We start from the raw sequence: 55401 nt of genomic DNA, 5'->3' as shown, positions 1-55401 counted from the left end.
GCGCCACGCGGTTGCAGCCGGCGGCCGAGGCGGTTGGTACGGTGATGCGCGAACTGCACGCCTACCACGCGGACTCCGATCTGCGCGACGACGCCGTCGTGGTGTGTCTGGACTGGCACGGTCCGCGTGAGCGGGGCAGCGGGTGAGGGTCGCCCCCGCCTCGTCTGGTGGGCACCAGCGCGACGACGGCAGGGGACATCGGGTGGAGCGACCTGAAGATCTCGCCGCGGCGATCGCCGCGGCTGCCGGGACGCTGATCGCCGTGCTCGACTCGTCGGCGTCGGGGCATCAGGTGCCGCCCACGCAGTTGCGGGTGTTGACGTTGATCAGCAGCCGAGCGGAAACCAATGTCAACGGGTTGGCGGAGCTGCTCGACGTGGTGCCGTCGTCGGCGAGCCGCCTCTGTGACCGGCTGGAGGCGACCGGGCTGTTGCGGCGGGTGGCCGATCCCCGCGACCGGCGTGAGGTGCGGTTGGTGCCCACGCCCGCGGCGTTGGCGCTGCTGGGGGACCTGGCCGAGCGGCGCCGCCGTGCGGTGCAGTCGGTGCTGGATCGGATGCCGGGCAGGACGCAGCACGATCTGTGGCTGGCGTTGGTCGCGTTCGGCCGGGCGGCGACCCAGTCGGTGCCCGAGAAGCAGACCGACCCGGCGGCACAGACGGCCTGAACCCTCGCTTCCACTAGTATCCTAGGACGCTCTACGCGTGGTGATCCACGCCACAGTGCGACACAGTCGCGCCAAACGCACGGTGACGGCGCCGGGCGAGCGGAGGCAGGCCCGATATAGTGACAGCGCACTTACCCGGCCCGTGATCTTCGAGATCGCGGGCCGGATCAGGGAACAGGCCCCACCCCGGGGCCGCAGGGGGAGCCGGCGCGGGCCGGCCCGACAGCGCGTACGACCCTCCGCCGCGCCCGACGTCGGCCGAGGGTCCTTGCCGTGGAGGAGGATCGGTGTCGCGTCCGGCTCGGGCAGAGCAACCGCGGGACACCGGTGACGAGGCCCCCGGCAACCAGGTGCTCACCCTGCCCAACCTGATCAGCTTCGTACGGCTGCTGGGCGTACCCCTCTTCCTCTACCTGTTCCTGGTCGAGCGCGCCGACGTGGCGGCGATCGTCGTCCTGGCCATCGGTGGCACCACGGACTGGGTCGACGGCTGGATCGCCCGCCGCCTGCACCAGGTGAGTCGCCTCGGGGAGTTGCTCGACCCGTTCGCCGACCGGCTCTACATCCTCGCCACCCTTGTCGCCTTCACCGTGCGGGAGGTGGTGCCGTGGCAGTTCACCGCGGCGTTGCTGGCCCGCGAGTTGCTGCTGCTCGGCTCGCTGGCGGTGCTGCGCCGCTACGGGTACGGGCCGCCGCCGGTGCACTACGTGGGTAAGACCGCCACGTTCCTGCTGCTGGCGGCGTTCCCGGTGCTGCTGTTGGCCAGCGAGTGGAGCGCGGCGGCGACGGCGACGGCCGCGATCGGTTGGGCGTTGGCGTGGTGGGGGTTGGTGCTCTACTGGGTGGCCGGCGGGATGTACGTGGTGCAGGCGGCGCGGCTGGTGCGCGCGGCGCGTGGCCCGGGAGCGGCGGCATGAGCGCGCCGCAGCCGGGCAAACCCCGCCCGGACCGGGTGTACGCGCCGGATTTCCTCACCGAGTTGTTCCGCAACCCGCTCGATCCGGGCTACGCGGATGCGGCGGCTGCCCGTCGGCGCTCGGAATCCACCGGGTCGGCGCGGGGGTGGCGGGCGTGGCCGGCACGGTCGGTCAGTCTGGTCGTGGTGGTGCTGCTCGGTTTCCTGTTCGCGGTCGCCTACCGGCAGACGATGGCGGACGAGCCGGGGCGGGCCCAGGCTCGTTCCGGTCTGGTGGCGCAGATCAAGGAGCGCGAGGGCACGACCGACCGGTTGTCCACGCGCGCGGACCAGTTGCGCGAGGAGGTCAGTCGGCAGCGGGACGCGGCGTTGAGCGGGTCGGCGGCGGCTCGGCTGCGGGACCTGGAGGCGAGCACCGGCCTGGGTCGGGTACGCGGCGACGGCGTGGTGGTGCGGTTGGCGGACGGGCCGGGTAACGCGGACGCGGTGACGGGGGCTGGTGCGGGGCCGTCGCGGGTGTTGTACAGCGATCTGCAGGGTGTGGCGAACGCGTTGTGGAGTGCCGGTGCGGAGGCGGTCGCCATCAACGGGCAGCGGTTGACCTCGACGTCGACGATCCGTACGGCGGGTGATGCGATCCTTGTGGATTTCCGGCCGGTGATGGGGCCGTACGAGGTGTCGGCGGTCGGGCCGGGTTCGATGCGGCGCAGGTTCGAGGACAGCCGCAACGCGGATGTGATGCGTGAGGTCGCGCAGAAGACCGGGTTGTCGTTCGGTGTGCGGGAGGCCGATGACCTCACCCTGCCGGCGGCTCCGGAGCCGCAGCTACGCTACGCGAAGCCGTCGGCCAGTCCGAGCCCTTCCGCGTCGGGTGTCCGGTCCGGCAGTCCTGGGTCGTCCGGTCCGACGACGACCGTTAGCCCCTCCGGAGGTGGCCGATGATCGCGGTGCTGGCGTTGCTTGCCGGTGTGGTGCTGGGTGTGTGGCTTGATCCCACGGTGCCGGCGGCGTTGCAGCCGTACCTGCCGATCGCGGTGGTGGCCGCGTTGGACGCGGTGTTCGGTGGGGTGCGGGCCCGGTTGGACCGCATCTTCGACGACAAGCAGTTCGTGGTGTCGTTCATTTCGAACGTGCTGGTCGCTGGTCTGATCGTGTATCTGGGTGACCAGCTCGGGGTGGGCGGGCAGTTGTCCACCGGCGTGGTCGTCGTGTTGGGTGTCCGCATCTTCGGCAACGTGGCGGCGATCCGTCGGCACCTGTTCCGGGCGTAGGTTTGACAGCGATGAGTGATGAGCAGAGCGACACGGGGACCGGGTGGCCGCAGCCGGGTGGACCGGCACGGCCGGGTGGGCCGGCGGGTGAGCCGGATCCTCGTCCGGACGCACCGGATCCGGACGAGCTGAGCCCGTTGGCCCCGCAGGAGCCGGTGCGGCCGCAGGAGCGGCCGGACGAGGAGCCCGCGGTGGAGCGGGTCGACGACGGCGCGACGGTGGACCTGAGCGCGGTGTCGCGGTCGGAGGAGCCGGTGGCGACGTCGGACGGGTTGGGTGAGCCGGCCGGGGAGTCGGTGGCGGCGCCTCCGGTGGCGGCGGGTCGGTTCCGGTGGAGTACGGCCGGTGTGATGATCGTGGCGTTGTTGGTGTTGCTGGGGTTCACGTTGGTCGTGCAGTTGAAGACGACGTCGACGGATCCGACGTTGGGGGCGACGCGCCAGGAGGACCTGGTGCGGATTCTGTCGGATCTGGATGCGCGGGAGAGTCGGCTTCAGCAGGATATTCGTGCCCTGGAGGACAGTCAGCGGCAGTTGCGATCGGGTGAGCAGGGTCGTCAGGCGGCGTTGGACGAGGCGACGCGGCGGGCGAACGAGTTGGGCATTCTGGCGGGTACGTTGCCGGCGGTGGGGCCGGGGTTGACGGTGCAGTTCGATGCGGGTGTCAAGCCGATCACGGCGACCCGGGTGTTGGACGCGGTGCAGGAGTTGCGGGGTGCGGGCGCGGAGGCGATGCAGATCGCCGGTGGTGACCGTGCGACGGTGCGGATCATCGCGTCGACGTACTTCCTCGATGGGGACAACGGGTCGTTGGTGGTGGAGGGGCGTCGGTTGACGGGGCCGTACACGATCACGGTGATCGGTGATCCGGCGACGATGCGTACGGCGTTGAACATTCCTGGTGGGGTGGTGGCGTCGGTCCGGGGTGTCGGCGGTAACGTGACGTTTGGGGAGCGTGAGGTTGCCGAGGTTTCGGCGCTGCACGCGCCGATCAAGTTGGAACACGCCCGTCCGGTCTCCTGACCGGCGCGGCCGCGCCGGGCCCGGGTGGTCCGGGGCACCGATGGATGAAGGACGCGTCTGGTGATTCCTGAGGATCTGCGATACACCGCCGAGCATGAGTGGGTGGCGGGTGACGGCACGGGTTCGATCCGGGTCGGTATCACGCACTTCGCGCAGGACGCGCTGGGTGACATCGTGTACGTGCAGTTGCCCGAGGCGGGCGCGGTGGTAGCGGCCGGTGATTCGTTGGGCGAGATCGAGTCGACCAAGAGTGTGTCGGAGATCTACGCGCCGGTCGCCGGTACGGTGGTGGCGCCCAACGAGGCGTTGGGTGACACACCGGAGCTGATCAACACTGATCCGTACGGTGCGGGTTGGTTGGTGGAGATCACGCCGAACGATCCGACGGCGACGGATGGGTTGCTGACGGCGGCGGCTTATCAGAAGATCACCGAAGGCTGAGTGTGCGTGATCCGGTGCGTGGGTTGTGTGCGCGCGTCCGGTTGCCCTGCATTTCGGCGCTGGCTAGGCTCGCCCAGTCGACCGAGAACCCAAATAGTTGAGCGTTGTGGAATTGCCTTCCCGGGCACGGGGAGCCAGCCGCCGGGTGTTCACGTGCCCGGCGGCCAGACCCGCCATTACCCGACGCCGACCGAACAGATCCGTGAGGTGGTCCCATGACGCGGCCAGACGACGAGTTCCCCCCGCTCGACGTCACTTCGACGCTCAATCTCGGTTCGCTTGACGAAGTGCTGGAAGGGCCGGACACCGATGTGGTGCCGAGCCGGATGTCCGGCTCGTTGCCGCCGGGTATGGCGCTGCTGGTGGTTCGTCGAGGTCCGAATGCGGGTGCCCGGTTCCTGTTGGACCACGATGTGACGACCAGTGGCCGGCATCCGGACAGTGACATCTTCCTCGATGACGTGACGGTGTCGCGTCGGCACGCGGAGTTCCACCGTGATGGTGGGACGTTCACGGTGCGGGACGTGGGTAGCCTGAATGGCACGTACGTGAATCGTGAGCGGGTTGAGGCGGCCACGTTGAGCAATGGTGACGAGGTTCAGATCGGTAAGTTCCGGGTGGTGTTCATCGCCGGTCCGCGCCCGGAGGAGGAGGCCGGCCGGGGGTGAACGAGCCTGCGGCCTCCATGTCACCCGGGGCGGCTCGGTCTGAGCCGTTGATGAGCATCGGTGAGGTGCTTGGGCAGTTGCGGGTGGATTTCCCGGACACCACGATTTCGAAGCTGCGGTTTCTTGAGGCTGAGGGTTTGGTCGAGCCGCAGCGGACGGCGGCGGGTTACCGGAAGTACAGCTGGGACGATGTGGCGCGGTTGCGGTTCGTGTTGACCGCGCAGCGGGACAAGTACCTGCCGTTGCGGGTGATCCGTGAGCAGTTGGCCCAGTGGGATTCGTCTGGTGAGCAGCCGGGGCGGTCGCGGCCGGCGTTGGTGGCGGTTGGTCCTGATGGTGCGGTGCCGGGTCGTGAGTCGGTGGAGCCGGCCGAGTCGTCGCAGGTGCGGCTCGGCCGGGCGGAGCTGGTGACCCGGAGTGGGATCGACGAGTCGACGCTTGGGGAGTTGGAGCGGCTCGGTGTGCTGGTGTCGGATCCGCCGGGGTGGTATGACGGGGATGCGTTGATCATCGCTTCGGCGGTGGCGGGGTTGGCGTCGTACGGGTTGGAGCCGCGGCATCTGCGGGGTTACCGGACGGCGGCGGATCGCGAGGTTGGTTTGTTCGCTCAGTTGGTGGCGCCGTTGGCGCGGCAGAGCGATCCGGCGGCGCGGGCTCGGGCGGCGGAGACGGCGCGTGAGTTGGTCGCGTTGTCGGAGCAGTTGCACGCGGCGTTGGTGCGGGTGGGTTTGCGGTCGACGTTGGGTCGGTGAGGGGTCCCGGTGGGTGGTGGCTGAGCGGAAAGATCTCTTCCGGGAAGCGTGCCGTAGGCTTGCCGGGGTAACCCCTTTCCGGCGCGGGCGTGGTGCGGTAGCGCACGGGACGACCGTGTCGCGGTCCGTGTACCGTGCAGGGAAGGGCGCGGTGCGGCGTAGGTGACAACGACACGGAGGCGGCGGTGCGCGAGCTGAGCGTGGTCGGAGTTCGGGTGGAGCTGCCTAGCAACCAGCCGATCGTCCTGCTCAGGGAGGTCGAGGGTGACCGCTATCTGCCGATCTGGATCGGCGCGGTCGAGGCCACGGCTATCGCTTATGAGCAGCAGGGGGTCAAGCCGGCCCGACCGTTGACGCATGATCTTCTGCGGGATGTGTTGGCGGCGTTGAAGGCGCCCTTGCAGGCGGTGGAGATCACCGAGCTCAAGGAGAACGTGTTCTACGCGGATCTGTTGATCGGTGATGGGGTGCGGGTGTCGGCGCGTCCGAGCGATTCGATCGCGTTGGCGTTGCGGGTCGGTGCGCCGATTCGTTGTGCTGAGCAGGTCCTCAGCGAGGCGGGGATCGTCATTCCTGATGAGCAGGAGGACGAGGTGGAGAAGTTCCGGGAGTTCCTGGAGCAGGTGCGTCCGGAGGACTTCGCGGGCTGAGGTGGGCCGTGTGCTCGCTCCCGGGTGGGTGGTCCCCGGTGCGGTTGGTGATCTTTCTCGGTGGCGGCGCGGCGTGTCGTGTCGGTTCCTCCGTGGTAACCCCTGAGGGTGGCGATAGGGTTGCCGTGTCGAGGGGTGCGCGTCCCGGAAACGACGCGTCGCCACACTGACGGGGGAGGTTGTCCGGATGCACGAGCCGCGGGATCCCGATCCAGGCACGGAGTTCGACGAGTCGGGTGCCTCGTCGCCAGGTGTGGCGGCTGAGGGTGACGGTTCGGTCGGCTACCGGGGTGTGACGGCCTGCCACGCGGTGGGCATCAGTTACCGGCAGTTGGATTACTGGGCGCGGACGGCGCTGGTGGTGCCGAGTGTGCGGGACGCCTCGGGTTCGGGTACGCAGCGGTTGTATTCGTTCCGGGACCTGGTGGTGTTGAAGGTCGTGAAGCGGTTGTTGGATGCGGGGGTGTCCCTGCAGAACATCCGCAAGGCGATTGAGGCGTTGCGGTCGCGTGGTGTGGAGGATCTGGCCGGGATCACGTTGATCTCCGATGGGACGACGGTGTACGAGTGTCGGTCTCCGGAGGAGGTGGTCGACCTGTTGCAGGGTGGCCAGGGCGTCTTCGGGATCGCGATCGGTGGGGCGTTCAAGGAGATCCAGGGGTCGTTGTCGCATCTGCCGGCGGAGCCGGCGACGAGCGCTCCGGTGGAGCCTGCGGTGGCGTCGGGTTCGGATCCGGTGGGTGACGAGTTGGCGGCGCGGCGGGCGCGGCGGCGGGCTGGCTGAGCGCGGTTTTTTCGGTTGGTTTTTTCGCGACCGTCGGTGACGGTCGGTGGCGGCGGTGGGTGAGTTCGCTCCACTGTGGACACCCTGGGTGGTGTTGTCGTTGCCCACTGTGGAGATACCCGCCGGTAGTGGTGACGCTGCGTTTCCGGCAATTGTCGGGAACGCGATAGGGGGGCAATGACCCCAGACGATTGACACGCTATGGTCCGTCACGGTTATCGACCCTTCCCCCCGGAGGAACGACCGTGACGGTTACCGAAGAGGCTGCCCCCAAGTCGCACTACGACCGTATTGGCGGTGCCAGCTCGGTCAAGGCGGCTGTGGAGCTGTTCTACGACAAGGTGTTGGCCGACCCGACCACGGCGAGCTATTTCGCCGACGTGGACATGGTGGGTCAGCGGCGGCACCTGACGTTGATGTTGACCACTGTGTTGGGTGGTCCGGACGAGTACACCGGTCGTGGGTTGGCCGAGGCGCACCAGCCGTTGAACATTCCGGTGGAGCACTACGCGAAGGTGGGCGAGTACCTCCTGGCGACGCTGGCCGAGTTGGATGTGCCGGCGGACACCCTGGACCACGTGCGGGCGGTGCTGGGCCAGGTGCAGGACCAGGTGGTGGCCTCCGGAGACCGGTCGGGCGCCTGAGCGTGGACGCTGCCCAACTCAAGCAGAGCTGGTCGGTGGTCGCCGAGCACGGTGACCAGGTGCCGCTCTATTTCTATTCGACGTTGTTCCTCGCTCATCCTGAGACGCGGCAGATGTTCCCCACGAACATGGCCGGTCAGCGGGACCGCCTGGTGACCGCGTTGGGGCACATCGTGTCCAACGTGGATCAGGTGGACCGGTTGGTGGGTTTCCTGCAGGACCTGGGTGCGGACCACCGCAAGTTCGCGGTCCGCGCGGAGCACTACCCGGCCGTCGGTGAGGCGCTGTTGGCGACGTTGCAGCATTTTCTCGCCGAGCAGTGGACCGACGAGTTGGCTGCGGACTGGGCTGCCGCGTACGGGTTGGTGGCGCAGGTGATGATGGAGTCCGCTCAGGCCGCCGAGGCGGTGAACCCGCCGTGGTGGGTGGCGGAGATCGTGGCGCATGAGCGGCGGGCGTTCGATGTGGCCGTGTTGACGGTGCGTCCGCAGTATCTGCTGCCGTTCACTCCGGGTCAGTCGATCGGGGTGTCGCATCCGTCGGTGCGTTCGTGGCGGTACTACTCGCCGGCGAACGCGCCGCGGGCGGATGGCACCCTGGAGTTGCATGTGCGGGCCGCGCCGGGTGGCGCGGTGTCGTCGCGGCTGGTCTACGGGTCGGCGGTGGGGGATCGGATCCACCTGGCGGCGCCGGTCGGGGAGCGGCTGGGGTTGTGGTCGGCGGGCTCCAGTGATCTGTTGCTGCTGGTCGCGGGGACCGGTTGGGCGCCGGTGAAGGCGCTTGTGGAGCAGGTGGCGGCGGAGGGTTCGCGTCGGCGGGTGGATCTGTACGTGGGGGCCCGTTCCCGCAGTGAGTTGTACGACAGTGAGGCGATCGACAAGTTGGCGTCGTCGTATCCGTGGTTGACGGTGACCTATGTGGTGGGTGCCGACGTGAGCCGGCCCGGGGAGTTCGCGCACGCGGTGGATCGGGCGTTGGCCGACGGTGACTGGCGTTCCCGGCACGTGTTCGTGTGTGGGTCGGACGAGATGGTGTCGTACGCGGTGCGGGCGTTGCTGCAGGCGGGTTTCCACGCGGGTCAGGTGCACCACGAGGGCCTGGGTGAGCAGTGGTACGGCCCGGCGTGGCGTACGGCGGTGCAGCAGTCGCCGGTCGGTGACGTTTCGGGAGGTGGGCACAGGTGAGCGCGACCCCGATCAGCCGGTACGACGGGATGCAGGTGTCCGGCGCGGTGCAGGTGCGGATGACCGCCGATCGGGTGCGGCGGTGGCAGTTCGGGGCGGCGTCGTTCGCGCGGCGTGGTTACGACAACGCCGACGTGGACCGGTTCCGGATGCAGATCGCCGACGAGTTGGACGTGTTGGCGACGCAGATCGCGACGTTGCGGGCGGAGAACGAGCGGCTGACCGACCGGGTGGAGCTGCACCGGCACGGGGTGATCCCGAGCACGGGGGCGGCGGGGAAGGCCCCGGCGGCGCGGGAGGTGAATCTGCTGTCCGCGGCGCAGCGGGAGGCGGAGCAGATCATCGCGCAGGCGCACGACTACGCGCGGCGGGTCGCCGAGTACGCCCGGGTGCAGTACGAGAGTTACCTGCACGCGGCGGAGGCGGAGGCGAAGCAGGAGGCGGAGCGGGCGGTGGCGGAGTATCGCAGCGCGGCGGGGTCGAGCTTCGACGACACGGTGGCGACCCGGGAGGCGTTGCGGATCTTCGGGGAGATGATGGTGTCGCACATGCAGGCGGCGGCGCGGCATCTCGATGATGGCAGTGAGCAGTTGGCGCGGACGATGGATCGGATCGCGGCGGAGACGCCGGGGGCGCCGTTCGTCGGCGGTGTGGTGGGTCAGTCGGCGTTGCCGCGTCACCACCAGCGGTGAGCGCACCGGGTGGGGTGCGCCCCCACCCGGTGCTCAGCTGAGGCGTTGTGCGAGGTGGAAGGTCACCTCGGTGCCGGCGTCGCTCTTGCCGATGGCCTTGCAGAGGGCGGCGCGGATGGGCAGCCAGTGCGGGCCGGTGCCGGAGGGCATGAGGGTGGCGCTGAACGGGTGGCCGTCGATGGTGCCGGTGACCTTGACGGCGCGGCGGGTGCCGAGCAGTTGCGCGGAGTCGGGGACGGTCACGTAGGTGGCGAACGCGCCGTCTTTCTCGATGGGCGCGGTGAAGCGGTGATCGAGTGGTTGCGGGTCCATTGCTGTCCTCCGGGGGTGGCGCGGCGGGCGTTCAGGTGGTGGCGGCTCGGATGGCGTCGGCGATCGGGGTGGGTCCGCTGACGAGTTCGAGGGTCGCGCCGGCGGTGGCTGGTGCGTCGAGCAGGGCGACGAGGACGTGGGCGACGTCGGCGCGGCTGATCGCGCCCCGCCCGGCGTGTGGGGTGAGGGTGACCCGTGCGGTGGGGTCGTCGTCGGTGAGCCGGCCGGGCCGCAGCACCGTCCAGGCCAGGTCGCGGCCCCGCAGGTCGTCCTCGGCGGCGCGTTTGGCGCGCAGGTACGCCGCCCACACGTCGTCGGTGTCGGCGGCGGGTGGGTCGTCGACACCCATGGAGGAGACGAGCAGGTAGCGGCGGACACCGGCGCGGGTGGCGGCGTCGGCGAGCAGCGCTGCGGCGGCCCGGTCGACGGTGTCCTTACGGGCGGCGCCGCTGCCGGGTCCGGCGCCCGCGGCGAAGATCACCGCGTCGGCGGTGTGCAGGTGCGCGGCGACCTCGGTGACGTCGGCGTGTTCCAGGTCGCAGACGACGGGGGTGGCGCCGGCGGCGCGTAGCGTCGCGGCCTGCTGGGGGTTGCGGATCAGGCCGACGGCGGTGTCGCCGCGCCCGGTGAGGTGACGCTGGACGAGGAGGGCGATCCTGCCGTGGCCTCCGGCGATGACGACGCGCATGGGTCCAACCTACCGGCGGTGGTGGTGGCGGCACCGGGAGCCGACGGGGTGGTGTCCTGGCCGGCGGAGGTTGACCTTGACCTTTGGGTAACCCCCAGGGTGGTGCGTGCCGGTCGCGGTGACCGGTACGAGGAGGATGCCGTCGTGGAGTTGTTGACCATCGGGGCGTTCGCGCGGGCGGCGAGGCTGACGCCGAAGGCGCTGCGCCTGTACGACCAGGTGGGGCTGTTGGTGCCGGCCGCGGTCGATCCCGAGTCCGGGTACCGGCTCTACGACCCGGAGCAGGTGCCGTTGGCGCGCCTGATCGCGCAGTTGCGCCGCATCGGGATGCCGTTGGCGCAGATCCACGCCGTGTCTGGTTTGGCGCCGGCGGCGGCGGCTGAGGCGGTCGCCGCGTACTGGCAGCAGGTCAGCGCCGACACGGCGGCGCGGGCGCGGCTGGCCTCCGTCCTCGTGGACCACCTGTCTGAGGGGGGCACCACCATGTCTGAGGCGACACCCACCCTTGCTGTCCGTCATGCCGCTGGTTGTGTGGCCGGGGCCGTGCGCGACAGCAACGAGGACGCCGCGTACGCCGGCGGGCGGTTGCTGGCCGTCGCCGACGGGATGCGAGGACCGGGCGGCGCCGCCGCCAGCGCTGCCGCCATCGACGCGCTGCGACCGTTGGGGCTGGCCGACGTCGCGGCGGGCGATCTGCTGACGGTGCTCGCTGGGGCGGTCACCGACGCCGAGCGCACGGTGCGCGCGTTGGCGACCGACGAGTACCAGCCGGTCACCACGCTGACCGCGGTGCTGTTCGGTGGCTCCCACCTGGCCGTGGTGCACGTGGGGGACACCCGGGCGTATCTCCTGCGCGGCGGTGAGTTGTCGCTGCTCACCCAGGATCACACCTGGGTGCGGGCTCAGGTGGAGCAGGGCCGCCTGGACCGGGAACAGGCCGCCGCGCATCCGCAGCGGGCCGTGCTGGTGCGTGCCCTCGGTGGCGGCCAGCAGGTCGAGGCGGATCTCGCGTTGCGTACCGCGCTGCCCGGTGATCGTTACCTGTTGTGCTCCGACGGTCTGTCCGCCGTCGTCGATCGTGCCGACCTGTGCGCGACGCTGGGCGCGGCGACCGGTCCCGGGCCGGCGGTGCGGGCTCTGATCGGTCTGGCTGAGGCGGCGGGGGCGCCGGACAACGTCGCCTGCGTCGTCGCCGACGTCGTCGCCGGGTAGGAACGCGACAGCCGCTGACGGTCGGTGCCGCGCCCAGCCGCCAGCGCCCCGCGCGAGGGCCGAACCCCCGACCGCCCGGTGCGGTGCGGGTGGCCGGGGTTCGGCGTCGGCGGGTGGGGTGAGGCAGCATGGAGGGGTGACGGAGAGCTTCGAGGCGGTGCGCGCGCTGGTGGCCGGTGGTGGGGTGGTGGTGCTCAGCGGCGCGGGCCTGTCCACCGAGTCGGGCATCCCGGATTACCGGGGGCCCAGCGGGGTGGCGCGGCGGCACACCCCGATGACGTTCCAGGCGTTCACCCGGGATCCGCTGGCCCGGCGGCGCTACTGGGCGCGTAGCCACCTGGGGTGGCGGTTGATCGCGGGTGCGGCGCCGAACGCCGGGCACCGGGCGGTCGCCGGGTTGCAACGGGCCGGGCTGGTCGACACGGTGATCACCCAGAACGTCGACGGTCTGCACGGTGCGGCCGGCAGCACGTCGGTGATCGAGTTGCATGGGCGCCTCGACGAGGTGATCTGCCTGGACTGCGGCAACCTGACCTCCCGGGAGGAGTTGGACCGGCGGTTGCGCGAGGCCAACCCGGACTTCGTGGCGCGGGTCGCCGCGGTGAACCCGGACGGTGACGTTGATCTCCCCGACGAGCAGGTGGCGGCGTTCCGGACGGTGGACTGTGCGATCTGCGGCACCGGGATGCTGAAACCGGACGTGGTGTTCTTCGGGGAGACGGTGCCGCCGCAGCGGGTGGCGCGCTGCTTCGCGGCCGTGGAGCGGGCCCGGTCGGTGCTGGTGCTGGGGTCGTCGTTGACGGTGATGTCCGGGCGACGTTTCGTGATTCGGGCGGCGAAACGGGGCATCCCGGTGGCGATCGTGAACCAGGGTCCGACCCGGGGCGACGGGCACGCCAGCGTGTGTGTCGACGCCCCGTTGGGCGCGTTGCTGCCGGAGTTGGCCGCCCGGGTCGCCGGCGACGCGGCGACGGTCGGGGTCTGAGCACCGCCGGGGGAGGACATCTGCCGGAAACACCGGCGCTGGTAGCGTTGTCCGTGCCGGTAACACCCACGTGGGAGAGACCGCCCGACAGCACGCAGGGCGGCGCCGAAGGGGCAAATCCTCCCCGGAACCTCTCAGGCAAAAGGACCTCGTGGGCAGGCACTGTGGAGCGCCCCCCGGGTGCGACAGAGGGGGAGGCCGACACGTCGACCTCGCCCCGGGAGTGCCCCTATGACCGTAGAGCAGTTCGCCACCCGTCACATCGGTCCCGGCCCCGACGATGAGCGTCGGATGTTGGAGGTCGTCGGCCACGGCTCGATCGACGAGCTAATGGACGCCGCGATCCCCGAGGTGATCCGCTGGCACGGCACCCTGGACCTGCCCGACCCGGCCACCGAGGCCGAGGCGATCGCCGAGCTGCGGGCCCTCGCGGCCCGTAACACCGTCGCCGTGTCCATGATCGGGTTGGGGTACCACGGCACGCACACCCCGGCGGTGATCCGCCGTAACGTGCTGGAGGACCCGGCCTGGTACACGGCGTACACGCCGTACCAGCCGGAGATCAGCCAGGGCCGCCTGGAGGCGCTGCTGAACTTCCAGACCATGGTCACCGACCTGACCGGCCTGACCACCGCGAACGCCTCCATGCTCGACGAGGGCACCGCCGCCGCGGAGGCGATGACCCTCGCCCGGCGGGCGTCCAAGAGCAAGAGCCGGGTGTACGTCGTGGACGCCGACGCGTTGCCGCAGACCATCGCGGTCATCACCAGCCGGGCCGAGCCGCTGGGCATCGAGGTGCGGGTCGTCGACGTGGAGCGCGACGAGGTGCCGGCGGAGTTCTTCGGCCTGCACCTGCAGTACCCGGGGGCGTCCGGGGCGGTCCGTGACCACGCGGCGCTGGTCGAGGCCGCGCACGGTGTCGGCGCGCTCGTCACGGTGGCGGCGGACCTGTTGGCGTTGACGCTGCTGCGGGCACCGGGGGAGATCGGCGCGGACATCGCCGCCGGCACCACCCAGCGTTTCGGCGTACCGATGGGCTTCGGGGGGCCGCACGCCGGTTACCTGGCGGTGCGCGCGGGCCTGGAGCGGATGCTGCCCGGGCGCCTGGTCGGGGTGTCCCGCGACGCGGACGGCAACCCGGCGTACCGGTTGGCGTTGCAGACCCGCGAGCAGCACATCCGGCGGGAGAAGGCGACGAGCAACATCTGCACCGCGCAGGTGCTGCTCGCGGTGATGGCCGGCATGTACGCCGTCTACCACGGTCCGGACGGGCTGCGGGACATCGCGACGCGTACCCATGCCATGGCGGCGCGGCTCGCGGCCGGGTTGCGCGCCGGTGGCGTGGACGTCGCGGACGTCGCGTTCTTCGACACCGTCACCGCGACCGTGCCGGGCGGCGCGGCGCGGGTCGTCGCGGCGGCCGCGCAGCGGGGTGTGAACCTGCGGCTGGTCGACGCCGACCGGGTGGGGGTGTCGTGCGACGAGACGACCACCGACGCGCACCTGGCGCAGGTGTGGGAGGCGTTCGGGGTGCCCCACTTCGACGGAGCTGGCGTGGCGGACCTGCCGGTCGAGTTTCGTCGCACGACTGACTTCCTCACCCACCCGGTGTTCCGCAGCCACCACTCGGAGACGGCGATGCTGCGCTACCTGCGGCGCCTGTCGGACTTCGACTACGCCCTGGACCGGGGCATGATCCCGCTCGGGTCGTGCACGATGAAGCTGAACGCCACCACCGAGATGGAGCCGGTCAGCTGGGCCGAGTTCGCGAACATCCACCCGTTCGCGCCGGACGCGCAGACCGTCGGGTACCGGGAGATGATCGGTCAGCTGGAGTCGTGGCTGGCCGAGGTGACCGGCTACGACGCGGTGAGCGTGCAACCCAACGCCGGGTCGCAGGGTGAGCTGGCCGGGTTGCTGGCGATCCGCTCCTACCACGCCTCGCGCGGTGAGTCGCACCGCGACGTGTGTCTGATCCCGTCGTCGGCGCACGGCACGAACGCGGCGTCGGCGGTGATGGCCGGCATGCGGGTCGTCGTGGTGGCCTGCGACGACGACGGCAACGTCGACCTCGTCGACCTGGACGCGAAGATCGACAAGCACCGCGACGCGCTCGCCGGGATCATGGTGACGTACCCGTCGACGCACGGGGTGTACGAGACGGGCATCGCGTCGCTGTGCGCGAAGGTCCACGACGCCGGCGGTCAGGTGTACGTCGACGGGGCGAACCTCAACGCCCTGGTCGGGTTCGCGAAGCCCGGTAAGTTCGGCGCGGACGTGTCGCACCTGAACCTGCACAAGACGTTCTGCATCCCGCACGGCGGCGGCGGCCCCGGTGTCGGTCCGGTGGCGGTGCGCGCGCACCTGGCGCCGTTCCTGCCCGGCGACCCGCTGGGCGCGCACGCGGACTCCACGCCGGCGATCTCGGCGGCGAAGTACGGGTCGGCGGGCATCCTGCCGATCCCGTGGGCGTACCTGCGGATGATGGGCGCGCAGGGCCTGACCCGGGCCACCGGCGTGGCGGTCCTCGCCGCGAACTACGTGGCGGCGAGGCTGCGGGGGCACTTCCCGGTGCTGTACGCCGGCAACAAGGGCCTGGTCGCCCACGAGTGCATCCTCGACCTGCGACCGTTGACGAAGGCGACCGGCGTGAGCGTCGACGACGTCGCGAAGCGGTTGATCGACTACGGCTTCCACGCGCCCACCATGTCGTTCCCGGTGGCGGGGACGCTGATGGTGGAGCCGACCGAGAGTGAGGACCTGGCCGAGCTGGACCGGTTCTGCGACGCGATGATCGCGATCCGGGCGGAGATCGAGCAGGTCGCGTCGGGGCAGTGGCCGGCGGGGGACAACCCCCTGGCCAACGCGCCGCACACCGCGGCGATGGTCAGCGGCGACGACTGGGCGCACGCGTACCCGCGGTCGGTGGGCGCGTACCCGGCCGGGGTGGACCGGGCCGGGAAGTACTGGCCGCCGGTGCGGCGCATCGACGGCGCGTACGGCGACCGGAACCTGGTCTGCTCGTGCCCGTCGCCGGAGGCGTTCGAGGACTGACAACGCCGCAGCCGGTCGAGACTGACGGCGGCGCGCCGGGGCGGGCGGTTACGGCCTGCCCCGGCAGCCGCTGCGACCTGGGCGGAGACGTCCCGTACCGGGGGACTAGCCTGGCCGACGGCGGCTAAACGGTAACGCTGGGTGGTCGATCAGGCCGCGAGGGCGTGGCGGGCGGGACCGCGGTGCGGCGCGATGCTGCTGCCGTCGGGAAGCAACTCGCCGGTGTCCTCGAAGACGATCACACCGTTGCAGAGCAGGCTCCAGCCCTGCTCACGGAAGCAGGCGAGGACCCGTGCGGCTTCCCGGTCGGTGGCTTCAGCGGAGGGGCAGGTCGGTTGGTGCTGGCACATCAGGGTCTCCGGACTGTGGGGGCACTGTGTCATGGTTCACATGACCAGTGACGCACAGTACCAAGCGAAAGTGTCCAGCATCGAGCAGGTGCCGGCCCGGCGCACACGAAATCCACTGAACGGATGAGGAAGGTCGGACCATACGGCGTGGAAACGCTCCCACAGGTGTACGCCGCGTCCAGCGGCCCGGCTGGGTTGGTCGATGTCCCCGCGGCACCCACCGCCTGCCGCCACACGCTCACCGAACGCGCCCGCCTGCAATGGCACCGCCGCGACGGCGGCGACCCCGCCGCCCTCGCCGAGGAATTCCTCGCCGCACACGGCCTGCCCCTGCACGACCTGACCCGACCCACCCCCACCCATCACCACACCGGCCCCTGCGGCGCCGCGCTCTACCTGTCCGCCGCCGCCGGCGCGCACCTGGCCGGCGCACCCACCACCGCCCCCGAGCCCGCGCCCACCCTGCCCGACCTCACCGTCGTCGTCTACGACCACGGCCCCACCCGAACCACCCCACCAACCGCACCCACCCCCTGGTGGCTCGGCCCATGGACCGACAGCTGGACCCCCCACCAACACGCCGACGCCGTCACGTGCGTCCGCGCCGCCATCGGCCGCGGCGACGTCTACCAGACCAACCTCGTCGGACACGCCGCCGCCCCCTACACCGGCGACCCCCTACCCGCCCTGAAACGCCTCGGCGCGCTCCCCGGCGCCCGCTACGGCGGCGTCCTCACCGGCGACGGCTGGGCCATCGGCTGCGCCTCCCCGGAAACCCTCATCGAGGTCACCGACGGACACCTGATCACCCGACCCATCAAAGGCACCCGCCCAGCCACCCCCGCCGGCCGCGCCGAACTGCTCGCCAGCGCCAAGGAACGCGCCGAACACATCATGATCGTCGACCTGGAACGCAACGACCTCGCCCGCATCGCCCGCACCGGCACCGTCACCGTCGACGACCTGTTCGCCGTACGCCGCTGGTGCGACCTGTGGCAGGCCGAATCGACAGTGCGCGCCACCGCCGCCGACGGCCTCGGCCTCGCCGACCTGCTGCGCGCCACCTGCCCCGGCGGCTCCGTCACCGGCGCACCCAAACACGCCGCCCTCACCCAGATCAACACCCTCGAACCCGTCGGCCGCGGCGCCAGCATGGGCGCACTGGGCTGGGTCGCCCCCGGCCGCATCGACCTCGGCCTGACCATCCGCACCGCCGCCGCCGACACCGAACTGCTGCACACCTGGGCCGGCGGCGGCATCACCTGGGACAGCGACCCACACGCCGAGGTCGCCGAAGCCGCCGCGAAAACCGCCCCGATCCGCGCCACCCTGGCCGGACACCGAACCCACCCGCACCGGCGATAAACTGCCCCCCATGACCATGCGGCCCATCCGGATCATCGGCGACCCCGTCCTGCGCACCGGATGCGAACCGGTCACCACCTTCGACGCCGAGCTGCGGGCCCTCGTCACCGACCTGATGGACACCCTCCTCGGCGCCCCCGGCCGCGCCGGCGTCGCCGCACCACAGATCGGCGTCAGCGCCCAGGTGTTCGTCTACGACGCCGACGGGCACCGCGGCCACCTCATCAACCCCACCCTGGAACTCTCCGACGACCTCCAGGACGACGACGAAGGCTGCCTGTCCATCCCCGGTCTCTACTTCCCGACCGTCCGGGCCCTGCACGCCACCGCCCACGGCGTCGACCAACACGGCGAACCGTTGACCATCGCCGGCAGCGGATTCCTCGCCCGCGCCCTGCAACACGAAACCGACCACCTGCGCGGCACCCTCTACGTCGACACCCTGCGCGGCGACACCCGCCGCCGCGCCCTGCGCGAGATCCGCGCCGGCCGCTTCGACTCACCCAGCCGCCGCGGCTGAAACGCTCACCGCCCAGCCGTCCGAGCCGTCAACATCCACTCGTCGTAGTCCGCGACCCGGGCGAAACCCACCCGCTCATACGGACGCACCGCCGCCACATTGTCGGCCTTCACGTTGAGCGTCACGTGCGCGACGGTCTCCCGCAGACGCGCACACAACGCCGCCACCACCGACGCGCCCAACCCCCGCCCCCGCCACCGCGGATGCGTCGTGACGTTACCCAACGCCGCCACCCGGTACGTCGGCGAGAACACGTGCACCCCGGCCACCGCCACCAGCGCCCCGCCGTCGTAGATCCCCAGGTACTGCCCGGTCCGCAGCATCCGCTCGTCAAACCAGTTGCCGGGATACGCCAGCGCGTACAACTCCCGCACCTGCGGCAGGTCAGCCTCGCCGAGCACCACCCCCGCCGCCACCACCGCGTCCAACCGCGCCTCGTCGGTCAACGCCATCCGGTGATGCCGGCCACCGGACTCCCACCGAAACGACCCGGCCAGCGCACCGACCAGCCCGGGGGACAGGTGCGCGTACAGCCGGGCCGGCAGCACCGGCGCCAACTCCGCCAGCAACACCGCAAGCGCCTCCACGTCCCCCGGCGCGGCGAACGCCAACAACGTCGGCACATCGACGCCGTGATACAGCAACGCGACCTGCTCACCCCGACGGAACCACGACGTGTACGGCCAGAAGAAATCGTCCAGATCACCCAACTGGTAGGCGTGCAACACCGGGTCACGCCCCAACAACCGCGCCAACACCGCACGGTCGTGCTCGGCCCGCACCACCATCAGCGCGCCACCCACTGGTCGTGACCCAACTTCGCGACCAACGCCACCACCACCACCAACAACACCACCCGCACGAACCCCGAACCACGACGCAACGCCATCCGCGCCCCCAGCACCGCCCCGGCGATGTTGCACACCGCCATCGCCGCCCCCAGCAACCACCACACGTGCCCGGTCACCCCGAACACCACCAACGCACCCAGATTCGTCCCCGCGTTGACGACCTTCGCCATCGCCGAACCGTGCACGAAATCCGCGCCGACCAGCGCGGTGAACGCCAACACCAGGAACGTCCCCGTACCCGGACCGATCAACCCGTCGTACAGCGCGATACCCACCCCGGCCACCGCGATCACCGCCACCACCCGCACCGGAGTCCGCCGCTGCGGCAACGCCACCACCCCCAACCGGGGACGCACCAGCACGAACACCGCCACCGCCACCAGGACAACCAACACCACCGGCCGGTACGCCGACGCCGGCACCGCCCCGGCCAACGCCGCGCCCACGCCCGCACTCACCACCGCCAGCCCCGCCGCCGGCGCCACCACCCGCCAGTCCACCGCGGTCCGCCGCGCGTACGTCGCCGCCGCCGTGGCCGTACCGAAGATCGCCGCCAACTTGTTCGTCCCCAACGCGGTGGCCAGCGGCAACCCCGGCGCGGCGACCAGCAATGCCGGCAGCAGCAACAACCCACCACCACCGACCACGGCGTCGACCCACCCGGCCATCGCGGCGGCGGCCAGCAAAGTACTCAAAGACACGGCGTCCACGGGCGGCAATTCTCCCCATCACCCCCGCCCCGAACGCCACCCGAGTGGCAAGCCTCACCTGGTCAGCGACCCCGGGAACGCCGCAACCACACCCCCAACGCGCCAACCGCCACGAACACCAGCACAGAACACACCAACAGCTTCAGCACCCGGCCACCATGCCACGGCCACGTATGGTGCAGAAGTGCGCCTGGCCACCTTCAACCTGCTGCACGGACGATCCCTGACCGACGGGCTCGTCAACTCCGACCGCCTCACCGCCGCCATCGGCGCCCTCGACGCCGACGTGCTCGCCCTGCAGGAGGTCGACCGCGACCAACACCGCAGCGGCAAACTCGACCTCACCACCATCGCCGCCCACGCCCTCGACGCACCCCACCACCGCTTCGCCGCCGCCGTCGTCGGCACCCCCGGCGAACACTTCCGCCCCCTCCGCCACGAGGACGACGGACACGGCGAACCCTGCTACGGCATCGGCCTGATCAGCCGCCACCCCGTCCGCAGCTGGCACATCACCCGCCTCACACCAGCCCCCGTACGCTCCCCGATCTACGTGCCCGGCCCCGGCGGCGGCCTCATCCTCCTCCACGACGAACCCCGCGTCGTGCTCGCCGCCGTCCTGGACACCCCCCACGGCCCCCTCACCGTCGCCGCGACCCACCTGTCCTTCGTGCCCGGCTGGAACGCCCGCCAACTGCGCCAGACCGTGCGCGCCCTGCGCGCACTACCCGGCCCCCGCGTCCTGCTCGGCGACCTCAACCTGCCCGCCGGCGCGGCCCGGCTCATCTCCGGCTGGCACCCCCTGGGCCGCCGCCCCACCTACCCCGCCGGGCAGCCCCGCGTCCAACTCGACCACGTCCTCGCCGACCGGCACGCCCTCGACCAACTCCCACCGGTACGCGCCGTCACCACACCGGCGTCCACCATCTCCGACCACCGACCCCTGCTCGTCGACCTCGGCTGAACCCGCCGGCCACCCGCCCGACAGTGCGTAGGTTGGAAACCACCGCCGCCACGGAGCTGACCATGAGCGACACACCCGACACCATCGTGCTCATCCATGGTTTCTGGGTCACCCCCCGCAGCTGGGAACACTGGGTCACCCACTACCAGGACAAGGGCCTACGGGTCCTCACCCCCACCTACCCCGGGTTGGAAGCCGAGGTCGAGGCGATCAACGCCGACCCGAGCCCCCTGGAGACACTCACCGCGCCGCAGATCATCACCCACCTGTGCGCGGTGCTCGACGCACTGCCCACGCCACCGATCATCATCGGCCACTCCGCCGGCGGAGCGTTCACCCAGGTGCTCCTCGACCGCGGCTACGGCGCCTCGGCGGTCGTGCTCAACTCCGCACCCACCGAAGGCGTCACGGTGACCCCCTTCTCGCAGCTGCGCTCCACCTTCCCGGTGCTCCGCAACCCCGCCAACCGGCACCGGGCCGTCGGCTTCACCTTCGACCAGTGGAACTACGCGTTCACCAACACCTTCGACGAGCGCACCGCCCGCGCCCTCTACGAGCGCTACGCCATCCCCGCCGCCGGCGGCATCCTCTGGGACGGCGTCCTGGCCAACCTGCTGCCCGGCCCGCAGGACATCGCCGTCGACTACCACAACCAGCGGCGCGCCCCGCTGCTGTTCATCTCCGGCTCCGAAGACCACATCATGCCGCCCAGCGTGCAACACGCCAACGCCGCGCACTACCAGGGCGACACCATCACCGAGGTCGAACTCTTCGAGGGATACGCCCACCTGCTGCCCGCCCAGCACGGCTGGGAGCAGATCGCCGACCACGCCCTCGACTGGGCGCTACGACACGCCCGCTGACCGGCGCGCTCAACCCCGGTCCACCGCCACCAACGACGCCAACACCCGGTTGGTGCGGTTGGCCCGCACCGCGTCGCGCTGCTGCCCGGCCGTCACCTCGATGTACGTCTGCGACGACGCCAACGACGCGTGCCCCAACAACCGCATGATCTCCGCGGCGCTCGCCCCGTCCTCGGCCAGCCGGGTCGCGAACGTGTGCCGCAACGCGTGCAACCGCGCCCCCCGCGGCACCCGGTCCCCGATACCCGCCCGCCGATAACACGACTCCACCAGATACTGCAGCCCACCACGACGCAGCGGCTCACCGTGACGATCCACCAGCAACGCCGAGTCGGGGCGCACCGACCGCCCCCCGAAACGCCGCCGCCGACTGTCCAGATAGTCGGCCACCACCCGGTCCAGATCGGCCTCGATCGGCACCACCCGCGGTCGCCCGCCCTTGCCCGCCACCTCGATACGCCGCTCGCCCGGCCGACCCGCCAGCGACCCGACCCGCAGCGCCAGCAACTCCGACAGGCGCAGCCCGGCGCACAACGCCACCGCCAGCACCGCCACGTCGCGCTCCGGCCACGGGTCGCGCTGCCGACCGTCGTCGCGGGCGACCGACGCGAGCAGCACCTCGGGGGTGTCCGTGCCCCGCAGCGGCTTGGGCTGGGGGAGTAGCGCCCGAGGTCGTCCGACCGCCGGCATCGGGTTGCCCGCCAGCAGCCCCTCGGCCACCAGGAACGTGAAGAAACTGTTCCAGGTGGACCAGGCGCGGTGCACCGACGCGGCCGCCCGGGGAGCGGCGAACCGCGCGAAGGCCGCCCGCATCACCCGGGGGGAGAGGTCGGTGATCGACAGGTCGTCCAGGGGGAGGGGAGTGGCGGCGTCCTCAGCGATCAGCTCGCCCACCGTGTGCAGGTCCCGCCGGTACGCCGCCAGGGTGTGGGGGGAGGGCTTGCGGGTGGCTCGGGCGGTCAGGAACTCCTCGATCAGCACCCCGAGCGATTCGTCCTTTTTGTCATGCATAAGGGATATTATGCAGCATTTTCGTGTTACCGGGAAGAGGGGAGGAGGGGGAGCGATGCCCGAACCCAGGCGGTACGTCCTGACCGGAGCACCCGGCGCCGGCAAGACGACCCTGCTGGAAGCACTGCGCCACCGGGGGCACGTCACCGTGCGGGAGGCGGCCACCGACGTCATCGCCGAGCGCCAGGCGCAGGGCCACGCCGAGCCGTGGAACGAGCCCGGATTCCTCGACGCGGTCGCCGCCCTCCAGCACCGCCGCCAGGCCGACGTCGACAGGCATGGGCCGGTGCAACTGCACGACCGGTCACCACTGTGCACCCTGGCGCTGGCCCGCTACCAGCGCAGACCGGCAGGCCCCGCGCTGCGCACCGAACTCGACCGGATCACGCGGCTGCGGACCTACCAGCGGCTGGTGTTCATGATCAGCCCGCTGGGCTTCATCCGACACACCCGCACGCCAGATCAGCTACGCCGAATCGCTGACCTTCGCGCGCGTGCACAGACAGGTGTACGAAGAGTACGGACACCATCTGGTGGACGTCCCGGCCGGACCGCTGTGGAAGCGGGTCCCGGTGATCGAGAGGCACGTATCGTGGCCGACGTGACGTCGCCAGGCGCGAACTGCCCCACCTGCGGTCAGCCCCGCCTGCCGATCACCTACACCGAGCGCGACGACCACACCGGGCGGGCCTGCCCGCAGCGGCACCAGTGGCGGGCCGACGGGGATCCAGCAGCGGTGCCAGGCGCCGTCTCCGACGGTCACGACGATCGCGGCCCGGCGACAAGCGTGGACTCCGTACGCACCAGCGACGGGCGGACCTGGCGGATCGGCACGGCCAGCGACGTCGGCTGGATCGCCGGCCACACCACACCAGGGCTCTCGGTCACCGCGGCGATCCCGCCGGTCTTCGCCGCGTACGCCACGTTCCATCCGCCCGGCGGCGTCAGCCTCCAGACCCACGAACACGCCGTGGTCCGTGAACTGGCCGCGGCCACCCCGGACCAGCCCTGGTGGCTGGGCTACCTCGACACCGGCGCCCACGACATCGTCTTCCCGTACGCGGCGAAGGTCTCCCTCTATGGAGGCTGGTCCTACGTGCTTGTCGAAGCCGGACCCGAGCAGGCGCTCACCTGGCGGACCGGTCACCTGCGCGGCGCCGGAGCGCTGCCCGACCTCTTCTTCCCGGCGGATCGGTCCTGGCTCGTCTCCGCCCTCTGGGACGACACCTGGACCGACGTCGGCGGTAGCGCGCCCGTGCTCGCGGCCCTGCGCCGCAGTCCGCTGGTCAACGCGCGCCTCGTCCGACCCGACGAGGACGCCTGCCCGCCGGGCCTGACCCGCGACTAGAGACGGCACCACAGCCGGCGCAGCGGACTCGGTTCCACCTCGTGGCGGTGCCTTGAGGCGCCAGTCGTGGTGCGGCATCTCGCTACCATGACCGGGTGGCCGCTACCTCTCGCCGGAAGCTGGTGTGGGCCGGATTTCTCCTCCTCGTCCTGACCTACGTCGTGTCGCTGATCACCACGAGTCTCGGCGCGGTATGGGCGGCCTGGTGGTCGGGCGAGTCCACCATGGACATGCGCCTGTGGTGGTGGCCGATGCTGTGCTGGAGTCGTGTGGGCAAGGGCATCCAGCTTGTGGCTGGACTCGTCGTGATACTCGACCTGATCGATCTGAAGCGGCTGGGGCGATCTGCGGCCCAACTCGACCGCAGAGGGCGCGATCTCAATCGCCGGGCGCCAATAGAAAGGCACCGTGCCAAGGTGTTCGGCGTTCGTGAAGAGCTCGCCAGGTGCGTCGTGGACCAGAAATACCTGGCGGCTCGAGGAGGCAAGACTCTCGACACCTCGTCGCTACGAGCCACGCCTAGCCTCACCGTTTCCGAGGAGACGGCAAACCTGGTCGGCGACGTCGACGTGGCCGACCTTCTGAGCAGGGTGCATGCCGAGGCTGCCGAGGAAGGTTGGCGCGGCGCGAACCTCCAGTGGCACGTCCGCGATCGCATCGACAGCTTCCTTGGCGAGCAGCTCGGTCCAGGTGAGCGGGGATGGTCGGCCGAGGTTGCCCACCAGTTTCAGGCGCGCAGCACCACCGTCGGACTAATCGGGTTGGTGGCAGCGGTAGCTGTCAACGCAGCCGTGATCACGGCCCTGCTCTCCACGACGCTCAGTGGATGGATATCCGTACCCGTCATGCTCGTCGTCTTGCTCGTGAGCGTTCCCCTCGGCGTGTCGCCGATGGACGATTGGCGTCTCAGCGGGTCCTTGCTGGCGGCTTGGCGCTCCGGCTGCGCCCGGATCTTGCGCCTCTTCGCCTGGGTGATCGGCATTGCCCGGCCGGGTCACGTGTTCCGTTGGGCGGCACTCTTCCTCTTCCTTGCGGGCATGCACTTCGACCTGTTGGCCTCCTGATGCCCGGAGGTGGCTAGTCGAGCACCCCAGGGGACCCTCAACCTGGTTCATTTTACATAATGTGCATTATCGAATGGACTGCTGGCGCAGCCACTCCTGGATGTGTGACCGCAGCGAGGCCGAATCCTCGCGCCGAGCGGGCTTCCAGCGCGTCCCGACCTTCACCCGCTAAGTGGTGGTCCTCGGCCCGAAGTTCACGATCGGGGCCGTCACCAAGCTTTGCGAGAACATCGCGTGCGCCGTCGGCTGCTCGCCCGATCCACGGCTATCGGGGTGGAGATCCGGAACAGCGACCGAGAGATCGTCGCCGTCGCGGATGTGCTGCGCTCCCCCAAGGTGCGGCGGGAGCGGCAGCCGCTCATCGTGGCCCCCGGCCGGGACATCTAGGGCGGCTACCTGGCGGCCAACCGCTTATGTGCCCCTGGGCGAGGGTGGGGGTAACTCCCAACCCGACTGGGAGGTAGCAGGATCGAGCAAGGTCCAGGAACCGTGAAAGCTCATCTCCATGACCACGCAGAAGATTTCCCGGTTCCATCGGGCTGCCCTGGCCCTCGTCGTTCCCGTCGCCGTGATAGCGGCAGTCGCCGGGTGTGGTGACTCGGCGGCGCCGAACGCCGCGCCCACGGCCAGTTCGGTAGCCACGGTTCCCTCGACCCCGACAAGCGCGGCCGGCCCGGCAGGTGCGGCCCCCGCAGCGGGCTTGCACATGATCGCCAACAACGGGCATCAGCTTGCTTTCCACGTCACGCCCGGAGGTTCTCCCACCATCGTGCTGGACGCCGGCGGTGGCGAGGACTCCTCGTACTGGGATGCCCTGGTGCCGCAGCTGTCGCAGGCCACCGGATCGCAGATCATCACCTACGACCGGGCCGGTCTGGGCGCCAGCGAGGAGGTGAAGGGCCCATGGGACCCCAAGGCCGCCGCCTCCGACCTGCAGGCCGGTCTGCGTGAACTCGGCGTCACCCAGAACGTGGTCCTCGCGGGCCACTCGCAGGCAGGAGAGGTGGCCCACTACTTCGTCCTCGCGAACCCCGGCGTTGTGTCCGGGGCGGTGCTCATCGATGCCAACGTGCCGCAATTCTTCACCGACACCCAGACCCAACGCCTCGTCGCGCTAACCACGCCGCAGATCGAAGAGCTCAAGAAGGCGCCGTCGACGAAGGCGAACCGCCAGCTCATCGCCACGGCCGACAACTTCGGTCCCACGCACCAGGCGTACCACAAGGTCTCCTGGCCCGAGGGAGTTCCCGTCATCTATATCGTGTCGGACAAGACGCCCTTCGACGGATCTCCGCAGGATGTTCGGGCCTGGCGCGACGCGGCAGCGGCGTTCACCAAGGCGGGGCCCCACCGCACACTCGTCATCGCCGAGGGAAGCTCGCACGACGTTCCCCAGGACAAGCCCGCCCTGGTGCTCAAGGAAATCGAACAGATGACCGCCACCGTCAAGTAGAGGCCATCGGGTCGACGGCTGTCAGGACCGCGAGCCTCTGCCGATGAGCGGGGCAGCGCCGTAGGCGAGCGCGACAGGCCACACGGCCCGGATCCCGATGACGGTCGGGTGGTGGTCGAGATTCGGGGAGCGGGCCGGAACTGCGTACACGATGGGTAGCGTGTGTGCGGATGTCGATCGATCGCGCCGTCGATCGGTGCTGCGAGCCTCCGTGGACCACGGACGGACACCATGGTCGCTGGATCCCACGCGACGTGGGGGAACACCGACCGTGGGGATGTGCGGATCGCCGGCCAACATGAATCACCAGCCGGCGGTTCGGCACGATGCGCGATGAGGGAGTGAGATGACCGATAACAGCGGAACCGCCCTGTCCGGCGACTCCTCGCCCTCGCGGGAGGGCTCCGGGTCGGGTCGCGTCCCTCGCAGCGGTCCGGTTCCGCGCTCCGCGCTGGCCCAGCGGATGAGCCTGCTGGGTTGGTCGTTGGTGTTGCTGTTGGGCGCGGTCCTAGGTGCCGTGCTGGCCACACTCTGGATCACCTCGATATCGATCGTCGCGCTTGGCGTCGGAATCCCACTGACCCTGCTCGCGACCGTACTGGTGCGCTGGTTTGCCGACCTGCATCGCCAGTGGGCCGCCGACCGGCTCGGCGAACCGGTGCCCGCCCGGCCCTATCAGCCGACGCCGGACGCTGGGTGGCCGGTGCGGCTCTGGACGATCCTGCGCGACCCGGCGACGTGGCGGGACTGGATCTGGTTGGTGGTCAACTCGATCACCATTTGGTTGAGTTGCGGACTGTCGCTGCTGTTCTTCGTCTGCGGGGTCGTGTACCTGGCCTATCCGCTCATCTATCAGCTGACGCCTTCTCAGGTGTTCCGCACTCCGTTGGGCGAGGGCTTCCGGCTGCGCAGCGTCGCGCAGTCGTTCGGGCTGGTACCGCTCGGTCTGGTTTTCCTTCTGCTCTGGTACGTCACCGCGGTGCGCCTCGCGAACCTCAACGCTCGGGTGATCCGCGCTCTGCTCGGCCCCACCGAACAGGCGCGCCTGCGGGCCCGCGTCCAACAGTTGGCGACCTCGCGCGCTGAGACCGTCGACACCCAGGCCGGTGAACTGCGCCGAATCGAACGCGACCTGCACGACGGCGCGCAGGCCCGGCTGGTGTCGCTGGGTATGAGCCTGGGCTTGGCCGAACAGTTATTGCCCAACGATCCGAAGGCCGTCCAGCAGTTGCTGGCCGAGGCCCGAGAGTCGACCTCCAGCGCCCTCACCGAGCTGCGCGAGTTGGTACGAGGCATCCATCCGCCGGTACTGGCCGACCGTGGCCTGGACGGCGCCCTCAAGGCCTTGGCCCTGGTCAATCCGATTCCGACCACGGTGGTGACCCGCCTACCCGGACGGCTGCCGGCCCCGATCGAGTCCGCGGCCTACTTCGCCGTCGCCGAGGCCTTGTCGAACGCCATCAAGCACGCCCAGGCCCGGCGGATCCGGATCACCGTGGAGTTCGCACCCGACCGGGGCGGCGCTGGCGGGGAACTGACGATGCTGGTGTCCGACGACGGCCGTGGGGGTGCTTCGATCGATTCCGGCACGGGCCTGCGTGGCATCGTCCGTCGCCTGGCGGCCTTCGACGGCACGCTGACCGTTGACAGCCCGCCGGGCGGACCTACCGAGGTGAGGATGTCGCTGCCGTGCGTATTGTGATAGCCGAGGACCTCGCCCTGCTCCGCGAGGGCCTGATCAGGATCCTGCGGGCCAATGCATTCGAGGTCGTGGAAGCCGTTGACAACGGCCCCGCGCTGATCCGGTCGCTGACGACGCACCGCCCCGACGTCGCCATCGTCGACGTGCGGTTGCCGCCGACCTTCACCGACGAGGGGCTGCGTTCCGCGATCGAGGCCCGCCGCCAGATTCCAGGGCTGCCCATCATGGTGCTCTCGCAGTATGTCGAGCAGGTCTACGCCAGGGAGCTGATGTCGGATCGCGCGGGCGCGGTGGGCTACCTGTTGAAGGACCGGGTTACGGACGTCGACCAATTCGTCGCCAGTGTCCGGCAGGTCGCTACCGGCAGCACCGTTATGGACCCCGACGTGGTGAGTGCGCTCCTCACCCACCGCTCCTCCGACCCTAAGCTTCTGGAGCTGAGCCCACGCGAGCATGAGGTCCTCACGCTGATGGCGCAGGGCCGCTCGAACGCTGCGATCGCCGCCCGGATGTTCGTCACCGAGAAAACCGTCAGCAACCACAGCAACAACATCTTCACCAAGCTCGGTCTCAAGCCCTCCGAGGACGACAACCGCCGCATCCTGGCGGTACTCGCCTACCTGGAAGGCTGAGTCCTTGACCTCTGCCCCACCATGGGTGCGACCGAGGGACTGCCGAGCAACAAGGGCCGGTGGGCGATGTGCAAGCCGTGGCGGCACGTCGTCAGTCTGGCGAGGTGCTACGGGGCGCGGCGCAGCCACTCCTGGGTGTGCGATCGCAGCACCGAGGCCTGCTCGTACGGCAGGTAGTGTCCGGCGGCGTCGACCACGGTGAAGGTGCCCCGTGGGTAGCGGTGCATCGCGCGGAACTGGTCGGCGTAGCCGACGACGCGGTCCTGGCGGCCGGTGAGCACGGTGACCGGGCCGTCGAAGATGACCTCCGCGGTCTCGTCGGGCAGCGCGTAGTCGGGACCGGACTGCAGCTTCTGTAGGAACGTCGCGTCGCCGGGGCCGCCGGATTCCATTGCCGCGAGCACCGTCGCGGCGACGGCTGGGGTGCGCTGGCCCAGGGCCGCGTCGAGGTGCGCGCGCAGGGCGGCGGGTGCGTCGTCGAGCCAGCCGGTGGGTGCGTCGAGCGGTGGCTCGTCGGGCAGGGTCCGCGTGTCGCGGGCGATGGTGACACCGGGACAGACGAGGAGCAGGCCGCGGACGAGGTCGGGTCGTTGACGGGCGATGCCGGCGGCCAGGTACGCGCCGTAGGAGGCGCCGGCCAGCAGGACCGGTGCGTCGACGTGGTCGTCGAGCCAGGCGCACACGCTGTCCAGTACCGCCTGGGACGTGGGTGCGCAGGTCGCGGGGGTGTCTCCGTGGCCGGGCAGGTCCAGGTAGGTCTCCCGCAGGTCGGCGCCGGCGAAGGCGGGGCCGAAGGCGGTGGCCGTGGCGGCGCGGCTCATGCTGAACATGGGCAGGCACACCACGTCCGGGCCGGTGCCCGGTGATCGGTCGTACGCCAGGTTCATGGCGGCAGTCCTCGCGTGTGGTGGTGGGCAGGAGACGCGGCACCAGCCTACAAACGGGCGTGCGCGGGCGTGGTGCGGTCTCTACAGTGGTGCGCTCTGGGCCGGCGCGTGTGCACATGTGACCGGCGGAATCGTGTATCACCACGGGGGAACACCTTGATGAGTACGTCTGTCCGTGTCGTGCTGGGCCTGGTCGCGACCGCTGGTCTCGTGGCAGGTTGCCAGCCTGCCACGAAGGAGAGCGCGGCGGATGCCAGTCCGTCGGCGAGCGCAGCGACTTCGGTGAGCGCAGCGCCCAGCCCGACCGTCGACGTGGCGGCGAACAGCAAGCAGGTCTGTGCCAGCACTCTCGCGGTGGTCAAGAAGCACTACGTGGCGATGGCCGACGATGCGATCGCCGCCATCGACAAGCCGGTCAGTGCCAAGGAGGCGGGCGCGAAGGTCCGTGGTCACTACACGGCGCTTCTGGCGGATCTGCGGAAGGCGGCGCCGACCGCTGCCGACCCGCAGGTGCGCGCCGCGTTGGAGACCCTGGCCACCGGGGTTGAGAAGCACCTCGCCGGCCCGAAGGCCACCCAGGTCGAGGCGCCGGATCTCGACCCGTTGTTGACGGCGTTGGACACGGTCTGCGGTCGCTGACCGTCGTGGGCGCCGGGCCGTGTCGGTCGGCGCCCACGAACAGCGCGAGACGGGGTACGCCTCGATGTCGCGGCACCTGTGGTGCGGGTGCCTGGCTCCCCCGTTCCGGTGAGGTCGGGGTGGTCGGCGTCAGTCGATCAGGTCCGGCGGGGCGTTACCCGCGTCACATCGGGGCTGCAAACCGTCATCTGGGCTGTAACCCTTCTTCAGGGTAAGCGCCGTCGCTGTCGCCGACCTCACGTGCGCCGTTCGCGGGGGAATTCCGGGAGCGGGTCGCGCGGTTCTCCGTTCGGAAGATCAGGATCACATGATCGAATGGAAGTGCCATGCACATGCGCTCAGATGCGGTAGTGCTGTTCGGTGTCACTGGCGACCTCGTCTCGAAGAAGCTGTTTCCGGCGCTGTACGAGTTGACTCGGCGTGATCGCCTCGACGTTCCGGTGATCGGGGTGGCCCGCTCCCCCTGGGATGATGAGCAGCTCGTCACGATGGCCCGCAAGTCGGTAGCCGAGGCCAGCGACGAGGTGGACGACGAGACCTTCGACCGGCTGGCGCACCACCTTTCGATGATCTCCGGCGACTACGCGGACCCGGCCACGTACCAGCGGCTGGCCGAGCGTCTGCGGGGCGCGGAGCGGCCGGTCTTCTATTTGGCGATTCCGCCGGCGGTGTTCGGTTCGGTGGTCGAGGGTCTCGCGGCGGCTGGTCTGGCCGATCGGGGTCGGGTCATCGTGGAGAAGCCGTTCGGGCGTGATCTGGAGTCGTCGCGTGAGCTGGACCGCACGCTGCGGGGGGCCTTCGACCAGGAGCGGGTGTTCCGCATCGATCACTACCTCGGCAAGGAGGCCGTCGAGGGGTTGTACGCCTTCCGGTTCGCGAACCGGTTGTTCGAGCCGCTGTGGAACAACCAGCACATCGACAACATCCAGGTCACTCTGGCTGAGGGTTTCGGCACGCAGGGCCGCGCTGGTTTCTATGACACGGTGGGCGCGACTCGGGACGTGCTGCAGAACCACATCCTGCAGGTCGTCGCGTTGATCGCGATGGAGGCGCCCGAGGGTGACGACGCCGCCGCGTTCCGGGAGGCGGAGGTGCGGGTGCTGCGGCAGATCGCGCCGTTGTCGCCGGAGTCCACGGTGCGGGGGCAGTACGCGGGTTATCGGGACGAGCGGGGTGTGGCGGCGGAGTCGAACACGGAGACGTTCGTGGCCACGCGGTTGACTGTCGACTCGCCCCGCTGGGCGGGTGTGCCCTTCTATCTGCGGACCGGTAAGTCCCTGCCGGGGACGGCGACGGAGGTTGTGGTCGAGTTCAAGCAGCCACAGCGGTCGTTGATCCCGGCCGAGCGGGGCACGGTGACTGTCGCGAACCTGCTGAGGTTCCGGTTGGGTCGCGGTGACGGCATCACGATGTCGATCCAGGCGAAGAGCCCGGGTGCGGAGGTGGCGAGTCGTCCGGTGGATCTGTCTGTCGACTTCGGTGCGGCGCTCGGTCGTCGTCAGGAGGCGTACGAGCGGTTGCTCGACGACGCGATGAACGGGCAGCACCTGCGTTTCGCGCGGGCGGAGACGATCGAGCAGGAGTGGCGCATCGTGGAGCCGATTCTGGATCTGCCGGCGGCGGTGCAGTCGTACGACAGGGGCAGTTGGGGTCCGGCGGACGCCGACGCGTTGGTCGGTGGGTGGCATACCCCGGATCTGGGGTAGGGCGCGGTGCGGTTTCCGGTCAGTGGTGCTGATTGACCGCTCAGCTCAGCGTGGTGACCGTCCGGCGATGGTGAGGTTTGCCGCCTGCGTGTGGTGTGGGCACGTTGTGCGGGACGTCTCTCGTCCTCGTCGGAGAGGAAGCAGCGCATGCTTTCCGCACTCGATCGTCGGCACACCGTCGCGCCGCCCGGCTACAGCAGGTGGCTCATCCCCCCGGCGGCGTTGGCCATTCATCTCTGTATCGGTCAGGTCTATGCCACAAGCGTCTACAAGAACTCGCTGATCGCCCACTTCGACACGAGCCAGACCGCGATCGGGGTGATCTTCAGCATCGCGATCGTGATGTTGGGGTTGTCCGCCGCGGTCGCCGGGACCTGGGTGGAGTCGAACGGGCCGCGTAAGGCGATGTTCGTCTCGGCCTGTTTCTGGGCGGCCGGCTTCCTGGTGGGTTCGCTGGGTATCGCCACGAAGCAGTTGTGGTTGCTGTATCTGGGTTACGGGTTGCTCGGTGGTATCGGTCTGGGTATCGGTTACATCTCCCCCGTCTCCACGTTGATCAAGTGGTTTCCCGATCGGCCGGGTCTGGCCACCGGGTTGGCGATCATGGGGTTCGGTGGTGGGGCGATGGTCGCCTCTCCCCTGTCCCGGCAACTGCTGTCGTTCTACGACCCCGGCTACGACCCGGCGAACGCGGGCTCGACGGCGTCGGGCGGCGCGCTGGTGTGGTTGTTCGTGACGCTCGGCCTGGCCTACTTCGTGATCATGATGTTCGGGGTGGCGAACGTGCGGGTGCCCGCGGAGGGCTGGCGCCCGGCCGGCTTCGATCCCGCGAGCGTGGCGGCGAAACCGCTTGTCACCACGGCGAACGTGTCGGCGGCCAACGCGGTGAAGACCCGCTCGTTCTGGCTGCTGTGGGTGGTGTTGTTCTGCAACGTGACCGCGGGCATCGGCATCCTGGAGCAGGCCAGTCCGATGATCCAGGACTTCTTCCGGGACAACGGCACGTCGGCGGTGTCGGTGGCGGCGGCCGGTGGGTTCGTGGGGCTGCTGTCGCTGTTCAACATGGCGGGTCGGTTCGTGTGGTCGTCGACCTCGGACGTCATCGGCCGCAAGCCGATCTATCTGGTGTACCTGGGTGTCGGCATGGTGCTGTACGCGCTGCTGGCGCTCGTCGGGCAGACCGCGACGGCGTTGTTCGTGCTGTTGGCGTGCGTGATCCTGTCGTTCTACGGGGGCGGGTTCGCCACGGTGCCGGCGTACCTGCGGGACCTGTTCGGGACGTTCCAGGTCGGGGCGATCCATGGCCGGTTGCTGACCGCGTGGTCGGCGGCGGGGATCGCGGGTCCGTTGATCGTCAACGGGTTCCTCGACGCGCAGGGCGAGCCGGGTTCGTTGACGGCGGCGGCGTACCGGCCGGCGCTGTTCACGATGGTGGGTGTGCTGGCTGTGGGCTTCGTGGCGAACCTGCTGGTGCGGCCGGTGCCGCAGCGCTACCACGAACCGGCGCCGGAGCGTGGCGTGGATGAGGAGACGACGGTGGAGAGGAGTGCCACGCGATGAGTGACGACAGCCGTTCCGGGCAGCAGGCCCGGTTGTGGATCTCCTGGTTGGTGGTGGCGGTGCTGCTCGGTTACGGGGTGGTGCAGACCGTCATCACGGCGGCGAAGCTGTTCACGCAGTAAACCCGGTCCGGCGGTCTCCGACCACGAACGTGGTGCGGCGGTCTCCGACCACGAACGTGGTCCGGCGGTCTCTGCCCGCGCACGGGTGGTCAGAGACCGCCGGAGACCCGCAGGACCGTGCCGGTGGTGTACGAGGCGTCCGGGCCGAGCAGCCAGGCGATGGCGGCGGCGATCTCGTCGGGTTCGCCGGCGCGGCCCAGCGGGATGCGGCCGGCGGCGGTGTCGGCGCGGTCGGGTACGCCGGAGTCGGCGTGGATGTCGGTGCGCACGATGCCGGGTGCGACGGCGTTGACCCGGATGCCTTTTGGGGCGAGTTCCTTGGCCAGGCCGACGGTGAGGGTGTCGGTGGCGGCTTTCACGGCGGCGTAGTGCACGTACTCCCCCGGGCTGCCGAGGGTCGCGGCGGCGGAGGAGACGTTGACGATCGCGCCGCCGTCGGTGAGGCGGCGGGCGGCCTGCTGGGCGCAGAGGACGTAGCCGACGAGGTTGACGTCGACGACTCGGCGCAGGTCGTCGACGCGGAGGTCGGTGAAGGGTCCGATCGGGCTGGTGACGCCGGCGTTGTTGACCAGGCCGGTGAGGGGGCCGAGTTGGGCGGCCGCGTCGAAGAGGTGGTGTACCTGCTCGGGGTCGGTGGTGTCGGCGCGTACCGCGATGGCCTGTGCGCCGGCGGCGCGCAGGTCGGCCAGGACGGCGGTGGCGGCGGTCTCGTCGCGGCGGTAGCACAGCGCGATGTGGTGACCGGTGTGGGCGAGGCGGCGGGCGGTGGCCGCGCCGATGCCCCGGCCGCCGCCGGTGATGACGGTGACGGGTGCCACGGTGCCTCCCGGCGGGTGTGACGGCTGCGCGATGGTCGTGCCGACGCTACCGTGACCGGCGCGGGTTGGTCGTCGAGAGGAGCGTCACATGCGGCGGGCGTTGGTGCTCGGCGGGGGCGGGGTGACCGGGGTGGCCTGGGAGTTGGGGCTGCTGGCGGGGCTGACCGAACGGGGTGTGCCGGTCACCGAGGCGGATCTGGTGGTGGGTACGTCGGCGGGGTCGATCGTCGGCGCGCAGGTGTGTTCCGGGTTGCCGGTGCAGCGGTTCTACGCCGAGCAGTTGGCGCCGCCGTCGCGTGAGCTGGCGGCGCGGCTGGGTGTGTCGGTGCTGGCGCGGCTGATCTGGGCCGGTGGGCGTAGCCGGGACGCGGTGCGTTCGCGGGCGCGGATCGGGGCGATGGCGGTGGCGGCGCGTACCCCGTCGGAGGCGTCGCAGCGGGCGGTGATCGAGGCCCGTCTGCCGCAGCGGGAGTGGCCGGCGCGGCGGCTGCTGGTCACGGCGGTGGACGCGTCGTCCGGGGAGTTCGTGGTGTTCGACCGCGACAGTGGGGTGTCCCTGGTGGAGGCGGTGGGCGCGAGTTGCGCGGTGCCGGGGGTGTGGCCGCCGGTGACGATCGGCGCGCGCCGGTTCGTCGACGGTGGGATGCGCTCGTCGGTGAACGCGGATCTGGCGGCGGACGCGCGGGCGGTGCTGGTGCTCGCGCCGACGTCGGCGTCGTTCGGGCCGATGCCGCGGCTGTCGGCGCAGGTGGCCGGGTTGCGGGCGGCCGGGTCGCGGGTGGTGGTGGTGACGCCGGACGCGGCGGCGCGTGCGGCGATCGGCCGCAATGTGCTGGACCCGGCGCGGCGGGCGGGCGCGGCGCGGGCCGGGCGGGCCCAGGCCGACGTGGTGGGCGACGAGGTGGCGGCGCTCTGGGTGTGATCGCTTACGCTCTGCGCGCGATCGATCAGACGATGGAGGTGCGCGGTGGCGGGTGTGGGTGTCGGCGACGAGGTGCGGGATTTCGAGCTGCCGGATGAGACGGGCACGCCCCGGCGGTTGTCGGAGTTCCTGGCGGCGGGGCCGGTGGTGCTGTTCTTCTACCCGGCGGCGATGACCCGGGGGTGCACGGCGGAGAGCTGTCACTTCCGCGACCTCGCGGCGGAGTTCACGGCGCTGGGCGCGACGCGGGTGGGCATCAGCCGCGACCCGGTGGCGAAGCAGGCCGAGTTCTCGAAGCTGCACGGCTTCGACTATCCGTTGCTGTCGGACGTCGACGGTGCGGTGGCGCAGCAGTTCGGGGTCAAGCGGCGGGTGCCGTTGGGGCCGTTGAGCATGAAGCGGATGACGTTCGTGATCGGGGTCGACCGGCGGGTCGTCGAGGTGATCCACAGCGAGGTCAGCATGAACGAGCACGCGGACCGGGCGCTGCGGACGTTGGGCGGCTGAGCGGGGTGTGAGCCCCGTGCGGCGGGTGTCGCAGCCGGCTGGTATCAAGACAGCAATCAAACAGGTGTACGGAAGAGGGTTGTGATGGATGCCGGCCAGGGTTTGTCCACTAGCGAGGTGCAGAGCATCCGGGAGGCGTTGGCGGCCGGGCGTAAGCCGCGGGTGGTGTTCACCGCGGCGGCGGGTCAGATCGCCGGTCAGGTCGGTCAGGTGATCGAGCTGACCGATCCCGAGGTGTCCGACGAGTTCGTGGTGGTGCGGTTCGGTCGGGACGAGTTGCCGTTCTCCCCCGCCGACCTGGCGGTGGCGCCCAAGGGTGTGACGCGTCGGGTGGTGGAGCCGAAGCCGGAGCCCGAGGCGCCGGCGGTGGCGGCGCCGGAGTTCGTGTTGGACACGCCGCGGGTGCCCGCGCAGCGACTGGAGGAGCCGAAGGTGGAGCAGACGGAGAAGCCGCCGGCGCGGCGGGCGGTCAAGGCCGTCAAGCCGAAGGGTCCCGCGGGTCTCACCGTGACGTTGGCGTACGCCGATGGTGAGTGGACCGTCGCCGCGCAGCAGGGCAGCAAGGCCTTGGCGAAGCCGTACGTGGTGAAGCCGGCGGAGGCGTTGAAGATGGTGGCTCTGGTCGACGTGCCGGGGGTGCAGGAGGCGGTGGAGCAGATCCTGGGCACCGAGCGGGCCGAGGCGGAGCAGCAGGCGGACAAGCTGCGCGCGGAGCTGGCCGAGATCGAGGCCCGGTTGGCGGAGTTGCGCGAGGCCCGCTGAGCGTGTTCAGCGCCGGGTGTGGTGGTCCAGCAGCCGGGTGAGCAGGTGGGTCAGCTGGTCGCGTTCGGTGGCGGACAGCGGGGCGAGCAGGTCGCGTTGGACGCGGTCGAGGGTGTCGCCCAGCCGGTGGGCCTCGTCGGCGCCGGTGGTGGTGAGGCTGATGACGTTGCGGCGGCGGTCGGCCGGGTCGGGGGCGCGGACGACGAGTCCCCGACCGGCCAGGTCGTTGATGGCGGCGACGACGTCGCTGCGGTCGATGCCGCAGCGGCGGCCGAGGTCGGCCTGGCTGGCGGGGCCGTCCTCGGCGAGCGCGGTGAGCAGCCGGTAGTGGTAGCCGCGCAGGTCGTGTGCGGCGAAGCCGTCGGTGAGCAGGCGGGTGGCGTGGCTGGCGGTCTGGTTGAGCAGCCAGGTCGGGGTGGTGCGCAGCCCGGCGGGTGACTGCGGGGCGGTGGCGTCCATGGGCGGCAGCCTAACAGGAATCGTTGGCGCGACCCACGATCGACTGTTACGTTGGCCTCGCCAACGTTGGTCCAGCCAATGTATTTCAGGAGGCGTCATGTCCACCACTCCCACCCTCAACGGCCAGTCCATCGGCCAGGCCCACTACGCCACCCGGGCACTGCTCGAACGGGCCGTCGCGCCCCTCGGCGTCAACTTCGGCCAGGTCCTCGCGCTCAACGTCCTCGCCGCCGGCCCCGTCGCGCCGGCGCAGCTCGTGCGTCGGATCACCAGCACCCTCAAGGTCGACGAACCGGCCGTGTACGAGGTGATCGCCAGCCTCACCGACGCCGACCTCGCGCACCTCGACGAGGCGTCCCTGCGGCTCACCGACACCGGTCACGCCACGCAGGCCCGCGTCGCCGACGCCGTAGCGGGAATCACCGCCCGGCTGTACGCGGACATCCCCACCGACGAGGCCAGCATCGCGGCACGGGTGCTCACCCTCGTCACCCAACGCGCGAACGCCGAACTGGCGGCGATCCCGGCTTGACCGGGCGGCCGGCACCAGCCCGTGGGGTGCCGGCCGCCTGAACCACCTACCGCGTCGGGCGTTGCCCGAGCTGCGACACCACGGCCCGCTGCAGCACGGCGGTCGTGCCCAGCACCGTCCCGGGCGGCCCGTCGGCGGTCTCCGCCACGAGATAGCTGCGCTCACCGAGGTAGTCGAACGTCCGCTCATCGAAGATCCACTCGTCGCGGCGGCTGCGCTCGGTGTGGGCGACGGCTATTCCCCGCCGCCCGGCCGCGTCGGTGACCCCGCGCACCACCTCGACCCCGGGGATCTTCGCCGCGGCCCGGTAGAGCGCGGCGCTCGTGCGCGGCGGCACCAACGACTCGCGCAGGATGTCACCGATCGCGGTGAACGCCGCACCGTCGTGGCTGGTGCCCCGACCCCGATCCTCGCGTTCGGCGTACAGCTCCGCCAGCAGGGCGTCCGGGTCGTCGGGCAGGTCGACGAGCGCGGCGTTCGGAGTCACGTCCGTGAGCGTCACGCTCTCCGGAATCACGCCGACGATCGGCGCGTCGAAGAACGGCTGCCGCAGCAGACCGTCACCCCGTTCGTCGCGGGGGATCCAGATCTCCCGCTCGTGCACCGGGCGCAGCCGCGCCGGGCCGTCACCGAGTTCGGCGAAGGCGCCCCGGCTCTTGATGTAGACGTAGCCGCCCTCGCCCGGCGGTGGCACCGGCTTGTCGGCGGCGGCCACGGCCATCCGGTTGAGCAACAGCGTCGCGCCGACGCGTTCGCCCTGCACGACCGGGACGACAAGGGGAGCGCTGCGCGGCGCCCACGGCTGGGCGACCACCCCGACCGCGACCACGACGGCCAGCGCCGCCGCCGCCGGCACGAGCACCCGGACCCGCCGGGGCCGCCGTGCCGGCCGCCGGACCTCGGCCAGCAGATGATGCCGCAGTGCCTGTCGGCGCAGCGCCGGCAGGGCCGGCACGGGCGGGGCGGAGGTCTCTCTCATCGGTACTCTCCCTGCTCGACGGGGGTCATCCGGGTGCCGGTCAACTCCTGCTGCGCCAGCGCCCGCAGCCGGGTGCGGGCCCGCGACAGCCGGGAGCGCACGGTCCCGACGGGTACGCCCAGCGCCTCGGCCGCCGCCGCGTAGTCCAGGTGCGACCACACGCAGAGCAGGAACACCTCGCGGTCGGCGCGGCGCAGCGCCCGCAGTCCCGCCAGGGCGGCGGCCACCTGGTCGGCGTCGTACAGCCGGTTGACGACCTCGTCGGCGAAGTCCGGGACGACGTCGCGTACCGGCAGCCGCCGTAACGCCTCCCGGTGCCGGCGCGCCGCCCGACGGCGATTGCGCAGCACGTTCGTCGCGATGCCGAGCAGCCACGGGCGCAGACTGTCCCCGTCCGGGCGCAGGGATCCGCGGATCCGCCACGCCTCGAGGAAGGTCAGCGACACCACGTCCTCGGCGTGCGCCGGGTCGCCTCCGCTCCACAGCGCATGTCGATGGATCGCGTCGGCGTGCTCGTCGAAGAGCTCACCCAACGCCTCGGAGTCTCCGGCCCGGATCCGGGCCCGCATCTCGGCTGTCACACCTGTATCTGTCCGCTGCGACGGTTGAGTTCCCACGTCCGGTGCGCGAATCCACCGGCACCCGGGCGACGCCGGTCAGAAGTAGTCGAGCAACTGCGCCGGGCCGCCGGCGCCCAGCAGGTCGAGCGCGGCCGGGTCGGCACCCGGGCTGTGGTGCAGCAGGCCGGCCTGCGCGACCGATCGGGCCTGCGCCGCCCCGGCGTACAGGAGGGCGAAACCGCGCACGTCCAACCGCAGGTCGGCCTCGCCACCGACCCGGGTCAGCTCGGCCGCGCCGTCGGTGACGGTCAGCCGCCACGTGCCGGTGTTCCAGTCGGCGAGCGCGTCGGTGAGGGTGAAGTCGACGACACCCCGGGCGTGGGCGGGCCACCCCCGCGCGCTCACCGCGCGGGCGACGTCGACCGGCCGGTGCATCCACAGGTCCCGCTCGTGGTCGCGCGCCGCCTCCAACGGCAGGACGGTGCTGACCGCGTCACCGTCGAGAGGGCACAGCCGTACCGTCGGCGCGACGCTGGCCCAGCTGGCGAGGACTCCGACGAGTTCCCGGGCAGCCTCGGCGGTGACGGCCAGGGCCTCGTCGACGGTGAGGACCGAGTCGGCGCCGTAGCCTCGGCCCCGCTGCCAGGTGGCGTACCCGACCAGGTCGCCGTCGTCCTCGACGAGGGTGAGACCGTCGCCGGGCAGACCCCGGTCGGCGGCGAAGAAGTCGAACAGCTCACCCCGGCGGGTCAGCATGCCGTTGCGGTGCCGGGCGACCCGCTCGTAGAGGTCGGCGACGGCCGGCAGGTCGGCCGGTGTGCCGGCCCGCACGGTCACCTCCGGGCTGGGCCGGTGCCGGGGCAGCGCGGCGGTGGCCAGATCGACGGTACGCAGCACGCCGGCGGCCTCCCACCCGCAGGCCCGGTACGGGGCGGCGACGGTCGGGTAGAGCGCGCTGACCGCCGCTCCCCGCTCCCGGGCGCCGCGCAGCAGGGCGGTGAGCAGGGCACGGGCCACGCCCCGGCCCCGGGTCTCGGGGGCGACCGCCACCCCGGCGACGTCGGCGGCCGGCACCGCCCGGCCCGACCACCACTGGTCGTGGTGCCGGTCGACGGCCTTGCCGACGAGCCGACCGCTGTCGTCGAACGCGCCGTAGCGGGTCATGCCGGCGGGCGTGACGGTGGCGTGCGCGGGGGGCTGCGGGTCGGAGCCGAACGCGAACCGACCCAACTCCCAGGCGGCGTCGAGGTCGTCGGCGGCGAGTTCACGAACGTGCACGGGCTCGGGCATCGGCACACCCTAGCGGGGCGGATACGCGCCGACCGCCGATTTTCGAACAGGTGCGAGGGCGCCCCCATTCTCCCGGCCGGACACGCTCAGTGCTGCGGGATGTTGGCCACGCCGATGCGCTTGCGGAACACCCAGTACGTCCAGGCCTGGTACGCGAGCACGACCGGGGTGAAGATCACCGCCACCCAGGTCATGATCTTCAGGGTGTACGGGGTGGCGGCGGCGTTGGTGGCTGTCAGCGTGCCGGCCGCGTCCAGGGTGGAGGGCAGCACGTTCGGGAACAGCGCCGCGAACAGGGTCGCCACGGCTAGGCCGATCGCCACGGCGGTGCCGGTGAACGCCCAGCCCTCTCGGCGTACCCGGGCGGCGGCCAGGCCACCGAGCAGGGCGAGGGCCGCGCCGACGGCGAGCACGACGGCCGCCGTGCTGGAGCGGATGCTCAACGTCCAGGTCAGGAACGCGACCGCGAGCACGGCGGCGCCGACGCCCAGGCGCACCGCGAGCGCGCCCGCGCGCTCACGGATGTCGCCGGTGGTTTTGAGGGCGAGGAACACCGCGCCGTGGGTTGCGAACAGCGCGAGGGTGGTCGCGCCACCGAGCAGGGCGTACGGGTTGAGCAGGTCCACGAGCCCACCGACGTACTCGTGGTCGCCGTCCAGCGGGACCCCGCGCAGGATGTTGGCGAAGACGACGCCCCACAGGACTGCCGGCAGCAGCGAGCCGACCACGATCGCCGCGTCCCACCGGCGTTTCCAGGACGCCTCGGGGCGCTTGTGCCGGTACTCGAAGGCCACGCCCCGGGCGATCAGGGCCAGCAGGATCAGCAGCAGCGGCAGGTAGAAGCCGGAGAACAGGGTGGCGTACCACTCGGGGAAGGAGGCGAACATGGCACCGGCGGCGGTGATCAGCCAGACCTCGTTGCCGTCCCAGACCGGGCCGATGGTGTTGATCAGGACGCGGCGCTCGCGGTCGTCGCGGCCGAGGACAGGCAGCAGCATGCCGACGCCGAAGTCGAAGCCCTCCAGGATGAAGTACCCGGTGAACAGCACGGCGACGAGGAGAAACCAGATGGTGGTCAGTTCCACGATGAGCTCCGTCCGGGATCAGTAGGCGAAGGCGAGCGGGCGCTCGGCGTCGTCGGTGTCGTCGGCGGGCGGCTGTTCGCTGACGTCCGGCACGCCGGCCTTGGCGTAGCGCAGCAGCAGCTTCACCTCGATCACGGCGAGGGTGGCGTAGATGAGCGTGAAGGCGGTGAACGAGGTGAGCACCTCGGCCAGCGACACGCTGCGCGACACCCCGTTGCGGGTGAGCATCTCGCCGAAGACGATCCACGGCTGGCGGCCCATCTCGGTGAAGATCCAGCCGAAGGAGTTGGCCAGCAACGGCAGCACCGGCATGGCCAGCCCGGCGCGCAGCAGCCACTTGCTGCTCGGGGTGCGGCCCCTGCGCTGGCTCCACAGCACCAGCAGGGCGATCGCGCCGGCGGCCAACCCAAAGGTGATCATGAAGCGGAAGCTCCAGTAGGTGACCGGGATGATCGGGGTGTAGCTGCCCGCGCCGTACTGGGTGGCGTACTGGGCCTGCAGGTCGTCGATGCCGCGGACGGTGCCGTGCGGGTCGCCGGTGCCCAGGAACGACAGCAGGTACGGGATCTTGAGGGCGAACACCTCGCGGCTGCCGTCGAGGCTGCCGATGGTGAGCACGGAGAACGAGGCGGGGCTCTCGGTGGTGTAGAGGCCCTCGGCGGCGGCCATCTTCATCGGCTGCACGTCCGTCATGATCTTGCCTTGGATGTCGCCGGTGAACAGCACGGCGGCGGACGCGACCAGGACCACCCAGGAGCCGAACCTGGTGGCGAAGCGGTAGGCGTCGGTGTCGGCGGAGCCGCGGTTGCGGATCACGTGCCACAGGCCGACCGCGACGATCAGCGACCCGGCGACCAGGAACGAGCCGGCCAGGGTGTGCGGGAAGGTGATCAGGGCGACCTTGTTGGTCAGCACGGCCGGGAAGTCGGTCAGCTCGGCGCGCCCGCTGTCGGGGTTGATGCGGTAGCCGACCGGGTTCTGCATGAACGAGTTCGCCGCGAGGATGAAGTACGCGGACAGGTTCGTGCCGATCGCGGCGGCCCAGATGCTGGCCAGGTGCGCCCGCTTGGGCAACCGGTCCCAGCCGAAGATCCACAGGCCGATGAACGTCGATTCGAGGAAGAACGCGACGAGCGCCTCGATGGCCAGGGGTGCGCCGAAGATGTCGCCGACGAAGCGGGAGTAGTCGCTCCAGTTCATGCCGAACTGGAATTCCTGCACGATCCCGGTGACCACGCCCATGGCGAAGTTGATCAGGAAGAGCTTGCCGTAGAACTTGGTGAGTTTCAGGTAGCGCTCGTTGCCGGTGCGGTGCCACATCGTCTGCAGGATGGCGACCAGCACGGACAGGCCGATGGTCAGCGGCACGAAGAGGAAGTGGTAGACGGTGGTGACACCGAACTGCCAGCGGGCAACGTCCAACGCGTCCACCTGAAACCCCCAGCTACTCATACTACGAGACGTAGTAAATACTACTGCTCGTCGTAGACGCTCGGCTGACCCGCACCCACCCCGCGCCCATGACCCTGATCACCCCGACCCGACCTCGCGATCACCCCACCGCGTGCGACGATGGCGCGCTGATGAACACCTCCACCTGGCAGCCGCCGCTGATCTGGCGCGCAGCCCTCCTCCTGGCCCGGGGCCTGGTCGGCCTGCTCGCCCGCCTCGACGTCACCGGCGACGTCCCGGCGCACCTGCGGCGCGGCCCGCTGGTGCTGACCGCCAACCACATCAGCCCGTTCGACCCCCTCGTCATGGCCGCCGCCTGCCAGACCCGCGGCATCGCCCCCCGAATCATGGCGACCGCCGGGCTGTTCCGCGTGCCGGTGCTCGGCACCGCCATGCGCCATGCCGGGCACATCCGGGTCGACCGGGGCACCAGCGCCGTCCACCGGGCACTCGACGACGCGGCCAGCGCCGTCGCCAGCGGGTCGGTGATCCTCATCTACCCCGAGGGTCGCATCGGCCTGGACCCCGGCATGTGGCCCGAACGCGGCAAGACCGGCGCCGCCCGACTCGCCCTGGCCTGTGGCGCCCCGGTCGTGCCGATCGCCCAGTGGGGCGCCCACGAGGTGCTGCCCTACCAGGCGCCCCGCGGAATGCTGCGCGGCGTCGCCCACGCGATGTGGCGCCGCCCGGTGATCCGGGTGCACTTCGGCGCGCCCGTCGACCTGGGCGAGACGAACACCGCCACTCCCGGCGCCGCCCGCCGCGCCACCGACCGGATCATCGACGCGCTCACCGACACCCTCGCCCCGCTGCGCCCCGACGAACCGGACCTGCCCCGCCACGTCGATCCCAGCCGCCCCGCCGACACCAGCCGCGCCCACCGTCGGTTGAGCTGACGGACCGGGCGGGGTGCCGTGCTCGACTCGGCTGCCCGGAAACCGGGGCACACCTGCACCCCAGACACCCCGACCTGCGGGAAACCACGTCGATCACCACGAGAGGGAAGACCATGAGCGAGCAGACCGTGCTGATCACCGGAACGTCCACCGGCATCGGGCTGGAGATCGCGCTGGGCTGCGCGCGGGCCGGCTGGCGGACCGTCGCCACCATGCGCGACGTCACGCGCGCCGACCGGCTGCGCGACGCCGCCGAGGCCGCCGGGGTCGCCGACCTGATCGACGTACGCCGACTCGACGTCACCGACCCGGACGCGGTCACCGGCTGCGTCGAGGACGTGATCGGCGCGTACGGCCGGCTCGACGCGGTAATCAACAACGCCGGCGCCGGGCACGTGGGCACCCTGGAACAGGACAGCGTCGACGACGTCCGGGCCGTGATGGAGGTCAACTTCTTCGGCGTCCTGCACGTCAGCCGCGCAGCCCTGCCCCACCTGCGGGCCAGCCGGGGCCGACTGGTCACCGTCTCCAGCGTCGGCGGGATCGTCGGGCAGCCGTTCAACGAGGCGTACTGCGCGGCGAAGTTCGCCGTCGAGGGGTACCTGGAATCCCTCGCCCCGCTCGCCGCGACCACCGGCGTACGCGTCACCCTCGTCGAGCCGGGCGCGGTGGCCAGCGAGTTCGTCACCAACATCGCCATCGACGCCGACGCCGCCATCGACGCCGCCGGGGTGTACGGGCCGGCGCTGCGCGCGTACCTGGCCCGCACCGGGCAGGCGTTCGCCGCCGCGCAGTCCCCCGCCGACGCCGCGGCGGCGGTGCTCGCCGTGCTGAGCGACCCGGCACCGCCGGTGCGGGTGCAGACCTCCGACGGCGCCCGGCAGTTCGTCGGCGTCAAGCTCGCCGACCTCGACGGCGCCGCGGTGGCGCGGATGACCGGCGGCTGGCTGGTCTGACAGCGGGCACGAGTGGCGGGCGGGGCAGGTCGGTCCATGCCCGCGTCCCGGACACCCCGTCTCGCCCCGGCTCCCGATGTCACCCCGACCACGTGGCAGCGTCGCCGGCTTGGGTTTCCCTGGCCGGGAGGCGCTCAGGGGGTCTGTAGTCGCTGCGTGATGAACATCGCGGCGCGGTCCAGGGCGTGGTCGGCCTCGTCGAGTTGGCCGATGAAGGACTGGAAGACGTGCGGAACGCCGGCGGTGATGTCGAGGATGACGTCGACCTCGGCGTCGCGGGCGCGTTTGGCCAGCCGGACCGAGTCGTCGAGCAACAGTTCGTTCGTGCCGACCTGGAGCAGGATCGCCGGGAAGCCGGTCAGGTCGGCGAGCACGGCGGGTGCCGCAAGCACCTGGTTCGGGTCCTGGCCGGCGAGGTAGAACTCTGCCGTGTGGGCCATGCCCTGCCGGGTGAAGAACGGGTCGATGCCCTCCTTGGTGTCCATCGACTCGCCCGTGCGGGTGTGGTCCAGGCCGGGCGAGAAAGCGACAAGCGCGCCCGGCAGAGGTAGCCCGGCGTTTCGGGCGGCGAGGGTGGTGGTCACCGTGAGGCCACCGCCTGCGGAATCGCCTGCGAAGGCGATCGACTCGGCGGCGACGCCGCTGTCGAGCAGGGACCGATACGCCGCGAGGCAGTCCTCGATCGCCGCCGGGAACGGGTTCTCCGGGGCCAGCCGGTAGTCGAGGGAGAAGGCCCGCATTCCGGTCCGCGTGACCAGACTCGCGGTCAGGCCCATCGCGGTGCGCGGAGATCCGAGCGCGAACGAGCCGCCGTGAAAGTACAGGATGGTGCCCGGGCGGGTCTGGCCCTCCGGTTCGACAAGCACTGCCGGACGGCCGCCCAGGGTCAGCTCCGAGGTCCGCACCGGAGGAACCGGGAACGACGCCATGAGCGCGTCGAAGCTCTCGCGCATCGTCTCGACCGGCTCGGGCGCGAAGCCCTTGGGCCCGCCGCCCAGCATGGCGTCGATGGCCGCGCGCTGTTCCCTGCTCATGTCCGATGCCTCCCACGGGCGATAAAGTAGCTGCCGTGGAAGCTAATATACCTGCCGCGGCATCTTTTTCCGGTGCCGGGTCCGTCACACTGGCTCAGGTCTTCAGCGACCTGGTCCGCTGCGAGACGCGGCTCTACAACGCCCTGAACGAGACGTTGCGCCGCACGCACGGCATCGTGGCTTCGCAGTTCGAGTTTCTGAGCTACCTCCGTGACCATCCTGGTTCGCGGGTCGCCGATCTCGCCGAGTTCTTCGCGATCGGCGTCGGGGCGACCAGCAAGGGCGTGGGCCGGCTCGAAGCCCGAGCCTGGGTTCGGCGCGTGCCGAACCCGGCCGACGGCCGGTCACTGCTTCTGGAGTTGACCCCGCAGGGCGCGGAACTCGTCGACGCCGCCGAAGGCACCTTCCAGGAACACCTGGACACGCACCTCGGTCGGTCGATCGCCCCGGCCCAGGTCGCGGAACTCGGTCACACACTGGCCCGGCTTCGCGCCACCTTGGAACACGGCGGCGTCGGCACGCCTGCCGGCTGACGAGCCTGGTCCGCGCGGGCGGGCGACAGACGCCGGCCGGCCACCCGCCGGCCACCAACCGGGGGCATACTGCGTCGCGTGTTGACCCGATTCGGCTATCTGGACGCGCCCGCGCCACTGGCGTTCGCCCACCGTGGCGGTGCCGCCGAGGGCGACGAGAACACCGCCGAGGCGTTCGCCCGCGCCGTCGGGCTCGGCTACCGGTACGTGGAGACCGACGTGCACGCCACCGCGGACGGCGTGGCGGTGATCTTCCACGACCCGACGTTGCGACGGGTCACCGGTGAGGCCGGGCGCATCGCCGAGCTGAGCTGGGCCGACCTCGCCTCGGTACGCGTCGGCGGCGCGGCCGTCGTACCCCGGCTCGACGAGGTGCTGGGCGCCTGGCCGCAGGTCCGCTTCAACATCGACGTGAAGGCCGACGGCGGCGTCGAGCCGACGGTCGCGACGGTGACCCGGGCCGGCGCCGCCGACCGGGTGTTGCTCGCGTCGTTCAGCGACGCCCGCCTGACCCGGCTGCGCGCGCTCACCGACGGACGGGTCGCCACCAGCCTCGGCATGCGCGGGGTCGCCCGGCTGCGGCTCGCGTCCCTGCACGGACGCCCGCTGCGGTTGCCTCCGTCGGTGGTCGCCGCGCAGGTGCCGCCGCGCTACGGGCGGGTGCCGGTGGTGGACCGCCGGTTCCTCGACTACTGCCACCGGCTCGGCCTGCAGGTGCACGTCTGGACGATCGACCAACCCGACCAGATGCACGACTTACTGGATCTCGGTGTGGATGGCATCATGACCGATCACGTCGGCGTGCTGCGCGACGTCTACCGCAGCCGCGGCCACTGGGCCGCCTGAACCGTCGAAGGACCCCCGGATGGCCGAGACCGTGACCCCCACGGTGGACGACACCCCGCCCCCGGCGAGCACCCGCCGCGAGCGCAGGGGCTGGTACATCTACGACTGGGCCAACTCCGCGTTCCAGACCACGGTGATCACCGTGTTCCTCGGCCCGTTCCTGACGACTGTCGCCGAGTTGGCCGCCGGCTGCGAGTTGGGCGCGGACACCTGCGACGGGTACGTGCACCCGCTGGGTATCCGGGTCGCGGCCGGGTCCTACTATCCGTACCTGATCTCGCTGTCGGTGTTCCTCACCGTGTTCGTGCTGCCGGTCATCGGGGCGATCGCCGACCGGTCGGCGCACAAGAAGCGGCTGCTCGGCGGGGCCGCGTTCACCGGTGCCGGCGCGACGATCCTGATGGCCTTCGTCACCGGCGACCGCTACCTGCTCGGCGGGGCGTTGTTCCTGATCGCGAACATCTCCTTCGGCGCGGCGGTCGTCGTGTACCACTCGTTCCTGCCGCAGCTCGGCGGCCCCGACGAACGCGACGGCATCTCCAGCCGCGGCTGGGCGATCGGCTATCTCGGCGGCGGTCTGCTGCTGGCGTTGAACCTCGTCGCGATCACCCTGCTCGACGAGGGGGACAACCCGCAACGCACCCTGGACCTGGCCCGCTGGTCGATCGTGTCCGCCGGGGTGTGGTGGGCGGTGTTCACGCTGGTGCCGCTGCGCTGGATGCGTGAGCACCCCAGCGCGGCGGCCCTGGCCGGCGGTGGTGGCAACGTGGTCACCGACGGGTTCCGGCAGCTCGGCCGCACCATGCGCGAGATCAAGGCGTACCCGTTGACGTTGTTCTTCCTGCTCGCGTTCCTGGTCTACAACGACGGCATCCAGACCGTCATCACCCTGGCCAGCCAGTACGGCACCGAGGAGTTGCGCCTGGAGCAGAGCACCCTGATCATCACGATCCTGCTGGTGCAGTTCCTCGCCTTCGGCGGCGCGCTGAGCCTGGGTGCGCTGGCCAGGCGCATCGGCGCGTGGAAGACCGTGCTGCTCAGCCTGGTGCTCTGGACCGGTGTGATCATCGCCGCGTTCCGGCTGCCCGCCGAGGCGCCGGTGCCGTTCATGATCCTCGGCGCGGGCATCGGCCTGGTCCTCGGCGGCAGCCAGGCGTTGAGCCGGTCATTGTTCAGCCAGCTCATCCCGGTCGGCAAGGAAGGCGAGTACTACGGCTTCTACGAGATCAGCGACAAGGGCACCAGCTGGCTCGGTCCGCTCGCCTTCGGTCTGGTGTTCCAACTCACCGCCTCCTACCGGGTGGGCCTGGTCTCACTGCTGATCTTCTTCGTGGTCGGCTTCCTGCTCCTGGCCGCCGTGCCGATCCGCCGTGCCATCGTCGCCGCCGGCAACACCCCGCCCCGGGTGCTCTGAGCACGCGTCCCGCGCGCGGCAGATCAGCCTCGGCCGATCGGCTAGGCTGCCCGACCGTGACAGACGACGCCGCCACCGCTCCGACCTGCCTGGCTCACCCGTTCCCCGGCCAGCCGCACGCACCGGCCGGGTGCGCGGCCGCGCGCGGGCTCGACGGGCGGCCGGTGCACGCCGCGGCGTTGAAGTTCTTCTGGGGGCCGATGGACTGCGGCAAGTCGACGATGGCGTTGCAGATGAACTACAACCACGCCCGGCAGGGTCGCCGGGGGCTGGTCACCACCCGCATCGACAGGTCGCTGGGCCCGCAGGTCACCACGCGCATCGGCCTGGCCCACGAGGCCATCGAGGTCACCGACGACCTGGACCTGCGGGCCCTGGTCCGCGGGCGGTGGGCCGACGGGGTACGCGTCGACTACCTGATCTGCGACGAGGCGTGCTTCTACACCGTGGAGCACGTCGAGCAGATGGCCGAGTTGGTCGACAGCTACGACGTGGACGTGTTTGCGTTCGGCCTGGCCACCGACTTCCGGTCCTGCCTGTTCCCCGCCGCGCAACGCCTGTTCGAGTTGGCCGACGAGGTGGCCCGCATCCAGGTCGAGGTGCTCTGCTGGTGCGGCCGGGAAGGACTGCTCAACGCCCGTGTCTTCGACGGGCGGGTGGTCCGCGAGGGCGCGCAGGTCGTCATCGGCGACACCGTCGACACCGCCGAGGTGCGCTACCAGGTGCTCTGCCGCCGGCACTACCGCAGCGGCGACCTCGGCCCCCGCGACTGACCCGCCCGCCGAGCCGACACCTGGTCGGCCACGATCACCCCGACCGTGACCAGTAGCGCCGCGCTGGCGGCCACCGCGACCGGGGACCGCAGCGCGACCGCCGCCGGCGACAGGGCGAGCAGCAGCACCGCCGCCGCGAACCTGGCCACCGCCCCGCCGTCGCGCAGCACCAGCTGGTACGCGGCGTGCCCGGTCAGGAACAGCGCCGGACCGCCCAGCATGACCAGCGCGCCGGCCCAGCCGACAGGTTCACCGGGGGCGCGCAGCAGTCGCTCGTCGCCGACCGCGGTGACGACGATGCCGGCCACCATGACCGGGTGCAGATAGTTGAACACCAGTCGCGAGAGCCCACCGGCGCGCTCACCCGCACCCGCCAACACCGCCATCACGTCCTGTGCCCGGTCGAAATACACCCACCACAGGGCCACCGAGCCCGCGAAGGCGAGCAGGAACGCGGCGATCGTCCCCCGGTCCAGGTGCCGTGTCAGCGTCCCCCCGGTGATCAGGATCGACTCCCCCAGCGCGATGAGGATGAACGCCTGACAGCGTTCGGCGAGGTGCCCGCCCTCCACCTCCCAGTGCTCCGGGGCGCTGCGCCCCAACCCGGGCACCGGGAACCCGGTCGCCAGCCCGATCGCGTCGACGGCGATCACCGCGATCCAGATCACCTCCCGGGCCGGGGTGTCCACCAGGCCGCCGACGACCGCCAGCGCGGCGGTGCCGGAAACCCAGACCACGCACTGGCGGAAGCTGTCACCGAGCCACGGCTGACCGCGGATCGCCCACAGGGCGAAGACCGTCCGCCCCACCTGCACCGCCGCGTACACCCCGGCGAAGAGCAGGCCGTTGTCGCCGAACGCGCCGGGCAGCGCCGCCGCGAGCAGCAGGCTGCCCAGCGTCACCAGCAGCAGGACGGCTCGCACCGGTGCCCGATCCGGGCGCAGCCAGTTGCCCGCCCACACGGTGTAGATCCAGACCAACCAGACCAGGCCCAGTAGGACCGCGGTCCGGCCAGCGCCCGACCAGTCGAGATCCCTGCTCAGGTAGTGCGACAACTGGGTGATGGTGAAGACGTAGACCAGGTCGAAGAACAACTCGGTGGAGGTGGTCCGCTCCACGCCACGACGCGGGCGTAGCAGATCCGGGTGCAGCGGATGGCCGTCCGATCCGGAGCGGGTCACCGCGCGCCTGCCCGCCGGATCGGGCCGGCGGCCTGCGCATTCCCGGCATCCACGACTACCGACGGTAGAGAATACGATCGCACCGACGGGCGACAAGCCGGAAATCGACTCCACGCGCTGACCGGCCGCCCCCGTGCTGGGGACGGCCGGCCGTGACGCGGGTGGTTCAGCCCACGCAGACCTGCTGCGCCCTGACGTTCCACGCCGCGGCGAACGCGACGATCTCCCGTCCGGTCGCCTCAGCGGTGTCCAGTGCCGGCTTGGGCAACAACGTCGCCACCGAGCCGGCCCCGGTGAGCCCGGTCAACACCGCGCCGACCCCCGCGGTCTGCGACCCCGCCGGGCAGGCCAGCGTCGTCACGGATTTCGGCGAGGCCGCGTTGAACGCGCTCGTCGCCTCCGTCAACGCCATCGCCGGCAGCGGGGTGCCGCAGAACGCCTGGGTCTGCAACGTGAAGTTGCCCGGCGCGCCGAACACGTACGCGGTGCTCGACACCGAGCCGAGCGCCGAGGTGTACGCCAGTTCGTCGATCGCCACCGCGGCGTTGGCGTTGTCGATCCGGTACCCGCCGCCGAAGGTCTTCTTGCCCGCCGGGCAGACGGCGGTGACGCCCACCTTGTCGAGGGCGTTGTTGACCGACGTGGTGGTGACCAGTTGCAGGCCGGCCACCGCCCCGGCCGGGGCGCAGACCGCGAACGCGTCCACCGACCAGGGCACGTTCGTGGCGTTGGCCTCCACCCCGAGCACGGTCACCGTGTGCAGGGTGGCGTCGGCGTAGACCCGGGTCATCAGGACGTCACCCTGACCGTCGTTGATCCGCCCGCCGGCACCGACGACCTGGTCCGCGCCGTTGCAGGAGATGGGCATGGTCTTGGCGTTCGTCGCGTCCAGGACGCTGGTGGCGGCGACCCGGTACAGGCCGACCGACGCCTGCGCCGGGGTTGTCGGTGCGAGCAGCGTTGTGGCCGCCGCCATGCCGGTCAGCACTGCCAGACCGGCCAGTTTCCGCTTCATCGGATGTTCCCTCCGCACTGCCTCGTCGACTGTCGACGACGGCGTTGCGATCAGACTCCGCACCCTCGTCAGGAGCGCGTCAGCACCGCGGACGGCCACGCCGTACTGACGCCACGATGACGGGCGGCTGCGACAGTGCCGGCGACGTCATCGCGGCGTCACCGGGCTCCGGACGGGGTCCACGAACGGGAGGTCCCATCATGCGTATCCGAGCGGCGGCGCTGGCCGCCCTCCTGGTCAGCGGCGCTCTGATCGGCGTCAGCGGTGGCGCGGCGCACGCCGACCCGGACGTCAATCCGTGCGCCGCCACCGACGGCGACCCGATCATGGGCACCGACGGCGACGACATCCTGCACGGCAGCGGCGGACCCGACGAGATCTACGGGCTCGGCGGTGACGACATCATCTACGGCGGCGGTGGCGTCGACACGATCCACGGCGGTGGCGGCGACGACGTTCTGTTCGGTAACGACTGCGGGGACTTCATTGTCGGCGGGGCCGGCGACGATGTGCTGGCCGGTCTCTACGGCGACGACCACCTCTCCGGCGCCAACGGCGCGGACCTGCTGATCGGGGTGGCCGGCGTCACCGTCTGGGGCGTGGTCAGCGACGGCGACAGCCTCGACGGTGGGCCCGGGGAGGACACCTGCGCGGAGGACGACGAGACCAGCAGCGACATGGTCTTCTACTCGTACGTGGACACCAACGACGGCAACGAGAACCTCTACAACTGCTGACCAGCCGTCGCCCGCAGCACGCCCGGGTCCGGGGGCGGTGCGTCGATCGCGCGCATCGCCCCCACCCACCTGTCGAACGCCCGCCGAGCCTCTCCGTGCCGGCCGGCACCGACAAGCGTCGCGACCAGCGCGCGGTGCGCCCACTCGTCGTAGGAGTCGGCGTCGAGCAGCCGGACCAGAGTGGTGGCGGCCCGGTCGGCGTCACCGTCGCGCCGGTATCGGCGGGCCAGTTCACGCAGCGCCCGCAACCACACCGAGCGGGCCTCTTCCCGCAGCCCGTCGGCCCAGTCCTCGTAGGGCTCGTCGGCGAAGGCGTCCCCCCGGTAGGCGGCGTCCACCTCGGCGAGCAGCGCGCGGGCCCGCGCCGGGTCACCGTCGCGGGCGAGTCGCTCGGCCCGCGGGACGTCAGCGAGGACGTTCTCCGCGTCGACGACCACCCGGGTCAGGTCGATGCGCACGCCGGTCAGGTCGGCGCGCACGTACCGGTCGACGGGCCACCGCCGGGGAGGGTCGAGCACGGCACGCACAGCGGACAGCAACACCGACAGGCGGTGCGCGGTCCGCCGGGGCTCGTCGTCGGGCCACAGCAGCTCGCACAGCTCCGCTCGCCCCACGGCACGGCCGCGTCGGGCGACGAGGATCTTCAGTAACGTGCGGGCCTGCCGGGACCGCCACGACGGCAGCGGTACCTCCCGCCCGCCGACGATGACTTCGAACCGCCCGAGCACCCGCACCTCGACGGTGCCGCCGTCGACGGACGGCTCGGACAACTGCCGTCCGTCGACCGTCTCGACCCCGAGCGCCAGCAGCCGGTTGGCGGCCTCCTGCGCCGCCGAACGCTGCGCGCCGTCGGCGCCGGGGACCCGACCCAGCAGGACGACTGTCTGTTCGACGGCCGGTCCCGCGCCCGCCGCCCGCCAGATCGCCCCGGCCTCCAGCAGCGCGTCCCGGCTCGCGGCCGGGTCGGCGGCGACCGCGGCGGTGAGTTCCAACGCCTCGGCCAACGCGTCGGCCTGCCGCCCGGTCCGGGCCGCCCGCACCGCTTCGGCCGCCCGCCGCCGGGCCATCTCCAGGTCACCCCCGGCGTACGCCACCCAGCCCGTCGCCGCCAGCGCGCAGGAGAGCAGGAACGCCGGTGCCAGTCGGTGTGCCTCGTCGGCGGCGGCACGAGCGGCGGTGAGGTCGGCTGCGGCGCCCTCACAGCGCAGCCGGGCCAGGCCGACCAGCGCCGGGATGCGTACCTGTAGGTCGCCCACGTCCCGGGCCAGCTCCGCGGCCTCGGTGAAGGCCGCCAACGCCTCCTCCCGTCGGCCAAGGCGGCGACTGACCTCGGCCAACCCGTACACGCCGAAGGCCGCCCGGTTGAGTCCCAACCGCTGCGAGACCAGTTTGGAACGGGTGAAGTGCAGGGTCGCCTCGTCGTAGCGGCCCAACCGCACCAGCGCCTCACCCGCGTTGTGCAGCGCGGTCACCAACACTCCCGGCGGTCCGGCGAGTTCCGCCGCGCGGACCGCCCGCACGGCGGTGGCCAGCGCCGACGGGTACCGGGCCTCCCGCAGCAGGCAGTGCGCCTGGTTGACCAGGACCCGCGCCTGCTGGACCAGGTCACCCGCGCGTTCCGCCGCCGCCAGCGCCTCGGCCAGGTGCCCGTCGCGGCGGACACCGGACGAGGTCAGCGCGGCCGCGATGTGCGCCGCCGCCAACGGGGCGTCCTCGTTGAGCTGCCGCGCCGCGCCCAGCGCCCGCGCCCCGGTGCTGACCGCCTCGTCGACCCGGCCGAGCTGGGCGAGGGTGCTGGCGCGGCAGGCCAGCAGCAGGACGTCGTCGGGGCCGGGTGGGGTGACCGTCGGCGGCGCGCTCACCCGGTCGAGCACCGCGAGGGCACCGGCGTAGTCGGTGCGCAGGTACGGCACCATCGCGGCCCGCCACAGCAGCCGGGCCGGCCAGCGACGGTCCTGGTCCGATCGGGCCAGCAGCGGGGCGAAGACCCGCGACGCCCAGGTCACCGAGCCGGACATCCGCAACGCGTCGCCGAAGATCAGTTGGAGGTCGGGGTTCTGCTCGGCCGAGGGCAACACGCTGATCAGGTCGACGACATCCGGTGCCCCACCACCGGCGAGCATGTCCTCACCGTGGCTGACGATCAGCCCGGCACAGCGGGGGATGTCGCTCGCGTCGTGCAGGGCTCGGGCAGCCGCCAGCGGGTGCGCGTTGGCCAGGTACCAGTCGGCGGCGGCGGACAACCGACGGCGCCCCGGGCCGTCGGGCCGGCCTGCCTGCTGGGCCACCACCGCCGCCAGCACAGGCACCAGCTGCAACGTCGACGAGGTCGGGCCGGATCGTCGGCGGGGATGGGCGACCAACAACCCGGTGCGGGTCGACCAACGCAGCGCCTGCGCGGTCGCCGCTGGCGTGCCAGCGTCGATGGCCGCGCACAGCGGCGCGGTGATCGGGTCGAGGTGGTGGACGCGGCCGAGCAGACTCGTCACCTGCGCGGGTAGGTCGGCGAGGATCTCGTCGCGGGCGAAGTGCCCGCCGGCGGTGCCGGGTTCGGTCAGGGCCGCGAGCAGCTCCCGGCGGCCGATGCCCTGCCGGCCGAGGGCGTCACCGGCGAGGTGCACCCACGCCGGCCAGCCGGCGGTCAGCTCGTAGACCAGGTAGGCGAGGTCGCTGTCGGGCACCGCGTGTTCGTCGCGCAGGATCCGGGCGACCGCGTCCCGGTCGAGGGCGAGGGTTTCCGGCCCACGGTGCACGACGGGCCCGGCGCAGGCGCTTCGCGCCGCGTCGGCAAGCGGTTGTCGAGCCGCCAGCGTCACCGCCGGCTGACCCGGCAGCGCGCTCAACAGCCGCACCAGAGCCAGTTGGTCGTCCCCGTTGAGCGCGGATACCTCGTCCACGGCGACCCGGGCCAGCGGGTGCGCGTCCGACGGGCTGGTGGGCTGCGACAACGCATCGATCAGG

60 protein-coding genes and 1 riboswitch (1 of these 61 only partly in view) are annotated in these 55401 nt (G+C 71.1%); of the genes, 42 read left to right on the top strand and 18 right to left on the bottom strand.

The window, feature by feature from the left end; genetic code table 11:
• The 14 genes from AB0C01_RS33025 to AB0C01_RS32960 all read left to right on the top strand — a co-directional run.
• Positions 1 to 146: the 3' portion of a PP2C family protein-serine/threonine phosphatase gene (locus tag AB0C01_RS33025; protein WP_357572999.1), read on the top strand. 1033 nt of this gene lie to the left of the window's left edge; only the last 146 of its 1179 coding nucleotides appear in the window; the start codon falls outside the window, past its left edge; the stop codon is at positions 144 to 146.
• 56 nt (positions 147 to 202) lie between these two features.
• Positions 203 to 667, top strand: coding sequence for a MarR family transcriptional regulator (locus AB0C01_RS33020; RefSeq protein WP_357572998.1), 465 nt, complete (start codon positions 203 to 205; stop codon positions 665 to 667).
• A gap of 287 nt (positions 668 to 954) precedes the next feature.
• Positions 955 to 1584, top strand: a complete 630-nt coding sequence (locus AB0C01_RS33015) for a CDP-alcohol phosphatidyltransferase family protein (protein WP_357572997.1) — start codon at positions 955 to 957, stop codon at positions 1582 to 1584.
• Positions 1581 to 2525 carry a DUF881 domain-containing protein gene (locus AB0C01_RS33010; protein ID WP_357249172.1) on the top strand — a complete coding sequence of 315 codons (945 nt, stop codon included), beginning with the start codon at positions 1581 to 1583 and terminating at the stop codon, positions 2523 to 2525. The genes AB0C01_RS33015 and AB0C01_RS33010 overlap by 4 nt, the downstream gene beginning before the upstream one ends.
• Complete coding sequence (locus tag AB0C01_RS33005) at positions 2522 to 2854, top strand: small basic family protein (RefSeq protein WP_030327710.1); 333 nt, start codon at positions 2522 to 2524, stop codon at positions 2852 to 2854. The genes AB0C01_RS33010 and AB0C01_RS33005 overlap by 4 nt, the downstream gene beginning before the upstream one ends.
• 11 nt (positions 2855 to 2865) lie before the next feature.
• Positions 2866 to 3876 (top strand): DUF881 domain-containing protein, encoded by a 1011-nt coding sequence (locus AB0C01_RS33000; protein WP_357572996.1) that lies wholly within the window; start codon positions 2866 to 2868, stop codon positions 3874 to 3876.
• Positions 3877 to 3936: 60 nt separating this feature from the next.
• Positions 3937 to 4317 carry a glycine cleavage system protein GcvH gene (gene gcvH / locus AB0C01_RS32995; RefSeq protein ID WP_355031815.1) on the top strand — a complete coding sequence of 127 codons (381 nt, stop codon included), beginning with the start codon at positions 3937 to 3939 and terminating at the stop codon, positions 4315 to 4317.
• 215 nt (positions 4318 to 4532) lie between these two features.
• On the top strand, positions 4533 to 4985 hold the full coding sequence (locus tag AB0C01_RS32990) for an FHA domain-containing protein (protein ID WP_007071101.1): 453 nt from the start codon (positions 4533 to 4535) through the stop codon (positions 4983 to 4985).
• A gap of 50 nt (positions 4986 to 5035) precedes the next feature.
• Positions 5036 to 5737, top strand: a complete 702-nt coding sequence (locus AB0C01_RS32985; protein WP_357249179.1) for a MerR family transcriptional regulator — start codon at positions 5036 to 5038, stop codon at positions 5735 to 5737.
• A 185-nt stretch (positions 5738 to 5922) separates the two neighbouring features.
• On the top strand, positions 5923 to 6387 hold the full coding sequence (locus AB0C01_RS32980) for a bifunctional nuclease family protein (RefSeq protein WP_030327706.1): 465 nt from the start codon (positions 5923 to 5925) through the stop codon (positions 6385 to 6387).
• A 187-nt stretch (positions 6388 to 6574) separates the two neighbouring features.
• On the top strand, positions 6575 to 7171 hold the full coding sequence (locus AB0C01_RS32975; protein WP_357249182.1) for a MerR family transcriptional regulator: 597 nt from the start codon (positions 6575 to 6577) through the stop codon (positions 7169 to 7171).
• 245 nt (positions 7172 to 7416) lie between these two features.
• Entirely contained in the window at positions 7417 to 7815 is a 399-nt protein-coding gene (locus AB0C01_RS32970) for a group 1 truncated hemoglobin (protein WP_357572995.1), read from the top strand.
• 2 nt (positions 7816 to 7817) lie between these two features.
• On the top strand, positions 7818 to 8999 hold the full coding sequence (locus AB0C01_RS32965) for a globin domain-containing protein (RefSeq protein WP_357249188.1): 1182 nt from the start codon (positions 7818 to 7820) through the stop codon (positions 8997 to 8999).
• The gene (locus AB0C01_RS32960) at positions 8996 to 9691 is read left to right on the top strand and encodes a cell division protein DivIVA (RefSeq protein ID WP_357249191.1); all 696 of its coding nucleotides are present in this window, start codon (positions 8996 to 8998) and stop codon (positions 9689 to 9691) included. Before AB0C01_RS32965 ends, AB0C01_RS32960 begins: the two co-directional genes overlap by 4 nt.
• 33 nt (positions 9692 to 9724) lie before the next feature.
• On the opposite strand, the gene AB0C01_RS32955 is transcribed toward AB0C01_RS32960, so the two are convergent.
• Positions 9725 to 10003 (bottom strand): DUF1905 domain-containing protein, encoded by a 279-nt coding sequence (locus AB0C01_RS32955; protein WP_357249194.1) that lies wholly within the window; start codon positions 10001 to 10003, stop codon positions 9725 to 9727.
• A 31-nt stretch (positions 10004 to 10034) separates the two neighbouring features.
• Positions 10035 to 10691 carry an NAD(P)H-binding protein gene (locus AB0C01_RS32950; protein WP_357572994.1) on the bottom strand — a complete coding sequence of 219 codons (657 nt, stop codon included), beginning with the start codon at positions 10689 to 10691 and terminating at the stop codon, positions 10035 to 10037.
• Positions 10692 to 10835: 144 nt separating this feature from the next.
• On the opposite strand from AB0C01_RS32950, the gene AB0C01_RS32945 reads away from it, so the two are divergent.
• From AB0C01_RS32945 to gcvP, 3 genes are all read left to right on the top strand, one after another.
• On the top strand, positions 10836 to 11903 hold the full coding sequence (locus AB0C01_RS32945; RefSeq protein WP_357573009.1) for a MerR family transcriptional regulator: 1068 nt from the start codon (positions 10836 to 10838) through the stop codon (positions 11901 to 11903).
• A 136-nt stretch (positions 11904 to 12039) separates the two neighbouring features.
• A complete protein-coding gene (locus tag AB0C01_RS32940) occupies positions 12040 to 12888 on the top strand; it encodes an NAD-dependent protein deacetylase (RefSeq protein ID WP_357572993.1) in 849 nt (282 codons plus the stop codon).
• A gap of 61 nt (positions 12889 to 12949) precedes the next feature.
• Positions 12950 to 13048: riboswitch (glycine riboswitch) on the top strand.
• A gap of 71 nt (positions 13049 to 13119) precedes the next feature.
• Positions 13120 to 15942: an aminomethyl-transferring glycine dehydrogenase gene (gene gcvP / locus AB0C01_RS32935; RefSeq protein WP_357572992.1), complete on the top strand. Its 2823-nt coding sequence runs from the start codon at positions 13120 to 13122 to the stop codon at positions 15940 to 15942.
• 149 nt (positions 15943 to 16091) lie between these two features.
• Here the strand turns inward: gcvP and AB0C01_RS32930 are convergent, their stop codons facing one another.
• On the bottom strand, positions 16092 to 16292 hold the full coding sequence (locus tag AB0C01_RS32930) for a DUF5999 family protein (protein ID WP_137780771.1): 201 nt from the start codon (positions 16290 to 16292) through the stop codon (positions 16092 to 16094).
• Between the two features lie 123 nt (positions 16293 to 16415).
• Between AB0C01_RS32930 and AB0C01_RS32925 the strand changes: the two genes are divergently transcribed.
• Positions 16416 to 17657, top strand: coding sequence for a chorismate-binding protein (locus AB0C01_RS32925; RefSeq protein WP_357572991.1), 1242 nt, complete (start codon positions 16416 to 16418; stop codon positions 17655 to 17657).
• Between the two features lie 10 nt (positions 17658 to 17667).
• Complete coding sequence (locus tag AB0C01_RS32920; RefSeq protein ID WP_357572990.1) at positions 17668 to 18177, top strand: peptide deformylase; 510 nt, start codon at positions 17668 to 17670, stop codon at positions 18175 to 18177.
• 5 nt (positions 18178 to 18182) lie between these two features.
• Here AB0C01_RS32920 and AB0C01_RS32915 read toward each other — a convergent pair whose 3' ends face one another.
• Together AB0C01_RS32915 and AB0C01_RS32910 are read right to left on the bottom strand one after the other, a co-directional pair.
• Positions 18183 to 18980 carry a GNAT family N-acetyltransferase gene (locus tag AB0C01_RS32915; RefSeq protein ID WP_357572989.1) on the bottom strand — a complete coding sequence of 266 codons (798 nt, stop codon included), beginning with the start codon at positions 18978 to 18980 and terminating at the stop codon, positions 18183 to 18185.
• A complete protein-coding gene (locus AB0C01_RS32910; RefSeq protein ID WP_357249214.1) occupies positions 18965 to 19738 on the bottom strand; it encodes a TSUP family transporter in 774 nt (257 codons plus the stop codon). Before AB0C01_RS32910 ends, AB0C01_RS32915 begins: the two co-directional genes overlap by 16 nt.
• Before the next feature lie 184 nt (positions 19739 to 19922).
• On the opposite strand from AB0C01_RS32910, the gene AB0C01_RS32905 reads away from it, so the two are divergent.
• Together AB0C01_RS32905 and AB0C01_RS32900 are read left to right on the top strand one after the other, a co-directional pair.
• Positions 19923 to 20702 (top strand): endonuclease/exonuclease/phosphatase family protein, encoded by a 780-nt coding sequence (locus AB0C01_RS32905; protein ID WP_357572988.1) that lies wholly within the window; start codon positions 19923 to 19925, stop codon positions 20700 to 20702.
• 62 nt (positions 20703 to 20764) lie between these two features.
• Entirely contained in the window at positions 20765 to 21565 is an 801-nt protein-coding gene (locus tag AB0C01_RS32900) for an alpha/beta hydrolase (RefSeq protein ID WP_357572987.1), read from the top strand.
• Positions 21566 to 21574: 9 nt separating this feature from the next.
• Here the strand turns inward: AB0C01_RS32900 and AB0C01_RS32895 are convergent, their stop codons facing one another.
• Complete coding sequence (locus AB0C01_RS32895) at positions 21575 to 22576, bottom strand: tyrosine-type recombinase/integrase (protein WP_357249221.1); 1002 nt, start codon at positions 22574 to 22576, stop codon at positions 21575 to 21577.
• A gap of 55 nt (positions 22577 to 22631) precedes the next feature.
• Between AB0C01_RS32895 and AB0C01_RS32890 the strand changes: the two genes are divergently transcribed.
• From AB0C01_RS32890 to AB0C01_RS32865, 6 genes are all read left to right on the top strand, one after another.
• Positions 22632 to 23924: an AAA family ATPase gene (locus tag AB0C01_RS32890; RefSeq protein ID WP_357572986.1), complete on the top strand. Its 1293-nt coding sequence runs from the start codon at positions 22632 to 22634 to the stop codon at positions 23922 to 23924.
• A 95-nt stretch (positions 23925 to 24019) separates the two neighbouring features.
• A complete protein-coding gene (locus AB0C01_RS32885; RefSeq protein WP_357572985.1) occupies positions 24020 to 24988 on the top strand; it encodes a hypothetical protein in 969 nt (322 codons plus the stop codon).
• Positions 24989 to 25222: 234 nt separating this feature from the next.
• Positions 25223 to 25375, top strand: coding sequence for a hypothetical protein (locus tag AB0C01_RS32880; protein ID WP_357249233.1), 153 nt, complete (start codon positions 25223 to 25225; stop codon positions 25373 to 25375).
• 118 nt (positions 25376 to 25493) lie between these two features.
• Positions 25494 to 26441 (top strand): alpha/beta hydrolase, encoded by a 948-nt coding sequence (locus tag AB0C01_RS32875; protein WP_357572984.1) that lies wholly within the window; start codon positions 25494 to 25496, stop codon positions 26439 to 26441.
• Positions 26442 to 26787: 346 nt separating this feature from the next.
• Positions 26788 to 28143, top strand: a complete 1356-nt coding sequence (locus AB0C01_RS32870; protein WP_357572983.1) for a sensor histidine kinase — start codon at positions 26788 to 26790, stop codon at positions 28141 to 28143.
• Positions 28131 to 28775, top strand: coding sequence for a response regulator transcription factor (locus AB0C01_RS32865; protein ID WP_357249241.1), 645 nt, complete (start codon positions 28131 to 28133; stop codon positions 28773 to 28775). The genes AB0C01_RS32870 and AB0C01_RS32865 overlap by 13 nt, the downstream gene beginning before the upstream one ends.
• A gap of 107 nt (positions 28776 to 28882) precedes the next feature.
• Here the strand turns inward: AB0C01_RS32865 and AB0C01_RS32860 are convergent, their stop codons facing one another.
• Positions 28883 to 29662, bottom strand: a complete 780-nt coding sequence (locus tag AB0C01_RS32860; RefSeq protein ID WP_357572982.1) for an alpha/beta hydrolase — start codon at positions 29660 to 29662, stop codon at positions 28883 to 28885.
• Between the two features lie 159 nt (positions 29663 to 29821).
• Between AB0C01_RS32860 and AB0C01_RS32855 the strand changes: the two genes are divergently transcribed.
• From AB0C01_RS32855 to AB0C01_RS32840, 4 genes are all read left to right on the top strand, one after another.
• A complete protein-coding gene (locus AB0C01_RS32855) occupies positions 29822 to 30301 on the top strand; it encodes a hypothetical protein (protein WP_357572981.1) in 480 nt (159 codons plus the stop codon).
• 326 nt (positions 30302 to 30627) lie between these two features.
• A complete protein-coding gene (gene zwf / locus AB0C01_RS32850) occupies positions 30628 to 32007 on the top strand; it encodes a glucose-6-phosphate dehydrogenase (protein ID WP_357572980.1) in 1380 nt (459 codons plus the stop codon).
• 147 nt (positions 32008 to 32154) lie between these two features.
• Entirely contained in the window at positions 32155 to 33567 is a 1413-nt protein-coding gene (locus AB0C01_RS32845) for an OFA family MFS transporter (protein ID WP_357249253.1), read from the top strand.
• Complete coding sequence (locus AB0C01_RS32840; RefSeq protein WP_357249256.1) at positions 33564 to 33689, top strand: hypothetical protein; 126 nt, start codon at positions 33564 to 33566, stop codon at positions 33687 to 33689. The genes AB0C01_RS32845 and AB0C01_RS32840 overlap by 4 nt, the downstream gene beginning before the upstream one ends.
• 89 nt (positions 33690 to 33778) lie before the next feature.
• Here the strand turns inward: AB0C01_RS32840 and AB0C01_RS32835 are convergent, their stop codons facing one another.
• Entirely contained in the window at positions 33779 to 34507 is a 729-nt protein-coding gene (locus AB0C01_RS32835; protein WP_357572979.1) for an SDR family oxidoreductase, read from the bottom strand.
• A gap of 88 nt (positions 34508 to 34595) precedes the next feature.
• Between AB0C01_RS32835 and AB0C01_RS32830 the strand changes: the two genes are divergently transcribed.
• The 3 genes from AB0C01_RS32830 (at position 34596) to AB0C01_RS32820 (ending at position 36698) form a co-directional block, all read left to right on the top strand.
• Complete coding sequence (locus tag AB0C01_RS32830) at positions 34596 to 35429, top strand: patatin-like phospholipase family protein (RefSeq protein WP_357572978.1); 834 nt, start codon at positions 34596 to 34598, stop codon at positions 35427 to 35429.
• A gap of 45 nt (positions 35430 to 35474) precedes the next feature.
• Positions 35475 to 35936, top strand: coding sequence for a peroxiredoxin (locus tag AB0C01_RS32825; RefSeq protein WP_357572977.1), 462 nt, complete (start codon positions 35475 to 35477; stop codon positions 35934 to 35936).
• A gap of 84 nt (positions 35937 to 36020) precedes the next feature.
• Positions 36021 to 36698 (top strand): hypothetical protein, encoded by a 678-nt coding sequence (locus AB0C01_RS32820; protein ID WP_357572976.1) that lies wholly within the window; start codon positions 36021 to 36023, stop codon positions 36696 to 36698.
• Between the two features lie 6 nt (positions 36699 to 36704).
• Here AB0C01_RS32820 and AB0C01_RS32815 read toward each other — a convergent pair whose 3' ends face one another.
• Positions 36705 to 37157, bottom strand: a complete 453-nt coding sequence (locus AB0C01_RS32815) for a MarR family winged helix-turn-helix transcriptional regulator (RefSeq protein ID WP_357249274.1) — start codon at positions 37155 to 37157, stop codon at positions 36705 to 36707.
• A 97-nt stretch (positions 37158 to 37254) separates the two neighbouring features.
• Between AB0C01_RS32815 and AB0C01_RS32810 the strand changes: the two genes are divergently transcribed.
• Positions 37255 to 37689 (top strand): hypothetical protein, encoded by a 435-nt coding sequence (locus tag AB0C01_RS32810; protein WP_357572975.1) that lies wholly within the window; start codon positions 37255 to 37257, stop codon positions 37687 to 37689.
• Positions 37690 to 37735: 46 nt separating this feature from the next.
• Here the strand turns inward: AB0C01_RS32810 and AB0C01_RS32805 are convergent, their stop codons facing one another.
• The 5 genes from AB0C01_RS32805 to AB0C01_RS32785 form a co-directional block, all read right to left on the bottom strand.
• Positions 37736 to 38668, bottom strand: coding sequence for a CU044_5270 family protein (locus tag AB0C01_RS32805; RefSeq protein ID WP_357572974.1), 933 nt, complete (start codon positions 38666 to 38668; stop codon positions 37736 to 37738).
• Positions 38665 to 39249 (bottom strand): RNA polymerase sigma factor, encoded by a 585-nt coding sequence (locus AB0C01_RS32800; RefSeq protein WP_357249283.1) that lies wholly within the window; start codon positions 39247 to 39249, stop codon positions 38665 to 38667. Before AB0C01_RS32800 ends, AB0C01_RS32805 begins: the two co-directional genes overlap by 4 nt.
• Positions 39250 to 39324: 75 nt before the next feature.
• Entirely contained in the window at positions 39325 to 40518 is a 1194-nt protein-coding gene (locus AB0C01_RS32795; RefSeq protein ID WP_357249286.1) for a GNAT family N-acetyltransferase, read from the bottom strand.
• A gap of 86 nt (positions 40519 to 40604) precedes the next feature.
• A complete protein-coding gene (cydB, locus tag AB0C01_RS32790) occupies positions 40605 to 41603 on the bottom strand; it encodes a cytochrome d ubiquinol oxidase subunit II (RefSeq protein WP_357572973.1) in 999 nt (332 codons plus the stop codon).
• An 18-nt stretch (positions 41604 to 41621) separates the two neighbouring features.
• The gene (locus AB0C01_RS32785) at positions 41622 to 43034 is read right to left on the bottom strand and encodes a cytochrome ubiquinol oxidase subunit I (protein ID WP_357573008.1); all 1413 of its coding nucleotides are present in this window, start codon (positions 43032 to 43034) and stop codon (positions 41622 to 41624) included.
• Between the two features lie 152 nt (positions 43035 to 43186).
• Here AB0C01_RS32785 and AB0C01_RS32780 point away from each other — a divergent pair, with 152 nt between their 5' ends.
• The gene (locus tag AB0C01_RS32780; protein ID WP_357573007.1) at positions 43187 to 43951 is read left to right on the top strand and encodes a lysophospholipid acyltransferase family protein; all 765 of its coding nucleotides are present in this window, start codon (positions 43187 to 43189) and stop codon (positions 43949 to 43951) included.
• A 113-nt stretch (positions 43952 to 44064) separates the two neighbouring features.
• Complete coding sequence (locus AB0C01_RS32775; RefSeq protein WP_357572972.1) at positions 44065 to 44907, top strand: SDR family NAD(P)-dependent oxidoreductase; 843 nt, start codon at positions 44065 to 44067, stop codon at positions 44905 to 44907.
• A 134-nt stretch (positions 44908 to 45041) separates the two neighbouring features.
• Here the strand turns inward: AB0C01_RS32775 and AB0C01_RS32770 are convergent, their stop codons facing one another.
• The gene (locus AB0C01_RS32770) at positions 45042 to 45941 is read right to left on the bottom strand and encodes an alpha/beta hydrolase (RefSeq protein ID WP_357572971.1); all 900 of its coding nucleotides are present in this window, start codon (positions 45939 to 45941) and stop codon (positions 45042 to 45044) included.
• 35 nt (positions 45942 to 45976) lie between these two features.
• Between AB0C01_RS32770 and AB0C01_RS32765 the strand changes: the two genes are divergently transcribed.
• From AB0C01_RS32765 to AB0C01_RS32750, 4 genes are all read left to right on the top strand, one after another.
• Complete coding sequence (locus AB0C01_RS32765) at positions 45977 to 46474, top strand: MarR family transcriptional regulator (RefSeq protein WP_357249305.1); 498 nt, start codon at positions 45977 to 45979, stop codon at positions 46472 to 46474.
• Positions 46475 to 46552: 78 nt separating this feature from the next.
• Entirely contained in the window at positions 46553 to 47320 is a 768-nt protein-coding gene (locus AB0C01_RS32760; RefSeq protein ID WP_357249308.1) for a glycerophosphodiester phosphodiesterase, read from the top strand.
• A 19-nt stretch (positions 47321 to 47339) separates the two neighbouring features.
• Positions 47340 to 48734 carry an MFS transporter gene (locus tag AB0C01_RS32755; RefSeq protein WP_357249311.1) on the top strand — a complete coding sequence of 465 codons (1395 nt, stop codon included), beginning with the start codon at positions 47340 to 47342 and terminating at the stop codon, positions 48732 to 48734.
• A 164-nt stretch (positions 48735 to 48898) separates the two neighbouring features.
• Entirely contained in the window at positions 48899 to 49507 is a 609-nt protein-coding gene (locus AB0C01_RS32750; protein ID WP_357249671.1) for a thymidine kinase, read from the top strand.
• Here the strand turns inward: AB0C01_RS32750 and AB0C01_RS32745 are convergent.
• Entirely contained in the window at positions 49474 to 50688 is a 1215-nt protein-coding gene (locus AB0C01_RS32745; protein ID WP_357572970.1) for a low temperature requirement protein A, read from the bottom strand. The genes AB0C01_RS32750 and AB0C01_RS32745 overlap by 34 nt on opposite strands.
• A gap of 166 nt (positions 50689 to 50854) precedes the next feature.
• Positions 50855 to 51703, bottom strand: coding sequence for a hypothetical protein (locus tag AB0C01_RS32740; protein ID WP_357249317.1), 849 nt, complete (start codon positions 51701 to 51703; stop codon positions 50855 to 50857).
• 200 nt (positions 51704 to 51903) lie between these two features.
• Here AB0C01_RS32740 and AB0C01_RS32735 point away from each other — a divergent pair, with 200 nt between their 5' ends.
• Positions 51904 to 52440, top strand: a complete 537-nt coding sequence (locus tag AB0C01_RS32735) for a hypothetical protein (RefSeq protein ID WP_357572969.1) — start codon at positions 51904 to 51906, stop codon at positions 52438 to 52440.
• Here the strand turns inward: AB0C01_RS32735 and AB0C01_RS32730 are convergent.
• Positions 52428 to 55401: BTAD domain-containing putative transcriptional regulator (locus tag AB0C01_RS32730; RefSeq protein ID WP_357572968.1), on the bottom strand; the 2974-nt coding region annotated here is incomplete at its 5' end. The genes AB0C01_RS32735 and AB0C01_RS32730 overlap by 13 nt on opposite strands.

The organism is Micromonospora sp. NPDC048905 (assembly GCF_040649655.1).
Taxonomy (GTDB): Bacteria; Actinomycetota; Actinomycetes; order Mycobacteriales; family Micromonosporaceae; genus Micromonospora.
The sequence above is the reverse complement of the archived record's forward strand: the minus strand, read 5'-3'. Positions and strand labels throughout refer to the sequence as shown.

Excerpts from the sequence above, each read along its gene's own strand:
- AB0C01_RS33010 (WP_357249172.1), top strand. The coding sequence starts at position 1,581 with ATGAGCGCGCCGCAGCCGGGCAAACCCCGCCCGGACCGGGTGTACGCG.
- AB0C01_RS33005 (WP_030327710.1), top strand. The coding sequence starts at position 2,522 with ATGATCGCGGTGCTGGCGTTGCTTGCCGGTGTGGTGCTGGGTGTGTGG.
- AB0C01_RS33000 (WP_357572996.1), top strand. The coding sequence starts at position 2,866 with ATGAGTGATGAGCAGAGCGACACGGGGACCGGGTGGCCGCAGCCGGGT.
- AB0C01_RS32990 (WP_007071101.1), top strand. The coding sequence starts at position 4,533 with ATGACGCGGCCAGACGACGAGTTCCCCCCGCTCGACGTCACTTCGACG.
- AB0C01_RS32985 (WP_357249179.1), top strand. The coding sequence starts at position 5,036 with ATGAGCATCGGTGAGGTGCTTGGGCAGTTGCGGGTGGATTTCCCGGAC.
- AB0C01_RS32975 (WP_357249182.1), top strand. The coding sequence starts at position 6,575 with ATGCACGAGCCGCGGGATCCCGATCCAGGCACGGAGTTCGACGAGTCG.
- AB0C01_RS32955 (WP_357249194.1), bottom strand. The coding sequence starts at position 10,003 with ATGGACCCGCAACCACTCGATCACCGCTTCACCGCGCCCATCGAGAAA.
- AB0C01_RS32950 (WP_357572994.1), bottom strand. The coding sequence starts at position 10,691 with ATGCGCGTCGTCATCGCCGGAGGCCACGGCAGGATCGCCCTCCTCGTC.
- gcvP (WP_357572992.1), top strand. The coding sequence starts at position 13,120 with ATGACCGTAGAGCAGTTCGCCACCCGTCACATCGGTCCCGGCCCCGAC.
- AB0C01_RS32930 (WP_137780771.1), bottom strand. The coding sequence starts at position 16,292 with ATGTGCCAGCACCAACCGACCTGCCCCTCCGCTGAAGCCACCGACCGG.
- AB0C01_RS32925 (WP_357572991.1), top strand. The coding sequence starts at position 16,416 with ATGAGGAAGGTCGGACCATACGGCGTGGAAACGCTCCCACAGGTGTAC.
- AB0C01_RS32920 (WP_357572990.1), top strand. The coding sequence starts at position 17,668 with ATGACCATGCGGCCCATCCGGATCATCGGCGACCCCGTCCTGCGCACC.
- AB0C01_RS32900 (WP_357572987.1), top strand. The coding sequence starts at position 20,765 with ATGAGCGACACACCCGACACCATCGTGCTCATCCATGGTTTCTGGGTC.
- AB0C01_RS32895 (WP_357249221.1), bottom strand. The coding sequence starts at position 22,576 with ATGCATGACAAAAAGGACGAATCGCTCGGGGTGCTGATCGAGGAGTTC.
- AB0C01_RS32890 (WP_357572986.1), top strand. The coding sequence starts at position 22,632 with ATGCCCGAACCCAGGCGGTACGTCCTGACCGGAGCACCCGGCGCCGGC.
- AB0C01_RS32875 (WP_357572984.1), top strand. The coding sequence starts at position 25,494 with ATGACCACGCAGAAGATTTCCCGGTTCCATCGGGCTGCCCTGGCCCTC.
- AB0C01_RS32870 (WP_357572983.1), top strand. The coding sequence starts at position 26,788 with ATGACCGATAACAGCGGAACCGCCCTGTCCGGCGACTCCTCGCCCTCG.
- AB0C01_RS32860 (WP_357572982.1), bottom strand. The coding sequence starts at position 29,662 with ATGAACCTGGCGTACGACCGATCACCGGGCACCGGCCCGGACGTGGTG.
- AB0C01_RS32855 (WP_357572981.1), top strand. The coding sequence starts at position 29,822 with ATGAGTACGTCTGTCCGTGTCGTGCTGGGCCTGGTCGCGACCGCTGGT.
- zwf (WP_357572980.1), top strand. The coding sequence starts at position 30,628 with ATGCACATGCGCTCAGATGCGGTAGTGCTGTTCGGTGTCACTGGCGAC.
- AB0C01_RS32845 (WP_357249253.1), top strand. The coding sequence starts at position 32,155 with ATGCTTTCCGCACTCGATCGTCGGCACACCGTCGCGCCGCCCGGCTAC.
- AB0C01_RS32840 (WP_357249256.1), top strand. The coding sequence starts at position 33,564 with ATGAGTGACGACAGCCGTTCCGGGCAGCAGGCCCGGTTGTGGATCTCC.
- AB0C01_RS32830 (WP_357572978.1), top strand. The coding sequence starts at position 34,596 with ATGCGGCGGGCGTTGGTGCTCGGCGGGGGCGGGGTGACCGGGGTGGCC.
- AB0C01_RS32820 (WP_357572976.1), top strand. The coding sequence starts at position 36,021 with ATGGATGCCGGCCAGGGTTTGTCCACTAGCGAGGTGCAGAGCATCCGG.
- AB0C01_RS32815 (WP_357249274.1), bottom strand. The coding sequence starts at position 37,157 with ATGGACGCCACCGCCCCGCAGTCACCCGCCGGGCTGCGCACCACCCCG.
- AB0C01_RS32810 (WP_357572975.1), top strand. The coding sequence starts at position 37,255 with ATGTCCACCACTCCCACCCTCAACGGCCAGTCCATCGGCCAGGCCCAC.
- AB0C01_RS32805 (WP_357572974.1), bottom strand. The coding sequence starts at position 38,668 with ATGAGAGAGACCTCCGCCCCGCCCGTGCCGGCCCTGCCGGCGCTGCGC.
- AB0C01_RS32795 (WP_357249286.1), bottom strand. The coding sequence starts at position 40,518 with ATGCCCGAGCCCGTGCACGTTCGTGAACTCGCCGCCGACGACCTCGAC.
- AB0C01_RS32780 (WP_357573007.1), top strand. The coding sequence starts at position 43,187 with ATGAACACCTCCACCTGGCAGCCGCCGCTGATCTGGCGCGCAGCCCTC.
- AB0C01_RS32775 (WP_357572972.1), top strand. The coding sequence starts at position 44,065 with ATGAGCGAGCAGACCGTGCTGATCACCGGAACGTCCACCGGCATCGGG.
- AB0C01_RS32770 (WP_357572971.1), bottom strand. The coding sequence starts at position 45,941 with ATGAGCAGGGAACAGCGCGCGGCCATCGACGCCATGCTGGGCGGCGGG.
- AB0C01_RS32755 (WP_357249311.1), top strand. The coding sequence starts at position 47,340 with ATGGCCGAGACCGTGACCCCCACGGTGGACGACACCCCGCCCCCGGCG.
- AB0C01_RS32740 (WP_357249317.1), bottom strand. The coding sequence starts at position 51,703 with ATGAAGCGGAAACTGGCCGGTCTGGCAGTGCTGACCGGCATGGCGGCG.
- AB0C01_RS32735 (WP_357572969.1), top strand. The coding sequence starts at position 51,904 with ATGCGTATCCGAGCGGCGGCGCTGGCCGCCCTCCTGGTCAGCGGCGCT.